Raw genomic sequence first — 57,671 nt, 5'->3', positions numbered from 1 at the left:
TAAGGCGGGCAAAACACTTATCCAGTTTAATGCACTGGGTGGAGTAAGCTCCCCCTCTAACCATAGGGATTTTTTAAATGCAGAACAATACGTTCAAATAGAGCGCAGAGCTGGGCAGGGCCAGGCGAATCAGGATTTTCTCAATGGAGATTATGCAACCCTGCAAGAAGCATTAGATGATTATAGCGCAAGTGTAGAAGCGCGTTTAAACCGCTATTCAGCTGGCAACAACGATTATCAAACATACAAGGTAAATTCTAACTGGGAAGCTGCTTCTTTTCAGGACAAACCGGTTACGCAACAATACGACCTTAATTTAACAGGTGGAAATGAAAAAACGAAGTTCTACATCGGCGGGCAGGCGCTGGATCAAGAGGGAATTGTGATAGGCAACAGTTATAAACGCTACAGCGGCCGGCTAAACCTAACCAATAAAGTAACTGATTTTTTAGAAGTAGGTGTTAACCTTAATTTTTCAAATAGTATTAACAACAGGTTATCAAACGATAATGCTTTTTCAAGTCCTTTGCAATCTGTAGCACTTTCGCCTATTACGCCTTTTATAGACCCAAGATCGGGTTTAATAAGTGGGAGTTTACCTGGAGCAGCTTCAAATTATCCGGTGTACTACAATCCATTCATTAGTGTAGATAATGCTTTTTACAAAGCAACAGTGTACCGGACAATTGGCAAAGCTTTTGCGAATATAAACCTTGCTAAGGGATTAAAATTCAGCACTGATTTTTCTATTGATAACTTAAATCAAAACGAAGAAAGTTATTATGGTTCATTAACTTTTAGGAATACGGGCACTTCGAATGGGTACGGGCAAAATATTTCAACTTTTGTAATTAATGCCAACACCAATAATTTCTTCAGTTATAATACAACTATCGGAAAAAGTGCTTTTGATGTTATTTTGGGTACAAGTTATCAAAAATCAACCACCAAGTACAGCACCATTGAAGGACAGGATTTCCCAAGTGATTCTTACATTAAATTAGGTTCTGCTGCAACAAAAGTGATTGCAACCAGTAATGAAGGCGCTTTTAGCTTTCTGTCTTATTTCTTTAGGGCCAATTATAAATACAACGACCGTTATTTAGTGGGTTTTAGTGTAAGGGCTGATGGTTCATCACGTTTTGGAGCCAATAACAGATATGGGTATTTTCCGGCAGGTTCGGTGGCCTGGATTGCATCTGAAGAAGATTTCTTAAAACAAAGCGAAACCATCAGTTTATTAAAATTTAGGGCAAGTTATGGCTTAACAGGTAATGCCGAAATTGGTAATTATTCTGCCCGTGGTTTATTTGCTGGAACAGGCGCATATGGTGGTTTGCCCGGGCAAACTCCTTCGCGGATAGCCAATCCGGATTTAACATGGGAAAAAACGAAGCAACTCGATATCGGCTTTGATTTTGGTATTTTAAAGAACAGAATTACAGGAATTTTTGATTTCTATCAAAAAAATACCACCGATTTATTATTGGATGTGCCTATCCCGCAAACAACAGGTTTCTCTACTAAAACCCAAAATTTAGGTTCGCTAAAAAATACCGGGTTTGAATTGGGGATCAATACCGAAAATTTTGTAGGCGCATTTAAATGGTCAACAGCAATAACGGGAGCAATTAACAACAATAAGATTACAAATTTAGGAGGGCAGATTTTAAATAGCAATGAAATAAATGCGGCTATTTCAGGGCAACCGATCGGCGTATTTTACATTCCGGAATATGCCGGGGTAAATCCGGCTAATGGTGATGCGATTTATTACAAAAACACAGTTGATGCAAACGGCAATGTAGACAGGAGTACAACAAATAACATTAACGATGCACAACGGATTTTTGCAGGCAACCCTAATCCTAAATATACGTTCGGCTTAAACAACACGTTTTCGTACAAGAATTTCGATTTAGGTATATTTTTCCAAGGTGTAAAAGGCAATAAAATTTTCAATGCCGGCGGCCAGTATATGAGCGCAAATGCATCAAACGGTTATGATAACCAAACTGCAGATCAAATGAGTTACTGGGATAAACCGGGTGATATTACATCTGTTCCAGAGCCCCGTCTGTTTGCAGGAAACGGTATCGGAAACTCAACAAGATATTTATCTGACGGTTCTTATGTCCGCTTAAAAACATTAACGCTTGGCTATACTTTTCCAGTTTCGGTATTAACCAAAATTAAATTAAGCAAATTAAGGTTATATGCTACAGCGCAAAACCTGCTTACCATAACGGGTTACAAAGGATGGGACCCGGAGGTTAATGCAGATTATCAATCCACAAACATTAATCAGGGCGTAGATTTTTACTCAGCACCACAACCACGGGTAATTTCATTTGGTATTAACATTGGCCTGTAATTAAAAAAGAATCAAAATGAAAAAGACATATATAAATAATATCATATTTGCTTGCCTGTTTTTGATGGCTTTATCATCATGCAAAAAGGCACTAGATGTAAATCCTGTTGATACCATTGAGCAAAAAAATGCTTTGCTTACCTCTAAAGATGTTGAAGGAGCGCTAATTGGAGCCTATTCAGATCTTGGCAGCCGTAATTTTTTCGGTGGCCGTTCGTTTTTGATAGCTGATTTCTTAGCGAATACCGATGCCATTGAATGGTTCGGCACATATGAAGAACTAACGCAGGCAATAAACAAGTCGTTACTAAAAACAAATACTTTTGTTGATAACGTTTGGGCATCAGGCTATACCGCAATTAATGATGCCAATAATGTTATTGCAGCTATAGATAAAGTAGATGCTGCTAAAAAGAGCAGGGTTGAAGGTGAAGCCAAATTTATTAGGGGTGCAGCCTATTTTGAGTTGGTTAGGTTATTTGGAAAAGCCTACAACGATGGTTCGGCAAGTACAAACCTGGGGGTACCGATCGTATTAAGCCCGACTAACATTGTAAACGAATCAAGTTATGTAAGCAGGGCTACAGTAGCGGCGGTTTATAATCAGGCCATAGCTGATTTAACCGATGCTGAAGCTAAATTACCTGCAACTAATAGTTTCTTTGCCACTAAATCTTCGGCTGCAGCAATGTTAGCCAGGTTGTATTTACAAATGGGCAATTATAGTGCTGCCGCTTCTGCCGCAAACCGGGTAATTACTTCAGGAAATTATCAGTTAACAGGGGCCTACCTTGATGCTTTTCCTAAAATGCCAGAAAGTGGAAAACCTGCAAAACCCGGAGAAAATTCGACAGAAGATGTTTTCGCTATGCAGGTAACAACTTTAACCGGATTTAACGGTTTTAATGAATTTTATGGTTCATCAACATTTGGTGGCCGCGGAGATGCTGTAATTTCGCAAGATTGGATTGACGCAACTTATAGCACAGGCGACGATAGGGCTAATGCCTTTTACGATGATGACGATATTTTTACGGCGAAATTTGGAAATCAATTCGGAAATGTTCCCGTAATCAGGCTTGCAGAAATGTATTTAATCAGAGCAGAATGCAATGTTCGCTTAGCTCCGGCTGCTCCTATTGGAGGTGTTACACCACTACAGGATTTAAGCACCGTTAGAAGCAGGGCTGGCTTAACAACACTAACCGCTACCCTGGCAAATATTCTAAATGAAAGAAAACTGGAATTTGCTTTTGAAGGCTTTTCATTACATGATGCAAAAAGAACGCAAACCAATATTGGTAGCTTACCCTGGAATTCTACCAGATTAGTTTTCCCAATTCCACAAAGGGAAATTGATGCCAACAAAAACCTAGTTCAAAACCCAGGTTATTAAAACAACATATTAACAAAAATGCCCCGAAATTTCGGGGCATTTTTGTATCTGGCACTTAGGATTTAAAGTTTCTTCGCGGCCGATATTATCTCTTCTACCACTCCCGGATCAAGCAGCGTAGAAGTATCGCCTAAATTACTGGTATCTCCTTCGGCAATTTTGCGCAGAATTCTACGCATAATTTTGCCCGAACGCGTTTTTGGCAAACCAGAAACAAACAATATTTTATCAGGCTTGGCTATCGCACCAATTACACGGGTAACTGTTTGTAAGATATCTCTTTTAGACAATTCTGCCTCGCCATGCATTTCAGGGTAGATTACAAAAGCGTAAATGCCCTGACCTTTTACATCGTGCGGATAACCCACAACTGCACTTTCTACCACACCAGCGTGCATGTTAATCGCATTTTCTACCTCTGCGGTACCAATTCTATGTCCAGAAACATTTAATACATCATCCACACGACCTGTGATCCGATAATAACCATCTTCATCACGTAAACAGCCGTCGCCAGTAAAATATAAATTCTCGTAAGTAGAGAAATAAGTCTGTTTGCAGCGTTCGTGATCGCCATAAGTTGTACGCAACATGCCCGGCCAAGGGAATTTGATACAAAGATTTCCCATCACCCCATTTCCTTCAATTTCATTACCATTTTCGTCTACCAAAATCGGTTGGATACCCGGCAATGGCAGCGTAGCAAAACTAGGTTTGGTTGGTGTTACCGTAGCAATAGGCGAAATCATAATGCCTCCTGTTTCCGTTTGCCACCAGGTATCAACAATAGGCGCTTTACCGTGTCCGATTTTCTCATCGAACCAATGCCATGCTTCTTCGTTAATCGGCTCTCCTACCGAGCCTAAAACGCGGATTGAGCTTAAATCTTTGCCGTTTAATGGCTCTTCTCCATAACTCATTAATGAGCGGATGGCCGTTGGAGCAGTATATAAGGTATTTACTTTATGTTTTTCTACAATATCCCAAAAGCGAGAAGGCGTTGGGTATGTTGGGATTCCTTCGAACAATACAGATGTTGCCCCTTGTGAAAGCGGTCCGTAAACAATATAAGAGTGACCGGTAATCCAGCCAATATCGGCTGTACAGAAATAAACTTCGCCAGGCTGATAATTAAATACATTCGAAAAAGTATAACCCGCATAAACCATATAACCACCACAGGTATGCACCACACCTTTAGGTTTTCCGGTAGAACCAGAAGTATAAAGGATAAAGAGCATATCCTCTGCATCCATTTCTTCTGCTTCACAAATATCATTTACGTGTTTAACCTCATCTTCCCACCACACATCCCTGCCTTTCAACATCGAAACAGGTGTACGGATATGGGTTAACACGATACATTTTTCAACAGTTGGGCAACCAATTAAGGCATCGTCAATTACATCTTTTAAAGGAATCTGTTTGTTGCCACGATAAGAACCATCAGCCGTAATCACCACTTTACATTGCGAATCGTTAATCCTGTCGGCAATAGATTTAGCAGAAAATCCACCAAAAATAACGGAGTGAACGGCACCAATCCTGGCACAGGCCAAAACAGCAATAGCCAGTTCGGGCACCATAGGCATATAGATACAAATACGGTCGCCTTTTTTTGCGCCGTTACGTTTTAAAACGTTGGCAAAACGGCAAACGCGTTCGTGCAACATTTTATAGGTATAAGTAACACTTTCTTCTTCAGGATTATTAGGTTCCCAAACAATAGCAGGTTTATCGCCATTGGTAGCCAAGTGCCGATCTAAACAATTTTCGGTAATATTAAGTTTAGCGCCTTCGAACCACTTGATATTTGGTTCGTTGAAGTTCCAGGATAATACTTTGAACCAAGGCTTACGCCATTGAAAGTTTTGCGCTACTTCGCCCCAAAACTGCTCAGGGTTTTCTACGCTTTTCTTATAATCTTCTTCGTATTGCTTAAAAGATGTAATTTGCATTGCTCGTTTCTATATTTTGGATTAGTGGGGCTAATTTAAATAAATAATAATAAGGAAAAATAGTCTAATCGTATCAAAATGAATATCAAACGTTTGATCAGAAATATTTATTTTAAATAGATGTTGCATATGAAGTATTTAATATTCGTGATGAACAAACACTGCATAAACCTTTTCAGCCTATAAATATTAATTACAAAAAATATTTAGCTGTACTATTGCTGTTTACAATTATTATTCAGATATTTGCACACTCTTAAAAAAATTAAGCGGACGATATTAACAACTATATTTACAAGTCATGTCAAGAGTTTGTGATTTAACAGGAAAAAAAGCAATGGTAGGTAACAACGTTTCTCACTCAAACGTTAAAACCAAACGCAAATTTTACCCAAACCTACAACTTCAGAAATTTTATATTCCTGAAGAAAACCGTTGGATTACGTTGAAAGTTTCTACTTCAGCGATTAAAACCATCAATAAAGTGGGTATTAGCGAAGCAATTAACCGTTTCGTAAAAAAAGGATTTTTGTAAAAAACATTAACTGTTGAGATTAACAGTTTTCAATTTATATTAAAATGGCAAAAAAAGGTAACAGAGTTCAGGTTATTTTAGAATGTACTGAACATAAAGAAAGTGGCATGCCAGGTATGTCTAGATATATTTCTACCAAAAACCGTAAAAACACTACTGAGAGATTAGAATTGAAAAAATTCAATCCGGTATTGAGAAAAGTAACCGTACACAAAGAGATTAAATAAGGCTGAAGGTAAAAGGCTTAAGGTTGAGGGGTTAACCGCTCATTCAATCCTTCTATCATTCAATCATTTAAAATTATAAGAACATGGCAAAGAAAGTAGTTGCAACCCTTAAAACAGGTACAGGTAAAGAATATTCGAAAGTAATTACAATGGTAAAATCACCAAAAACCGGTGCTTACTCATTCAAAGAACTTATCGTACACAACGACCACGTAAAAGATGCTATTGCATCTAAATAAGGTTAATATTTTTTAATATTAAAAATATTAAAGGCCGTTCCGTTTTAACCGGAAGGGCTTTTTTTGTTAGTGAAAATTACGTTAGGAAAAATTGATTATCTTTGAAAAAAGCACAACCATGGAAGCGTATAAGTTTAAAGCAAAAGTTTCTGAAAACGGAACTATTGTTGTTCCTGACGGATTTGATATAAAAAATAAAGAAGTTGAAGTGATTATTTTGGATGAAGTGATTCAAAATGTGCCAAAAAAAAAGATGAAAGATTTTCTTGACAAATTTTCGGGAGTATTGGAGGGAATTGATCCAGATAAGGCTAAATACGACTATCTTATGGACAAGCATAAGTAAATGAACATTCTATTTGACACCAATATTTTTATAGATATAAGTCTTAAAAGGCATCCTTTCTTTGAGGATTCTTTCAAGGCACTGAACAAAGTTGATGACATAAATATAAATGGATTCATTTTGGCCTCAACTTTTACTGATATATATTACATCTGCAAAAAAAATATAGGTCACGCCAAAACAATAGATATTCTTCTTACGCTTATAAGTACGATAAATATTCTTGGCATTAATAAAGATACGATCATCTTCGCAATCCACTCTAATTTTTCAGATTTTGAAGATGCAGTACAAAATGCTGCTGCAGAACTAAATCAGATTGATCTTATTATAACCAGGAATACAAAGGATTTCACAGGCAGTAAAATACCGGCACAAACACCTACCGATTTCTTAAAAAAACATAAAAATAACTAATGGGTTTATTCGATTTTTTCAAAAAGAAAGAAACTGCACCTGAAGCTCAGGAAGCGCTGGATAAAGGTTTAGAGAAAACTAAAGACGGTTTCTTTAATAAAATTACCAAAGCTGTAGCAGGAAAATCTTCTGTTGATGATGAAGTACTCGATAATCTGGAAGAAGTTTTGGTAACTTCTGATGTAGGCGTAAGTACTACATTAAAAATTATCAAACGTATTGAAGAACGTGTTGCCAAAGATAAATATCTAAACACTTCTGAGCTTAACTTTATTCTCCGCGACGAGATCCAGTTGCTTTTATCTGAAAACAACAGTAACGATTTTCGCCAGTTCGAATACGGCGATCATAAACCTTATGTAATTATGGTGGTTGGCGTAAATGGTGTGGGTAAAACCACGACCATCGGAAAGCTGGCCCATAAACTTAAGGAATCGGGACTTAAGGTAGTATTAGGTGCGGCCGATACCTTTAGAGCTGCGGCCGTTGACCAGATTAAACTCTGGGGCGAACGTGTTGGCGTGAGGGTTGTGGCACAGGCCATGGGTTCTGATCCTGCTTCAGTTGCGTTCGATACCTTACAATCGGCTGTTGCTAACAACGAAGATGTAGTGATTATTGATACTGCCGGACGTTTACACAACAAAATCGGTTTGATGAACGAGTTGGGTAAAATTAAACAGGTGATGCAAAAGGTAGTGCCAGGTGCACCGCACGAAATTTTATTGGTATTGGATGCCTCGACCGGACAAAATGCCTTTGAACAGTGCAAACAGTTTACCGAAGCTACTGATGTTAATGCATTGGCCATTACAAAATTAGACGGAACGGCAAAAGGCGGTGTCGTAATCGGAATTTCAGATCAGTTCAGGATTCCTGTTAAATATATTGGTGTAGGAGAAAAAATTGGCGACTTACAGCTTTTTGATAAGAAAGAGTTTGTGAACAGTTTGTTTAAGTAACACTTCGTGGTTGATTCCACCGATTTAAGTGATTACGCCGATTAGTGCATTTCATAGATTTATATATGATCGAATATGAAAAAGACACCTTAACACAAACCATTATAGGCTGTTGCTATGAAGTTCATAATCAGTTAGGCCCAGGCTTTTTGGAGAAAATCTATGTGAATGCCTTAAAGATTAAACTCCAACAGGCAGGTTTAAATTACGTCGCAGAAAAAGAATTTAATGTTGTATTTGAGCATATAATTATTGGAAAATTTAGATGCGACCTCTTTGTTGAGGATAAAGTAATTGTAGAATTAAAATCAGTAACAGGGTACCAACCTAAGTTGTTTCAAAGTCAACTTATATCATACTTAAAAGCCAGCAAAATTAAAACAGGATTATTGATTAACTTTGGCAACACAAGTTGCGAAGTAAAACGGTTATCTGTTTAGCAAAAAAACAGAGGCAATTATCTCATAATCAATTAATCGATAAAAAAGATTATCGCCTAAATCATTTGATAATCGGTGAAATCACATATAATATGAATACCAAAATAGTAAGAAGTAAAAGCGCAATTAAACAACCCAAGATTAATGTAATTACATTAGGTTGTTCAAAAAACATATACGATTCGGAAGTATTGATGGGCCAGCTGCGTGGCAACAACTTAAATGTTGTGCACGAATCAGACAAGATGGGCAAAGATGATATCGTTGTAATTAACACCTGCGGTTTTATCGATAATGCTAAACAAGAATCAATCGATACCATTCTACAGTTCAGCGAACTAAAGGAAGCCGGTAAAATTGGCAAAGTAGTGGTTACAGGTTGTTTATCAGAACGCTACAAACCCGAACTGGAATCAGAAATTACCAATGTTGATGCCTTTTTCGGCACTAACGATTTACAAAATATATTACATGAGTTGGGTGCGAATTACAAGCACGAACTGATTGGCGAGCGTTTGCTAACCACCCCTTCTCATTTCGCTTATTTCAAAATTGCTGAAGGCTGTAACCGTCCTTGCTCTTTTTGTGCCATCCCTTTAATGCGTGGCAAACACTTGAGCAAACCAATGGAAGAATTGGTTAACGAGGCTAAAATACTAGCTAAAAACGGCACAAAAGAACTGATTTTAATTGCTCAGGACCTTACCTATTACGGGTTAGACCTTTATGGCGTGCGCAAGTTAGATGAGTTGATGCGTCGTTTATCGGATGTTCCCGGAATCGAATGGATCCGTTTGCAATACGCTTACCCTTCGGGCTTCCCAATGGAAATTTTAGATGCCATGAACGAGCGCGATAATATCTGCAAATACCTGGATATGCCATTACAGCACATTACAGACAATATGCTAAAATCGATGCGCCGTGGTACCACCAAACAAAAAACCATCGATTTAGTGAACCAAATTAGAGATAAGGTACCAAACATCGCCATGCGTACTACTTTAATTTGTGGCTACCCTGGTGAAACCGAACACGATTTTGAAGAAATGAAGGAATGGGTTGCCGAAACCAAATTCGATCGTTTGGGTTGCTTTACCTATTCGCATGAAGAAAAAACACATGCACATACCTTAGTTGATGATATTCCGGACGAAGTAAAACAACAACGTGTAGATGATATTATGGAAATTCAACAGGGCATTTCGTTCGATATTAATCAAGAAAAAGTAGGCAAAACCTTCAAGGTGCTCATAGATAAAAAAGAAGGTGATTTCTTTGTTGGAAGAACCGAATTTGACTCGCCCGAGGTTGATAACGAAGTTTTAATTGATGCAGCTACAGGTTATGCCGCTAACGGAAGCTTTGTAAATGTGAAAATCGACAGGGCCGAAGATTTCGACCTGTACGGAACGATAGTATAAAACAAACCTCAGTATTGCCTATAAAGGAGAAGTCCGGTTTTGAAAACTGGACTTCTCTATGATCGTATATTTACTATTATTTCTTATCTACAGGTCTGTTTTTAATCTGACTAGGTTTTAACCAGATTTTAGCCCCTTTCGAGTTTACATAATATTTTTCATTTTTTGCATTAATATAAACATCAGATCCATCTGGTGCCATTTTACCTTTCCAGGTTTTATCAGCAACTTTCGAACTGCCTTTTACTGCTACTTCGGCAGTTTTATTACCTACAGATTTAGCACCTTTACTAATTGCTTTTCCGGTATGATCTAATGCTTTACCAACTTCAGTTTTTTTCTTTTCCTGAGCATTTACGGTTAAGGCTGCACCTCCAAATAAGGCCAGCGTTAATAAACCCATTACTAATTTTCTTTTCATGACAGCTATATTTTTATTTAGAGAATAACAGTTGATTATAAGATTTGTTTTATTTCTGTTACACTATAAATAAAATGCGTATCCTTCGACTACGCTCAGGGTGACACCGAGGCTAAAAAGATGCCTGTATTTCTTGCACAGTCCTTCGTTCAATAAACCTTATTGAAGCGGTTATCCTTTTTGTTGTACCCACACAAATATCCCTCACTAACCATCACAAAAAGATAATAGCGAAAAGAAGGACTGCCCGAACCGAAAAGCACCAAACCTGCTTTTCAAAAGATTTAAATTGTTTTTTTTTGGAGCGCAAGGTTCGGAGCAACGATTAAAGTTTGTTCCCGTTCTCCGCTGTATCCTTTCGCTGCGCTTTAGGGATGCCGCTGCGCCCGGGGCTAAATATCATGGTCCTGCAAGGAAACATGAAGCTCGCGACAAATTTAAGTAGAGCGGTTGCCAGTCTGTCCAAAGGACTCCTGTGGAGAGCGTAGTCGAAGACTTCCGGAGCCTGATAAATTAAATGGATACCCTCTGACTACGCTACCATTGACAGATTCATATAGAAAAGTCGTCATTGCGAGGAGGTACGACGAAGCAATCTTAATGCGCACGCTAGTAGCGATCGTTTTAAGATTGCTTCGTCGGCTGAAAAAGCCTTCTCGCAATGACGATAATCTGGGGAAATTTATTGTTTTAAATTCTCCTGGAATGTATATTGATTTTTATACAATAAATTATCCCTCAGGGTGACACTAATTTAATTTCTCGGCCAGCAATTTCATTTCGATATGCGGCGAACGGTTTTCGTAAATAATACTGTGCACCGCCTTGCAAATTGGCATATCTACATTATACGCCTGGTTTTTAATATGCATACACTTAACGGCATAATAACCTTCGGCAACCATATTCATCTCCAATTGGGCAGATTTTACGGTATAACCTTTCCCTACCATGTTACCAAAAGTACGGTTGCGGCTGAACTGCGAATAGGCCGTAACCAACAAATCGCCAAGATATGCCGATTCCATAATATCCCTATTGATGGGATGAACGGCATCAACAAAGCGTTTAATCTCACGGATGGCGTTGCTGATCAACACCGCCTGAAAATTATCGCCATAACCAATGCCATGGCAAATACCACTGGCTACAGCATAAATATTTTTTAAAACCGCAGCATATTCCGTCCCGAAAATATCGTCTGACACATTTGTTTTAATGTAACGGGTGTTTAAAAATGAAGCGAAAGTTGATGCCTTTTCTACATCGGTACAGGCTATAGTAAGGTATGATAATTTTTCTAAAGCTACTTCCTCGGCATGGCATGGTCCGCTAACCACCAAAATATCATCATATGGGATATTATAATTTTCGTGCAAAAATTCGCCGATAATCAGATTATCTTCGGGTACGATGCCTTTTATAGCTGAAATGATTTTTTTGCCCTTTAAATCTTCGGCAGTGATGGAAGTTAAAGTATTTTTTAAAAATGCTGCTGGAACATTTAGAATTATAAATTCTGCAGATTTTATGATGGAGTTGATATCTGAAGAAATATGGTCTTCCTGAGTAAGTTTAATCTCAACAGAACTAATATAATTAGGGTTATGTTTAAATTTTTTAATGTGCGCTATGGCTGCCTCGTTGCGCATCCACCAAAAAATTTCCTTTTCAGCTAAATTATCTGCAAGCATTTTCACAATGGCAGTCGCCCAGCTTCCGCCCCCTATCATCGCTATTTTAGGTACCATATTTATAAAATAAAAATCCCGGTTTAATATTTTAAACCGGGACAATTTAATTATTTATTGTTGTTAAATATAGTCTACTTCTTAGCGTCTTTGCTAAACAATTGGTCTTTAGATGTTTTTTCTACAATCATTCCGTCTTTTAATTTATTTTGGATGGCAGAATAAGGGCCGGTAACAATTTCCTGGCCAGTTTTAACACCAGATTTGACAATAATAAACTGGTCATTTTGGATTCCGGTGGTTACCTCGGTCTTTTTAACCTTTTTAGTTTTGGCATCGTAAGCATAAATATACTGCTTCACTTTTTTATCGGTTAATTTAGATTTCTGTTTATCCGTATTTTCCTGGTTACCCTGGTTTTGACCAACATCAGCAGATTTACCGTTATCGGTAAATACAGCCTGAATTGGAATAGCTAAACCTGTTAACGATTCGCTTTCGATATCAACTGTAGCCGACATGCCCGGGCGGAAAATAGATTGTTGTTTACCCGCTAGTTCTTCATTAATTCTAATTTTTACAGAGAAATTGGTTACCTGATCTACTGAAGTAGACACCGCAGTACCAACAGCTGTTGATGAACTTGCGATTTCGGTTACTACACCTCTAAATTTTTTATCTGAGAAAGCGTCAACCTCAATCGAAGCTTTATCGCCAACTTTAACACGGGTAATGTCGTTTTCGTTAACGTCAACATTAACTTCCATTGACGACAGGTTAGAGATACGCATAATTTCTGTACCTGCCATTTGCGAAGTTCCTAAAATACGATCTCCCAATTCGATTGACAATTTTGAAACTACCCCATCAACAGGCGCATAAATTGTTGTTTTTGCTAAGTTTGCACCAGCTTCTTTAACATTTGCCCCTGTTTGTTCTAAAGTAAATTTAGCACCTACTACCCCCTCTTTCGCACTGGCTAAATTTGCTTTGGCGGTTAAATACGCTGCTTTAGCTGCATCAAATTCGGATGCAGAAATTACTTTTTTATTAAACAGTTCAACATTACGTTTATAAGTTGCCTCTGCGTTTACAAAGTTAGCCTGGTTTTGTACCAATTGTTGTTGAGCTGAAGCTACACTCGCTTTTTGCGCATTAAAGCTGGCAACTGTTCTTTCATAACCCGATTGCAAAACATCCGGACGTACCTTACAAAGCAATTGACCGGCTTTAACAATATCACCTTCTTTTACCTTTAATTCTACTACCTCTCCCGATACCTCAGAGCTTAATTTAACTTCTGTTTCTGGCTGTATTTTACCACTTGCGGTTACTGTTTCTACAACAGTTTTATCTGATGCTTTTTCTGTAGTTACTTTTTCGGTCTTACTACCACCAATAACTCCGGCCAGTTTTAATATCACTAGAAGGGCTACAATAGCAACTACGGTAATAATAATATGCTTCAGTTTCATAATTTATTGTATTTCGTTTGTTTGTATTAAAATTTGTAATGTTTTAAAGTTGAAAGCTTTTAATACTTTCTGCTTTAGTTTTTTTTAAAAAACAATCTGTTTGCCCAGGTAATAATCAATTACTTTTGCCCTGAATAAAAGATCATATTTAGCCTGTATAAAATCTATCTCCGCTTTATTTCTATTGGTTTGAGCGGTGCTATAATCTAAAGAATTTACTAAACCAACATTATAACGCTGCTCAATTACATAAAAGGCATCTTTTTGCGCCTGAAATGCATTCTGAGTTGATGAATAACGACTTTCTGCGGCCTTTAGATCATACACAGCCTGAGAGATTACCTTGCTTAAATTATTCTTGGTAAGTTGTTCCTGTACCTGTGTATTCTGATAGTTAATTTTTGCTTTTCTAACATTTGTTCTCGCCTGGAAACCATTAAAAATAGGAATAGAAAGATTTAATCCAACATATTGGTTAAAGTTATCTTCTATCTGCGAACCGAAAGCTTGTTTCCCTAAAACAGTTACAAAGTCTGGTGCAACAACAGATTCGTTAGTGGTTAAGGTTCTTCCAATTTCAGAAAATCCGTTTGGGGTAATTGAAACAACCTTACTTCTGCCGCTTGAAAAATTAGATCCTAAACCAGCTCCGATTGAAAGTCTTGGGTAATAAGACGATTTTGCAACACTAATTCCCCTTAAGGCAGCTTCTGTTCTTAACGATGCTAATTTAACATCCGGGAAACTGGTTACCGCACTGGTGAAAATGGTATTGATATCATAACTGTTCTGTAAAGAATAGTTTTCTGCAATAACCGGTGCCTTTACCTCAAACCTGTTTTCTGGTTGCATTTCCATCAATTGATTTAAAGTTAAGTAAGATACCGATAATGTATTTTGAGCATTTGTAGTATTCAACTCTGCAGTGGCCACCTGCGATTTCGCCTGCGAAATATCGGCTAAGGTTTTATTACCGGCATCTAACAAAGCCTGTTCCCTTTTTAAGGTCTGTTTAGCCACATCCAACTGTTGTTGCGAAGCCGCCAGTAAGTCTTTATTATACAAAATCTGCATGTATGAGGTTACCACCTGCAAAATTAAATCGTTTTTGATTTTCTCTACATTGGTTTGATCGGCAGCAAGCAAAAGTTTGTTCTGTCTGATCTGGTTTATTTTCTGAAAGCCATTAAAAAGATCGGCACTTGCACTTAAGCTACCATTGGCTGACGAGAATTGCTGTGAAATAAACTGATTGGTTGATGGATCGATGCTACGACCGAAGTTTTTATTATAACTTGCTGATCCGTTAAGCGTTGGTAAAAGCGCATTTTTAGATTGACTTAGCGTTTCATTGCTTAAAGCTGCACTAAATGCAGCCTGTTTGATCTGTAAATTATTTTTAAGGGTATTATCTACTGCCTGTTGGATGGTTAAAATTTGTTGAGCATTAGCCTTATTGGCAAAACTGAGCGCGATAACAAAAGCAAAACCGGTAACTAACTTCTTCTTGGTAAACATCTTCATAATTTGTTTCAAATCTATATAAACAACTTTAATAATTTCAATCTGTACAGGCATTTAGTAACTTTACCGCTAAAATGTACCTGATCAAATCACCGCTTCTGCTAAAATGGTATTATCCATCACTATTATGGAATAAATCCCGCACCGAAAAAGTTATTTATTTGACCTTTGACGATGGACCTATACCCAATGTTACAGATTTTGTATTAAAAACTTTAAAAGTCTTTAATGCTAAAGCTACATTTTTTTGCATCGGCGATAATATTGTAAAACACCCCGAAGTTTTTGAACGTGTAAAAAACGACGGACATGCCATTGGCAACCATACTTTCAATCATTTAAAAGGCTGGAAAACCGATAATGAAACCTATCTTCAAAATACACTAAAATGCCAGGAACTTACACAAACAAATCTGTTTCGTCCACCCTACGGCAGGATTAGGAAGAGCCAGATTAAAAGTCTGAAGTCCGTATTCCAAAATCAAAAATCTGACTTAGGACTAAAGACTATCGACTCAGGACTGAACATCGTAATGTGGGATGTACTCAGCGGCGATTTCGACACTCAGCTTTCGCCCGAAAAATGTTATCAAAATGTGATTAAACATACCGAAAATGGTTCTATAATTGTATTTCATGATAGTTTAAAAGCATTCGACCGTTTATCTTACGCACTTCCTAAAGTATTGGCTTATTTTACTGAAAAAGGTTTTACATTTTCAACGCTTTAGCCTTAAGCTAATCTTGTGCCAAGGCTCTAAATGAAACCCAATAAACTGAAAATCAATAAATTAACACGACGTAAAATAAATAACTGTTCAAAACCGCACAAATCTGTCCGATAACGAACGGTTAATCCAGGTATTAGATTCTATGGTTTATATATCTAACTAACAGCTGCCCGATTAACATTATTTGTAACGAACAGTTTTTAGCCTCTTTTTCTTAACGCGATCGTCATCAGACTGTATAACATTTGTAATTCCATTCGAATTTGTCACGTTGTCCCAAGGACTCCTACGGAGAGCTTGTCAAAACGCCTTTCGAGATATTTAAACAGGTCCTTCGACAGGCTCAGGATGACAATTCTATATTTAAGGCACCGCCTCATCTTTCCTGCCAGATAGACCCTGAAATGAATTCAGTGTGATGATTATAGTATAAGCTGGTAAGAATGGAGATTTTAACTTATAAGAGGCACACATAAAACACTTCCCAATAGTATAAAACAGCCATAATTTATGTGTTTTTACGCCCTTTAATTCCCCCTTTTTTTTCGTTGTTTAGAATAATTCCAAATTGTTTAATCGCCTGCCTAAATTGCGTTTAAGGGTTGTTTTTTGCTATTTTTGTTTTAACCAAAAAACTGGGTCCTATTGGCTCAGTAAACGCAAATTAATATACAAAAACAGTATTCTTTTTTGTAAAAAGCGGGTGTACATTTTGTTGCACAATCTTATAATAAAAAGAATAAAATAGCTAAGATGAGTATTTATAACGATTATATCCAGGAGATTGAAGACAGAAAAGCTCAAGGTCTTCATCCCAAACCTATTGATGGAGCAGAATTATTGAGTGAAATCATCGATCAAATTAAAAATGTAAATAATTTTAACAGAGCAGATGCTGTTAATTTTTTCATATACAACACCTTGCCGGGCACTACCGGAGCTGCCAGTGTAAAAGCAGAGTTTTTAAAAGAAATTATTTTAGGCGGAACGATCGTTGCCGAAATCACACCTGATTTTGCTTTCGAATTGTTATCGCACATGAAGGGTGGATCTTCTATCAAAGTTTTGTTAGACATCGCTTTAGCAGATAATGGCGATAAAGCCCATAAAGCCGCAGATGTACTTAAAACACAGGTTTTCTTATACGACGCAGATACCGATCGTTTAAAAGAAGCTTATAACAATGGCAATGTCATTGCTAAAGAAATATTAGAAAGTTATGCCAGGGCCGAATTTTTCACCAAACTCCCTGAAGTAGCAGAAGAAATTAAAGTGGTAACTTTTATCGCCGGTATTGGCGATATTTCTACAGATTTATTGTCGCCAGGTAACCAGGCGCACTCTCGTTCAGACCGCGAATTGCATGGCAAATGTATGATTACCCCAGAGGCTCAGGAGGAAATTAAAGCATTGCAAGCGCAACACCCTGATAAAAGTGTAATGCTGGTAGCTGAAAAAGGTACCATGGGTGTAGGTTCTTCACGTATGTCGGGGGTAAACAATGTGGCACTTTGGACAGGTAAAAAATCTAGCCCTTATATTCCATTTGTAAACATCGCTCCAATTGTAGGTGGTACCAATGGTATTTCTCCAATTTTCTTAACAACAGTTGATGTAACAGGCGGTATTGGTATCGACCTTAAAAACTGGGTAAAGAAAACAGATGAAAATGGCAATGTTATCCGTAACGAAAATGACGAGCCGGTTTTAGAGCAAGTTTATTCCATAGAAACGGGTACCGTACTTACCATTAATACAAAAACTAAAAAATTGTACAATGGAGATCAAGAGTTGATCGACATTTCAAAAGCGTTAACACCGCAGAAAATGGAATTTATCAAAGCCGGTGGTTCTTACGCTATCGTTTTTGGTAAAAAAATCCAAACTTTTGCAGCTAAAACTTTAGCTATCGAACCTTCGTTGGTATTCGCCCCTGCTAAAGAGGTATCTATTGAAGGGCAAGGTTTAACGGCTGTAGAAAAAATCTTCAATAGAAATGCAGTAGGTTTAACACAGGGCAAGGTTTTACATGCCGGTTCTGACGTTCGTGTAGAAGTAAACATTGTAGGTTCTCAGGATACAACAGGTTTGATGACCGCTCAGGAATTAGAAGCAATGGCTGCTACCGTGATTTCTCCAATTGTTGATGGTGCTTATCAATCAGGTTGTCATACCGCATCTGTTTGGGACAAAAAAGCACAGGCAAACATCCCTAAACTGATGAAATTCATGAACGACTTCGGTGTGATTACTGCCCGCGACCCTAAAGGCCAATATCATTCAATGACCGATGTTATTCATAAGGTATTGAACGACATCACTATTGATGAGTGGGCAATTATTATCGGTGGTGATTCGCACACACGTATGTCTAAAGGTGTAGCTTTCGGTGCAGATTCTGGTACCGTGGCATTAGCATTGGCAACTGGTGAGGCTTCTATGCCAATCCCTGAATCAGTAAAAGTAACATTCAAAGGTCAGATGAAAGAACACATGGATTTCCGTGATGTAGTTCATGCAACACAATTACAAATGTTGCAACAGTTTGATGGCGAAAACGTATTCCAGGGCCGTATCATCGAGGTACACATTGGTACTTTATTAGCTGATCAGGCTTTTACCTTTACAGACTGGACAGCTGAGATGAAAGCAAAAGCATCTATCTGTATTTCGCAAGATGATACTTTAATCCAATCGTTAGAAATTGCTAAAAACCGTATTCAGATCATGATAGACAAAGGTATGGACAACCATAACCAGGTTTTACAAGGTTTGATCAACAAAGCAAACAAACGCATTGAAGAAATTAAAACGGGTATCAAGCCAGCTTTGATGCCAGATGATAATGCCAAATACTATGCAGAAGTAGTTATCGACCTGGATATCATCAACGAGCCAATGATTGCCGATCCGGATGTAAACAACGCTGATGTTTCTAAACGTTATACGCATGATACCATCAGAGACTTAACTTTCTACGGTGGCGATAAAAAAGTAGACCTTGGTTTCGTAGGTTCTTGTATGGTACACAAAGACGATTTGAAAATCGTTTCTCAGATGTTGAAAAACGTAGAGACATTAACCGGTAAAGTAGAGTTCAAAGCTCCATTAGTGGTTGCGGCCCCTACTTACAATATCATCGACGAACTGAAAGCAGAAGGCGATTGGGAATACCTGCAAAAATACTCCGGATTTGAGTTTAGCGATGCTTTACCTAAAGCTGCAGCGCGTACCGAATATGAGAACATTATGTACCTAGAACGCCCGGGCTGTAACCTTTGTATGGGTAACCAGGAGAAAGCGGCTAAAGGCGATACGGTAATGGCTACCTCAACCCGTTTATTCCAGGGCCGTGTGGTAGAAGATAAAGATGGTAAAAAGGGAGAGTCTTTATTGGCGTCTACACCGGTAGTGGTTCTTTCTGCTATTTTAGGTCGCATTCCAAGCATTGAGGAATATAAAGTAGCGGTAGAAGGTATCAACTTAACCAAATTTACACCTATTTCTACAAAACAATAAGAAACAAATAAACATATTTTTTGTTAATCAAAGCACAAAGGCTGTTCGATAATCGGATGGCCTTTTTATTTACACTAAAATTGAATAGAATGGTTTTAAATAACATAATTTGACAAATCTTAAAAATAAGTATATTAAAAATTGTTTAATTTAGTTTGTGTTGTTATTGACAATAATTTTAAAAAAAAATAAAGTATGGCTTTTGATATAGACATGATTAAAAAGGTTTATGCAAACTTTGGCAGCCGCGTTGAGGCTGCGCGTAAAGTGGTTGGCAGACCTTTAACATTATCTGAAAAAATATTGTATACACACCTTTGGGATGGAGATCCTAAAACGGCGTTTAAACGTGGCTCTGACTACGTAGACTTTGCACCAGATCGCGTTGCGATGCAGGATGCAACAGCTCAAATGGCATTATTGCAATTTATGCAGGCTGGCCGCCCACAAGTGGCTGTGCCTTCTACGGTTCACTGTGATCACTTAATTACGGCTAAAGAAGGTGCTGCAATAGATTTACCGCATGCTAAAACCGAAAGTGCCGAAGTTTTTGATTTTTTATCTTCTGTATCGAACAAATACGGTATCGGTTTTTGGAAACCGGGTGCCGGTATTATTCACCAGGTAGTTTTAGAGAATTATGCTTTCCCAGGTGGAATGATGATCGGAACCGACTCGCATACCGTGAATGCAGGCGGCTTGGGTATGGTGGCTATAGGGGTTGGTGGTGCTGATGCCTGCGATGTAATGGCGGGTTTACCTTGGGAGCTTAAATTCCCTAAGTTAATCGGCGTTAAGTTAACAGGTAAATTAAACGGCTGGACTGCTGCTAAAGATGTGATTCTTAAAGTTGCAGGCATCCTTACGGTAAAAGGTGGTACAGGAGCAATTGTAGAATATTTTGGCGATGGCGCCACTTCAATGAGCTGTACAGGTAAAGGCACCATTTGTAACATGGGCGCCGAGATTGGTGCAACCACCTCTACTTTTGGTTATGACGAAAGTATGGAACGTTATTTACGTGCTACGGGTAGAAATGAAGTTGCTGATGAAGCCAATAAAATAAAGGAATATTTAACAGGCGATGCTGAAGTTTATGCTGACCCGGAAAACTATTTCGATCAGGTTATTGAGATCGATCTGGATACTTTAGAACCATATTTAAACGGTCCGTTTACACCAGATTTAGCCACTCCGGTTTCCCAGATGAAAGTGGAGGCAGAAAAAAACGGCTGGCCATTAAAAGTAGAATGGGGTTTAATCGGTTCTTGTACCAACTCTTCTTACGAAGATTTATCAAGAGCAGCTTCAATTGCAAACCAGGCCATTGCAAAAGGTTTGGTAACCAAATCGGCTTTCGGTATCAATCCAGGTTCTGAGCAGGTACGTTATACCGCAAACCGCGATGGTTTCCTAAAAACTTTCGAAGATTTAGATGCTACGATCTTCACCAATGCCTGCGGACCATGTATTGGGATGTGGGACCGTACAGGTGCAGAGAAAGCAGAGAAAAATACAATCGTACACTCGTTTAACAGAAACTTTGCGAAACGCGCTGATGGCAACCCTAATACTTTCGCTTTCGTGGCTTCACCAGAAATGGTTGCTGCCATTGCAATTTCAGGTAATTTAGGCTTTAACCCGTTAACCGATACCTTAACAAACGATAAAGGCGAACAGGTGAAATTAGATCCACCTACCGGTTTTGAATTGCCAACAAAAGGTTTCGCTGTAGAAGATGCAGGTTATCAGGCACCGGCAGCTGATGGTTCATCCGTTCAGGTTTTGGTTTCTCCAACTTCACACCGTTTACAATTGTTAGATCCATTTACCCCTTGGGAAGGTACCGACTTAAAAGGTTTAAAACTTTTAATCAAAGCCAAAGGTAAATGTACAACAGATCATATCTCAATGGCTGGTCCATGGTTAAAATTCCGTGGTCACTTAGATAACATTTCTAACAACATGCTCATTGGTGCAGTTAACTATTTCAACGATAAAACAGATAATGTTAAAAATGAATTAACTGGCGAATACGGCCCTGTTCCTGCAACACAACGCGATTATAAAGCTGCAGGCTTAGGCTCTATTGTTGTTGGTGACGAAAACTATGGCGAAGGTTCATCACGTGAACATGCCGCTATGGAACCTCGCCATTTAGGTGTTCGTGCTGTATTGGTAAAATCTTTTGCCCGTATCCACGAAACTAACCTGAAAAAACAAGGTATGTTAGGTTTAACCTTTGCAGATAAAGATGATTATGACAAAATTTTGGAAGATGATACCATCGATATCTTAGGCTTAACAGAATTTGCTCCAGATAAACCATTAACCTTAGTATTACACCATGCTGATGGCACCCAGGAGCAATTCCCGGTTAACCACAGTTATAACGCTCAACAAATTGAGTGGTTTAAAGCTGGCGGCGCACTAAATATTATCCGCGCTGAAGCAGCGGCTAAGGCAGCGCTTTAAGTAGACTGAAGTCCAAAGTCTGAATGAACATCATATCAATCCCGTTTTGTTAAATCAGAACGGGATTTTTTATTCTACCGCTTAAAATGTGATGTCTGTTTTTCTAATCTGTCACATTGTCCAAAGGACTCCTTTGGACATGATGACAAATCTATCATTTAGGGTTAACCTCTTTATTCTTTTGGAAAGCAGTTGCAGTAGTTCCTAGGTTGGGGTTAGTCCCGCTAATGCTGCTGCTGGTTGAAAAAACCAGCATTCGCGTATATCGGGTTTAGACGGCAGAGACAGAGATACTTTTCACACAAAGATTCCCTGGATTGCCATGAGGGGAGCTTTGCTTTATTTGCAGTAAAAGAACTTTCTAGCCCCGGGCGTAGCGGCATCCCTGAAGCGAAGCGTAAGGATACAGCGGAGAACGGGAACAAACCTTAATAGCTGCCGCTGGCCTTACGCTTCAAAAAAATGTAGGTTTATATTAGTTGGCTCTTATTTCTTTGGAAAGCAGTTGCAGTAGGTCTTAGGCTGGGGTTAGTCCCGCTAATGCTGCTGCCGGTTGAAAAAACCAGCATTCGCGTATATCGGGTTTAGATGGCAGAGACAGAGGTACTTTTCACACAAAGATTCCCTGAATTGCTATGAGGGAAGACTTTGCCTTCCTTGCAGGAAATGAGCTTTCTAGCCCCCGGCGTAGCGGCATCCCTGAAGCGCAGCGTAAGGATACAGCGGAGAACGGGAACAAACTTTAACAGTAGCTACTGGTCCTGCGCTTCAAGAAAAGGCTTTTATAATTAGATTGCTTCACACCATCACAAAAGCCCCTGCTTCGTTCGCAATGACGAGCTTTGTATTATTCAAACTCGTAACCGCAATCATAGCAATGATAACATTTATTGGCCTTAATAGGCGTAGTTAGGGTTAAAAAGGCAAGTATAGTTGCCCAAATACTATATTTTTTATCGGTAGCCATTCCATAACCCACATTGGTAGATCCACATTTTTCACAAACTGTTTTATCTTCCGCTGATTCTTCTTCCTCAACAATTTCATCTGATGATTCAAAAGCCAAACTATTGTCTTCAGCGAGTAAAGCATTAATGGCTTCTACATCTCTTTCAAAAACAATGAGTTTTACACCGCCAATGGCCTGATTGTAAAGCGGATTTAAAGTTGCAACATTTTCATCCGCCAGGAAACAGGCAAATCCACTATCTTCCAATTTAGCTTTAATAATATTGGCTTCCATCGGATTGTAATAGGTGCTGTAAACTACTGTTCTATCGTTCATCAACCAAACATAAGAATTTGTTTACTAAAATAGTCCTCGTTTGCAACGAGGATTAGCGAGATTTGCATTGTGATGCAACAATGAGAAAATACGGCGATCAAATCGCCTTTCTCCTCCGTCCTCGTTACAAACGATGACGATGTTTCTTTGTCTATTTTTTCAGGAATTCTTTCCACCAATATCCGGAATCTTTAATGGTACGTTCCTGAGTTTTAAAATCATTATAAATTAACCCAAACCTTGCCGTAAAGCCCTCTGCCCATTCAAAATTATCCATTAATGTCCAGGCCATATAACCAGTTATGTTTATGCCCTCCTTTTTGAGCTTTAGCAGTGCATTTAAATAAAGTTTAAAATATTCAATCCGCTCAGGGTCTTCTACCCTACCGTTGCTCAATTTATCATGATATGCTGCACCATTCTCTGTGATTATGATATTTTTGATATTTGGGTAAGCAGCAAACTGTTTCACGATGTTGTAAAAACTATCAGCATTTACCTCCCAGCCCATTGCGGTATGAGGCCTTTTCCTGCTTTTGGCTTTTACTTCCCAGGCCTGAATAACCGGAATAAAGGCGTTATACTTAACCACCAAAGGAAAATAATTTTGAAGACCGATAAAGTCAAAATCGAATTTCATCCGTTCGTGAAGCCGCCAGGTACCATATTCGATCTGAAATTTCTCTAACACATCCCAATTGGCAGTAGGAAAACCCATGCCCTGTGTAGGTTCTACAAAAAGACGGTTCATTAGGCAATCAACCCGCTTTGCAGCAAGAATATCACTATCACTCTGGGTACTTGGGATTACTTCCGAACAGGAGAAAGTAGTGCCAATATTAGCCTTGCTAATTTCTGCGCGTAAAATCTTGCCCCCATCTGCCTGGGCCAGTGCTGTATGTAATACTGCTGAAAAGAAATTCCCTAATCCTGTTTTCCCCGGGGCATGAACGCCTAACATATAGCCCAAAGAAGTATAACCAAAAGGCTCATTCAATACGATCCAGTTTTTTACCTTATCGCCAAATTCTAAGGCACAGATGCTTACAAAAGCATTAAAGGCAGCGTTAATGCTAAAGCTTGTCCAGCCGCCCTCATCTTCGAGTGCCTGTGGCAAATCCCAATGGTAAAGCGTTATGTAGGGTGTTATTCCATGGGTTAAACATTCATCAATAAGATTGTGGTAAAAACGGATGCCTTCCTGGTTAATCTCTCCCCTACCTGCAGGTAAAATGCGCGACCAGGCAATAGAAAATCTAAAAACTTTAAAGCCGAGCAGTTTAACTAAAGCTATATCTTCAGTATATCGGTGATAAAAATCGCAAGCAGGATCTAATTTGTGGTTCTTTTTTATTTTTCCATTTTTTGCGGTAAAGGTATCCCAAATGGAAAGCCCTTTACCATATTGGGTGGCTGTGCCTTCTATTTGAGCCGCAGCAGTAGCCACACCCCACAAAAAATTCTGGCCAAAATCACTTGCATTAATCATTCGTTATCAATTAATTGGCATAAGTTGCGAGTTTAATATTAATAAATCATTAACAATTGAAATGATTCGAAATGAAAACATTTTTTAATATTTTTACGCTATGCGCTACTCCTCATTAATTTCTTTTCTATTGGTATTATTAAGCCTCTCTGCCTTTGGAAAATCTACCCCTCCTATTAATGATGAACTGCTAAATGCCATAAATATTACCAATACCAGTGCGTATTGCAGTGGCGATGCCGAATTTAACAATTTAGAAGCTAGCCCGAGCAATTATAATAAAGGTTTAAACTGGCCAGCCGTTGGAAAAGATGTTTGGTTTAAGTTTACGGCATCTAAATTTGATGTAAACATTTCTGTTAGTGGACAAACTAATACCAATAGTACAAACACCTTAATTGATCCATTGGTTGCCTTATATTCATTTGATGCAGCAACTGGCTTTATAACCGAACAGCCCGGCACCGTGGCCACATCAAACAACGTTAGTTCTTTATATAAAGGCGCTTTAACGGTAGGACAGGTTTATTATGTTAGGGTAAGCGCAGCGAACGATGTTACCGGTACCTTTAAACTTTGTATCGATAATTATTTTCCACCACTACGGCCAGGGCAAGATTGCGGAACATTTTCAGTGCTGTGCACAAAAGAAACATTTACCCAGTTAAATGTAACTGGCGCGGGAGCAAATAATCAAGAATCGGCCGGAACTTGCCTGGGTACAGAATCTAACTCTGCCTGGTATATGTTTAAGGCATCTGCACCTGGGGACTTTACATTTGTAATCACACCTACTGTAACCACAAACGACATTGACTGGATTTTTTACGATTTAGGCGTGAATGGAGATTGTAGTATGGTAAATGCTTCAAATGCAATCCGATGTGCATCGGGCCATGGCATAACCTGTAGCCCCACTTATTATAAAACCGGCCTGAGTATGACGGAAACCGATTTGACAGAGTCGGCTGGTTGTCCACCTGGTCAAAATGGCTTTGTAAAATACGTAGACCTGCAACAGGATCATGTTTACGCGTTACTAATAGATAATTATTCCGGAGGCAATAACGGCTTTACTTTAGAATTCGGCGGCACTGCTGATTTTGCAGGTCCAACGGCCGAAATTGATGTTCAGAAACTAAATCCATGTACCAACAGCCAGGCATATGTTTTCGAAAGCCGGTCATCGAATTTCGCCGCTTTAAAATGGTCTTTTGGTGAAGGGGCAAGCCTGGCTTCAGCCACAACCGCAGGGCCATTTACGGTAACATACAACACCCCCGGAGAGAAAGTTATAGTTTTAGAAGCCACGGGTACAAACGGGTGCAACGTGGTTACTACCCAAACTTTTATTGTAGCAAACACACCCGAAAAACCCTCAATAATGGCTTCGAATGTTAATTTATGCCAGGGGGATGTATTAAAATTATCAACCCCCTTTTTAAATTTAGCAAGCTACCACTGGTCGGGCCCGAATGGTTTTAGTTCAATAACACAAAATCCTGAAATCCCGGTAAGCGGGCCAGAAATAGTTGGGACGTACAAACTTTATGTTCAGGTAGGCGATTGTGTGAGTGAGGTAAATTCGGTTGATATTTTATCGGTCGATTTAAAACCTGAAGCAATGTTTTCGATTGAGGTTAATAACAGGTGCGAAACAAACCAGTCTTTTTCGTTGATCAATAGTTCTAAAAATTACACGAAGCTTACCTGGGATTTTGGCCCAGGCGTGAAAAGCCAGATTGACACCGATAACGATAGCAAAGTATTAACCTTTACTGATCCCGGGCCAAAAACCATCATACTGACTGTTGAAACCGATAATGGCTGCACTTCTACTTTTAAAAAAGATATTTTGGTAGAATTGAAGCCCGAAAAACCAGAAATCAGTAGTAACCAGGCTTTATTTTGTTTAAAAGACGTGATAAAATTATCTGTACCGGCACAAGCAGGTATTTCTTATACCTGGAGCGGGCCAAACAATTATACCGCAAGCACAAATGCCATTGAAATTCCGGTAACAGATCTTAATCTGGCAGGTATGTATCAGGTTGTATTGACATCGGGCACCTGTAATTCCGAACCCGCAACCATCGTTATTCCGGCAATTGCCAGAGTTCCGGTTGCTCAATTTTATACCGAACCCACATTTAATGCTAAGTTTTCTGCTCCAATACCCATAACATTTACCAACACTTCGCTTTATGGGGATTTTTATGAATGGAATTTTGGCGATGGTTTTACCTCTGCAGAACAAAACCCCACCCACGTTTATCAATCCGATGGGTTATTCCGGATTACTTTAACTGCATTTTCTAAAAACGGCTGCGAAAATTCAATTACCCAAGGCGACCTGATTATCAAAAAAAATGCATCTACATTTGTTCCAAATGCATTTTCGCCAAATGGCGATGGAATTAATGATGAACTGGTTGTTGGTGTAACAAACCTCAAGAAATATAGCATCCAGATTTACAACCGCCTGGGCAACCAGGTTTTCTTTACCAATAACATATTCGAAAACTGGAATGGTACTTTTAAAGGTAACCAGCTCCCTGTTGGCGTATATTATTATATCATATTAGGCACCAACATATCGAATAATAATGTTAAATATTCGGGTTCAATAACACTGCTCAGATAATTATCAATTACCTGGTGTAAACATTTAAGGTGCTTTAACTACTGTTGTATCTTGCGCTACCATTGGTACTTTATAATTTCCGGTATCTAAACTTACTTTAGGCAATATTTTTTTAATACCTGATAAATCGGTTTTAGTTATCCCAGTATGGTACACATACAAAAATTTTAAATTTTTTAGTTTCTTTAATTGATTAATCCCTTTTGCAGTAATTTTGGTCCCAACTAAACTCAATGATTGTAACTGATCTAAATCTTTCAGCGATGCCAAACCTGCATCTGTGACCGGGGTATTATTTAAGCTTAACCTGGTTAAGTTTTTGCAATCTTTTATGGCATTTAAGGTTTGATCGTTTACTTTATTATTTTCTAACTTAAGCCAAAGGAGCTGTTTTTCGATTGATTTTATCAGATCCAAAACATCTTTACCCATTGATTGTGCATTGATAAAATTGGCCGAAAGGTAATTGGTATGCTGTGCAACCGGAAATACCGTAATCCCTGCATCGGTAAACTTTTTCAATACTTTATTATCAACTGCCGAAACCTCTCCGGTTGGAATATCGCTGGCCTTGATTTGATCGGCCCCACTTTCGCCTTTTTGCAGGCTGGCTAAAATTGTTTTTATATTTTCTGGCTGGGGAAGATCTTTAAACTTCTTTTTAAAATCAGCGCCATTATCAATCCACCATTTTAACAAGGCAATCTCATTGGTGGTAAGTTGAGGTTTTTCTTTAGGTGCCATATGGTCTTCATCACTTAATGGCAATAAAATCCGCTTCATCAGCTCACTATCGTCGGCTTTACCCTTTACCAGGGTGTGTCCATCTTCTCCACCTTTTAAAATAAACTCTTCCTGGTCTAACCGTAGTTTGCCTTTCTGCTTTTCGCTGCCATGGCAACTATAACACCTATTTTGAAAGAGTGGCTGGATAGCATTTTGGTAAACAAAGGCTTCCTGAACATTGGGAATTGGTGGTATGGCTGCACCGCCTTTTTTGCTGCCCGATTTTAATGGTGCGGTTAAATAATCAGAACCATGGGTTAAAGAACCTCCTAAATGCCCTGTAATTGAAATAAGCACAATAAGAACCGCAGCTATTGTACCTAATATGGCATTTGATTTAACCTTTTGGTAAATAATCCACAATATAAAAGATAAAACAGCAACACTGATCCCCATCCATTGGTGATTACTCACCAGTTTACCGTCATAATCGCCACCATTGGCCAATAAATAGCCCGTAATGCAAGATACTACAGCACTTAACGCACCTAGAACCAGCATAATAGGAATGGCTGGTTTTAGGTTGACAAACTTTGCCGCAAATGATAAGAGAATACAAATACAGCCAAGCAACAAAATTCCTATGGGAAGGTGGACAAAAACCGGGTGAAAGCGGCCAAAAAATTCTAACATCTTATTGATATCTCTTTCTTAATAAATTCATCATGTAAACATTTATTGCCCATTGATCGGCAAGGGGTTGGCGCGTATAAGGCAGGGTAGGCATATAATCAGCCGGGCCAAATTCGGTAAGAATGGTCATACGCTCGCCGTTTTTCTTTTTGCGTGCTATAATTTTATCCCACCAGGCCAGGTGAGCTTCTACCACTTTTGCCCATTCTGGTGCCCGTGGATCGTTTACCTGTGGCCCTTCGGGGTGCCCAACCCGCGAGTGGATATGTTCTGCCTTTTCTAAAATAAAATCGATGGTTTGTTTCTGATCAGATAACAAACTTTCGTGTACATTGCACCAATGCGAAATGTCTAAAGTAAATCTTAATTCAGGGTTTTTCTCCGCAAAATTTTTGGCAACATGTGCAGCAAACATCATACGGCTACGATGCGTTTCGTGATAAACCGGTATGCCAGACGATTTGCTTTTGGCCGTTGCGTAATCGATAATCTGTTTATTTTCTTCGTAAGTGAAATAATCTCTTCCGGAATGGCAATTAATGTAAACTGGTTTTTGATATGTATTGGCACAAATAGCATCTAAACTTTTTTTGAAAAATGCTAAGTGCTCAGTTATGTTCGACTGCGATCCGGCGCATAAAAACCCGATTTCCAGTTTATGTTTCTTAACCGCATCAAAAAGTTCTTTTATCGCTTTATCCTCACCTGGCCACCACACTTCAATACCTTCATATCCTTCTTTTTTGGCTGCTGCGCAAAACTCATCTCTTGTGCCGCCAAAACCCCAATCGGTTTGCATAAACAATAATTCATAGCCAGCTTTTGCTTTTGCATTTCTAAGTTCGTTGGCGCTCATGTTTTGGATGGGGGCTAAAATTGATGCTGCCGTTACAACAGCTGTATTTTGTAAGAATTTTCTTCTGGTTTGGTTCATTGGTTCACTTGTTGTTAGTTCATTTGTAGATTGGGCATTAGTTTATTGGTAACTCATCGGGTTAATCGGTTAATCGACTGCAGACTTCGGACTTCCGACTTCTGACTTAAGCAACAATCTCTGAGATCACCTTACCTGCCACATCAGTTAACCTAAATGGCCGTCCCTGGAAAGGATAGGTAAATTGTTCGTGATCGAAGCCCAACTGGTTTAAAATAGTGGCTTGAATATCGAAGGCATCAACTTTTCCACTTACTGCACTGTAGCCAATTTCATCTGTTTCGCCGTGCGTAAATCCTTTTTTTATACCTCCACCGGCCATCCATATGGTAAATGCTTCTGTATGGTGATCTCTACCTTTAAAGGGGTTTTGTATGCCATTTCTGTTTTCCATCATTGGCGTACGCCCGAATTCACCACCCCAAACTACAAGGGTTTCTTCCAATAAGCCGCGTTGTTTTAAATCGAGCAATAAGGCCGTAATTGGCCTGTCAATGGTTCGGCATTTATTCTTGAGTCCGATGTTAAGCGAGTTGTTTGGATTATCGCCATGCGCATCCCATCCCCAATCGAATAACTGCACATAACGCACCCCCTTTTCTACCAGTTTACGGGCAAGCAACACATTATTGGCAAAACATGCTTTACCTGGTTGTGTACCATACATTTCGTGGATGTAGGCTGGTTCATCATTGATGTTCATCACCTCTGGTGCTGATATTTGCATGCGGTAAGCCATTTCATACTGTGCTATCCGCGATAAAATTTCAGGATCGTTATACTCCTGATATTGTTGCTCGTTGGCTTTATTAATGGCTTCGATAGACGCTTTTCTCAAATCCCGGTTCATTCCATCCGGATCTTTTATAAACAATACCGGGTCTCCTTCACTTCTACATTGTACTCCTTGATAAACAGAGGGTAAGAAACCACTTCCCCAAACACTTTTTCCGGCATCAGGGAAACTACCTCCACTGGTCAATACTACATACCCTGGTAAATTCTGGTTTTCTGATCCCAAACCGTAGGTTACCCAGCTTCCCATACTTGGCCTGCCCAATCGCGGTGAACCTGTATGTACCAACAGCTGCGCCGGGGCATGGTTAAACTGATCTGTTTTTACAGCTTTCAAAAAACTTACCTCATCTACCATGGTAGAAAAGTGTGGCAGATTATCACTCACCAAGGCACCTGATTGGCCATATCTGGCAAAATTAGCCTGTGGACCCAGCATTTTAGGCACTCCGGTTATAAAAGCAAATTTTTTCCCGACGAGTAATGACGGAGGGCAATCCTGGCCATCCATTTTCATTAGCTCCGGTTTAAAATCAAACAACTCTAATTGAGATGGAGCACCTGCCATGTGCAAATAAATTACACTTCGTGCCTTACCAACAAGTGGTGGCGATTTTGGCAACAGCGGATGTGCGGGATCGTAAGCGATTTTGGTTTGTGGACTCGAAAAAAGATTACCACAGCTACCCAATAACGAACCCATTGCCAAAGCACCCAAACCCATTGCACTTTCTTTTAAAAAATGGCGTCGCGAGTGCAGGCGTGCATTTGCTTCATGTGCTTCTTTAATTAACCTATGTGCGTTTAATTCGTCTCTTGTCATAACCGGTCAAATCAATTTTTGGTAACCACTTCATCCAGATTAAGCATTGCGTTGGCTACTAGTACCATTGCTGCTTCCTCTGGCTTAAACTTCTTTTGTTTATCGCCCATAAATGCCGATACACTTGCCGAATTTTTTCTAAACTCGCCAAAAGCTTTGGCATACAGTTCTTCGAATACTTTTAATCTATTTTGAGGAATCGTTTTATATAAGATCAATTCATAACCCTTTGCAATTTTTGATTTGCTGGTGCTTCCACCCACTTTTTCCATACGTACAGCAAGTTTTCTTGCCAAATCGATATAAACACTATCATTTAAGGTTACCAGGGCCTGTAACGGCGTATTGGTTCGGATACGGCGCGGACTACAAACCACTCGCGATGCACCATCAAAGGCAATAGCTGATGGATATGGGGCTGTTCTTTTCCAATAAGTATAAATTCCCCTGCGGTATTGTTCTTCTCCACCGCTTAGTACCCATTTAGCACCACTATAAGGCGAGAACCAAATGCCTTCAGGCTGCCAGGGCATTACAGGTGGCCCGTACATTTTATTACTTAACACCCCACAAACAGCAAGACTCTGGTCTCTTATTTGCTCAGCACTTAACCTGATCCGGGAACCCCTGGCATAAAACTTATTGAACAGATCTTTTTCTTTCAATTCCTCAGTTACCTTACTATCTTGTCGGTAGGTAGCCATCATCACCAGTTCCTTCAACATTTTTTTAACACTCCAGTTGTATTTATACATGAACTGATAAGCCATAAAATCTAAAAGTTCCTGGTGCGTAGGAGCCATTCCCTGAGTTCCCATATCTTCTAAAGTTTCTACCAAACCGGCTCCGTATAACTGCTCCCATAGCCTGTTCACCATTGTTCTCGATACAAGAGGATTTCTTTTATCGGTAAGCCACATGGCTAATCCCATTCTGTTATCAGGTGCATTTTTAGGCATAGCAAAAGCTAAAGAATTAGGTACGCCAACTTTAACTTCTTTCCCTTTCGATGTCCATGCGCCACGCTCAAACACATAGTTTTTACGCTGCATACTCAATGGATTTTCGACCATAATCGGCGTTGTTGGCACCTTCGCATTCATTAAATCAGTAAATCTTTTTTTATTGACCAAATACTCGGGTTTACCCTTTCCAGGAAACTGTTTGGTAAAATAAAACCAATCGAAGTACACCATAAATTCGTCAGGATTTTTTACCGAAGGATTGGTGTACTTTAAATACACATCCTTTACCCCGCTTTGCTTTGCAAAATCTATTTCTATATTTTCATAACCTTTAGTTTGGGCGAGTTTCCACGATTTTACAACAGGGCCGTTTGGTGAGCCTAAATGTAAACTCATCATACCGTCAGGTTTACTACAATTGTAGCGCAAAATCAAATGATCAACATGATTGAGGTCGACTGATTTTAATCTTGCTGTAGAGCTATTTTTAAAATATAATGCAATGTTATTATTACCGATTACCGAATTTACCAATTCATCGGCTGTTGTAGAGTTTATTGCCGGCTGACCCGTTTTTAAGAATAAATCAACTTCAGCCGCTCTTTCTTTACCCGCAACAGTTTTAACCCAGCTGTTTAAATGATTGAGCTCGTTTTTAAGGCTATCATTAAAATCTTTAAGTAATGGATATTCTGCAGAAACGTCTTCATCCCTCGTATTGTTAAAATACGACATGAATTTATAATACTCATCATGTTTAAAGGGATCGTATGGATGGCTATGGCATTGTACACAAGAAAAAGTTGTACTCATTAATCCTTCCCAAGTGGCATTTACCCGATCTAAAACCGCGGCCGTTCTAAATTCTTCATTATTGGTACCACCCTCATCGTTGGTTGGGGTATTTCTGCTAAAAGCCGTAGCAATATATTGGGCATCTGTTGGATTTGGAAATAAATCTCCGGCAATCTGATCAGTAATAAATCGATCGTATGGCATATCGCGATTAAACGCTTTAATCACCCAGTCGCGATAACTCCAGATGTTTCGGTTAGGATCACTCTCATAACCTTTAGTATCAGCATATCGCGCGATATCCAGCCACATCGATGCCCACCGTTCGCCAAATTTAGGCGAAGCCAACAAGCTATCAACCAGCACATTGTAGGCTGTTTGTTCATCTTTACCGTTCAAATAAAATTTGGCCAGTTTATCTGATGGGTAAGTACCGATCAAATCTAAACTTACTCTCCTTAATAAGGTAGCCTTATCAGCAGTTTTAGATGGCTCCAGTTTATTTTCTTCCAGCTTTGCAAAAATAAATTTATCCAGATCGTTGCGTACCCAATCATTATCCACATCTGGCAATTCAGTCTGTTTTACACTAACATAAGCCCAATGGTCGCCCCATTTTGCACCTTGTTTTATCCAAGCACTCAAAATATCAATTTCATCATTATTTAAAGCGGGGTGCTTATATGGCATTCTTTCTTCAGGATCGTTTGATTTTAAGCGTTTGATAAATTCACTATCCTCCGGATTACCTGGAATAATTGCGGCTTTGCCACTTTTGGTTTTAGCCAGCGCCTCTTCCCTAAACAACACACTAAAACCACCTTGTTGTTTAACCCCACCGTGACAAGAGATACATTTTTTGTTTAGAATGGGCTTAACCTGCGTATTAAAATCGATCCGTTTCTCTGACGAAAAAAGCGAAATGGCTATTAAGGTAATTACAACCAGTATAAAGCCTGATGCAAATAATATTTTCTTTTTCAATAACATTTTGGTTAGAAGAAATTTATGCTAATTTTTAGTGCGCTTAACTTGTATACAAAGTTAAATTAAGCTAAACATTTGTCAAAAATTACAACAGAGGCGACTATCAGCCTAGATCGCTAAGATTTCGCTTCCTTTAAATCAAAGATCAAGAAAAAAATAAAACACAAAAATGTATTAACTTGCTCAAAAAATGGATTATCTTACTTTTTATTAAGAATTAATAATGGAGAAGCCCCAAGTAGGAAAGAAAAATAGTTTTGATTTTCAAAAAGCCTTTATCATTCCCAGGAATGTACTTATAAAACAGTGTACTAAAAATGAAATCATAAACAATTTATTTATTACCGATATTGGTTATTATCGTAAGGCATTGAATCACTATATAAAAAGGAGCAATGGCTCGGAACAGCATATTTTGATTTATTGCGTAGAAGGAAAGGGAAACGTAGAATTTCACGATACTAATTATCATATTGAAGCAGGTAATTTCATTATTATTCCAAAAGCAACGGCACATACTTACCAAGCTGACCCAACATTACCATGGACTATTTATTGGTTCCATTTTTCGGGAACCGGTGCTGATCAATTGGTTGCTTCGTTACAGAATTATAAAGCTTATGCAGGTTTTAGTGAAGAACGGAACATATTGTTCGATACGATTTATAACCGATTAGAAAGAGGTTTTAGCAGAGAAAATATAATTTATGCCAATTTATGTTTCCACCAATACATTGCTGAAGTTATTTATACCGACAAACATCTCGTAAACGATAAAATTATGGAGCCTGATAAAGTTGAAGAAGTTATAGATTTTATGCGGAAAAATATTGAAAAGATGCTTAGTTTAAAGGAAATGGCCCTAGCTGTTTATCTTTCACCCTCCTATTTATCGGCTATTTTTAAAAAGAAAACCGGAACCTCCCCTATCGATTATTTTAACCAGCTCAAAATTCAGAAAACAACACAATATCTGCTGTTCACCAACCTGCGGATTAACGAGATTGCCAAAAAAATCGGCATTAACGATCCTTATTATTTTAGCCGGCTCTTCTCAAGCATCATGGGCATTTCGCCAAAACAATACCGCGATAATAGGTTTAATTAAGACATTTTGGGACTGCAGTCAAACGTAATTATCTAAGAGGATTAATATTTCAAACCATTCTTTCCGAAATATAATGACCAATATCAAAATTTGCCCAAATAATTTCCCGATCCACCATGGTGAAACGTTGATAGTGATTATATATTGATGCCACCTTAAAATCTGGCTCCATAACCAGCCACCACGTTTTACTATCGGATTTTAGATCCACGCTAACTAAACAATACATCTCTTTTATCTCATCCAATGATTTTTCAAAGTTGGTATTCTCGAATCTTTTAAAAATTAAATATTGCAACTTGGCAATTATAGCGTCATAATCAGAGGCTAGTTTTTTAACAAGTTCAACTTTATCATCTATTTGCTGCTCTTGGTTTTCTGTACCAATTGATAATTCAATATTATGATAAGGATGAAGATTTGGCACTACCCCAAACCAGTTTTTATCTTTTCTGCTGTAGGTTAATCGTCCAAAAGGTTCAACAATGATGCTTTTAGAATCAGTATATACACTTTCTTCTTCTTTCCGAAGTGGGAATACCTTTAAACAAATAAACATGGTCAAAACCGAAGGTCCGTATGTAACGACAAATTCATCAACACTAAGAGACATTAACTTTCCAAATACCAATAAGTAAAGCATAAAAAATGCTATTGAAACCATAAGCGCATTATTTATAATCCTCTTTTTATTATAAACTGATTGTGCTATGCCATTAATTTTACGCATATTAAATAATAATGCACAGAAAGTTAAAGCGATAAATACGGCGGCGTCTTTTAGATCCAAATAAACATTAGCGCTATAATTTGAAGTAATAATTGGCAATATCTTAATGTATGCCATCATAATTCCAAAGGTTACCGGAAGACTTAGCAATAAGGTAGTTAATGTTACTTTTAATGTATAAATGAGGGCCTGTTTCATGAGAAATTGTAATTTAGAAAAGTTTTTAGCATTTTGTTAAATGTCACCTTGCAGTCAGATGTTACCATCTAATTGGCAGTAAATATATACGATTTACAGCTTTAAACTTCCAATCATTGTCAGATGGTAACATCTGACACCACGGAATTTATTAAAAATTAATCCAAGGTCAAGCCAATTTCCTTCAGCAAAATAGCTGCATTAAAAGTCTTACATGGTCCGTGTTTTAGTAAATAATCAAATTTCATTTCGCCTTCGGTAATCTGTATATCGAAATGGAAATTACGGACGGTTTCAGGGTGATCGATAATCAGATCTGCGAGTTGTAGATCGTGTGTAGCAAAAAGTGCAGGTGTTTTTTCGGTAATCAGCTTTTGTATAAAAACTTTCGAGCCCAAATATTTATCACGGCTGTTTGTACCCCGCAGCATTTCGTCAATCAATACAAAAGTATCTTTGTCTTCAACTACATTATCTAAAATCATTTTCAGCCGGTTGAGCTCTGCCTTAAAAGTAGAGGTACTTTCGTTCAGCGAATCTTTAATCCGCATATAGGTATTGATCGAAAAAACCGACAATTGCATGGTTTTGGCACAAACCGGCGCACCGTTATAAGCCAATATCATATTAATACCCAAAGTACGTAGAAAAGTGCTTTTACCGGCCATGTTAGAGCCCGTTACAATATCTACAGTTGGTTTTGCTTCTAAATGAAAATCATTATCCACCCGAACCTGCTCGTTAATAAGCGGATGACCAATATGAGTGGCGGTTAATGCAAACTGATCGGCAAGCACCGGGAAAACCCAATCTGGCTGGTTATAGGCTGTTGTAGCTAGTGAAATCAGCTCTTCAAAATCACCTAAATGGTCAAGGGCCGAAATCACATCCCTTGAAGAAGATTTATACCAAATATCTAAACTGATGCAACATTTTAAATCCCAAAGCAAAAGCGCATTCAATACACCACCAACCAGGAGATTCAGCCTGGCATCAAAATTCTGGATAATTTTAGAAAGTGCTTTAATTTCTTTGCTTACCGGGATTTTTGAATCTAATAAACCTAAGGTATAAACGCTTTTCCAGCTTTGATTCTCTGTCCATAAAATAGCACTGGCATAACCATTTAACAGATTCGAACTTCCGCCAAAGGTGTAAAAAACCTTGTTAATTTTTGAGCCCAATAAAACATTCCATCCTGTGTGGATGACAAATAGAAGTGCCAATATTTTCCAAAAAGCAGTGCTAATAAGAACTGCCGCTAAAATTAAACCAACAGAAATATAAGGCACCAGCTTTACATAAAACCTCAAAAAACTACCCTTTACAAATTCCAATTGTGCACCCAATTGGTGTTTAAGCTGAATTTTAATCTGCTCTATTTTATTGGGATCGTAGCCATGCAGATTAGCCCTGAAACTATAGGTTTCTGCTATCTTTTCTCTTATTTCTTTTATGGCTTCCTGGCGGAGTAATATCTGATCCCTAGTCGGTTTTTCTGCAAAATTTTTAGCCAGCAGGTTATTTCCGCTTTTGGTACTACAACGGTTAATCAGTGCAAACAGAGATGCGCTACCAAAAATATCAAGATCAGAAGTATAAGGATGCAGCTCAGATTCGAAAGCTTTACCATGGTCGTATCCGTTAGCGGCACCATTTAAAACATTCCACTCATTCTGATAAACCCATAGGAGTTGCTTTTTATAATCGATTTCGCGGTCGAGCTGGCTTTGTCTGCGGACGATAAAAACGAAAGCAATTACAGGCAGCAGCAAACAAATCTGAATTAATGTCCGCAGGCTGTCGTCTGCCGATTGCAGTAGTAAAACGAAAAATAAAATTTCGGCGAGGAATAAACCTATACGCATTAAAGAAAGCTGATCGATCCGTTTCCTGGTCTGATCTATATCTGCTGTAACCTGTTTAATTTTATGATCGTAATCGGCTATTATTTCTGCTTGTTTTTTTAACATGGTATCGCTTCGGTGTATCTATTTTCGAAGGTATAAGATCGATAGATTGTCTTTTTTGTTACAATTTCTCTAAGTTTGAATCTCGAAATTCTAAAGATAGGCAAAATATTAAATGAAGATTACACTGATCACCATTGGCAAAACAGAAGATAAATATCTAATTGAAGGAATTGATAAATACATCAACCGCTTAAAGCACTATATTAACTTTAGTTTTGTGGCTTTGCCAGATGTTAAGAATGTTAAAAACCTAAGCGAGGCCCAGCAAAAGGCAAAGGAGGCCGAACTGTTGCATAAACAAATTAACAATGGCGATGTTGTTATTTTGTTGGATGAAAAAGGAAAAAAATATTCATCAGTAGCGTTTTCCAATTATTTAAATAAACAGATGGTTGGTAGTGTGCAACATTTAATTTTTATTATTGGCGGCCCTTACGGATTTGATGATACCATTTACAGAAGGGCAAACGGGTTAATTTCGCTGTCTGATATGACCTTTTCACATCAAATGATCAGATTGTTTTTTGTAGAGCAGCTTTACCGGGGATTTAGCATTTTAAAAGGAGAACCTTATCATCACGCTTAGAGATAGACAATGTGAATGAGATATGGAAAAGGCGAATAAAAATCATCATTAAATAAAAGAAACAATGTTACTAGATAAATATAAAAGGGAATACAGATATAAAAGCAATCAGAACGGCAACAATAAATACCTGTGGATCAGCATCATTGCATCATTGGTTATTGTAGCTTTGCTTTATTATTTCTTCGATTAAACCCATAAAAAAACACCAGACAAATTGCCTGGTGTTCGCTATCATTTCGGTAAATAAAAGCTTAAACGCCTTTTTTACTGGTCATGCTTGCTTTTTTAGCTGGAGCTGAAGTTTTAGTAGTTGCTTTAGCACTTGCTGATGCCTTAGATCCTGTAGCTTTTTGTTTTTTATCTGAAGCTGCTTTTTCTTCCGATAACTTAACTTCTGCCGGTGTACCTGGTGTTTCCGGAGTTTCTTCAGTAAACAATGGCAGATCTTTTAATAAGTTATACCAAGTGATAATCTTCTTCATATCAGAAGCATAAACTTTCTCTTGATCGTGACCCGGAGCTACTTCAAGAAAGTAGGCGCGTAAATCGCCTTTCAAATCTGGAGTAGATCCTTTTGCTGAAATTTTAGCAAAAATATCTGCTAATTTAATTTCCTCATCTTCGCCATACACGGTAATATCTTCTAACGAAGCTAACTTTGTGTTGGTGATGTTGGCAACAACTTTAGTTTTTTGAGCATCTAAGCCCTCTAAAATGTAACCTACTTTATTTTGTCCAACCAGTTTAAATAAACCTGGTCTGCCAGATACGGCAACAATTCCTCTTAAATTCATATTTTTTTTGAGATATGAGATTCGAGATATGAGATATGAGAAATCACTCAGATCAAATAACTAAAACTCTTTGTTCAATTATTAAATGAGATAGAGCATCAATCAGAGAAATCAAGTCTCAAATCTAATGTCTCAAATCTCGTATCTATTTTTAATCTTCTAAAACTTCAATGTTTAAAATCTTATCCCCTTGGCGGATATCATCTACAAGGTCTACATTCTCCACAACTTTACCAAAACAAGTATGGTTACGGTCTAAGTGAGCAGTATTTGTTCTGCTGTGGCAGATAAAAAACTGTGAACCACCAGTATTGCGGCCAGCATGCGCCATAGATAAAACACCACGATCGTGATATTGATTTTCTCCGTCTAATTCGCAATCAATTTTATAACCTGGGCCACCGGTACCTGCTAAATGTGCTTTAGCCGGATCTTTTGAATTTGGACATCCGCCCTGAACCATAAAGTTAGGAATTACACGGTGAAAAGTAACACCATCATAAAAGCCCTCTTTAGCTAGTTTTTTAAAGTTTGCAACGGCTTTCGGCGCATCATTTTCGTAGAATTCTACGGTCATATCGCCTTTTTCTGTTTTTATTATTGCTTTACTCATATCAATATCGGTACTAATTTTAAATTTTATTCACCTAAAAAACAATCGTATTTTTTTAGTAGAGGGCAAAAATAACAAAATTGTATAACTTATAACATCATTAAATTTTTCTATACAGTTTAAATGCGGTATTTTAGTGTTTTAAGCATACCGATTTGATAAAGAAATATTATATCCTGCTCATTTGCCTGCTTTGCTCCCTGGGGCTAAGGGCTTCTTCTTTGTTAATTTATATGGATGAAGACCAAAAAAACCACCTTAAAGCATATGGTATTGCCTATTGGACCATCAGCAAACAACTGGAGGTAGATTGGCTCTTAAACTATCGCGGCGGCAGCTTTTTAATTAAATATAACAAAACGGTTGAGGATGAGCTTAAAATCCGTGGCGTATCGTACGAAGTAATGGCTGATGGGAAGGTGACCAACCTTTTAAACGAAATCAGCGATCCTGCGGTGAATATGGAGATGGTTAAACTGGAGAAAACACCAAAAATTGCGGTTTACTCTCCAAAAAGCAAATTACCCTGGGATGATGCCGTTACACTCGTTTTAACCTACGCCGAAATCCCGTACGATGTAATTTATGATGATGATATTTTACAGGATAAATTGAGCAAATACGACTGGCTGCACTTGCACCATGAAGATTTTACCGGGCAGTACGGGCGCTTCTGGGCCAATTTCAGGTATGCAACCTGGTACCAGGAAGATGTTAAAAACCAGGAAACCTTGGCTAAGCGCATGGGTTATAAAAAGGTTTCTGAAATGAAATTAGCCGTTGCCAAACACATTAAAGAATACTGTGTTGGTGGAGGTTTTTTGTTTGCCATGTGCTCGGGCACTGATAGTTTCGACATTGCCCTTGCTGCTGATGGGGTAGATATTTGCGCCCAAATGTTTGATGGTGATGCTGCAGATCCGAATGCACAAAGTAAACTGGATTTTAATAAAACCCTGGCCTTTCAGAATTTCAAGCTAGATAACAATCCAATGAACTATGAATTTTCAGATATCGACGCTACGCAAACCCGTACACTGAACCAAACCAACGATTACTTTACTTTATTCGATTTTTCGGCTAAATGGGATCTCGTTCCTACCATGCTTACCCAAGATCATGATAAGGTGATTAAAGGTTTTATGGGGCAAACCACAGCTTTCAGAAAGAGTTTAGTGAAAACAAGTGTAACTGTTCTGGGTGAAAATAAAGGTGCTGCAGAGGTGAGGTATTTACATGGAGAAATTGGCAAAGGTCAGTTTACTTTTTATGGTGGGCACGATCCGGAAGATTATCAGCATGCTGTAGGTGACCCGCCAACAGATCTAAATCTACATCCAAATTCCCCTGGCTATCGTTTAATCTTAAATAATGTTCTTTTTCCAGCTGCGAAAAAGAAACCACAAAAAACATAATTTTTAAGAATTTAACTTTTGGCATTATTTCTTTCCCGTTTAAAAAATTGTTAATTCTCCGCTGTATTCCTGTTATGTATACAGTAAATCAGGCCTGATACCGTTACTTAACCAAATCGTATTTATACTTAATTACTGCAAAAACCACACTGAAAACCAGCGCATTAGCCAGTCGTTTGTAACACACTTGATACTTTGGCACAGCTTTTGGAATTGAGACTCGTAATTAACAACGGGTTTAAGCCCAAAATTTTTAAACAAGATTCTTCTAAAAGAAAAATATTATGAAAAAGTTATTATTAAGCGCTTCAGTTTTATTATTAGCAACAGGTGCATTTGCACAAACAAAAATGACTGGTGAAACTTCGCGTTTTGGGATAAAAGCGGGTGTTAACCTTTCAAAGTTCCATGCAGGAGGCGATGATGCCGGAGCCAATAATTTTAATGATAATGCAAAAAACAATGTTGGCTTTAATGTGACCGCATTTGGTGATTTCGGTGTAGGAAATAATTTCTTTATCCAACCAGGTGTATCATTACAGAACAAGGGTAATAAATTCGAATCTGTAAATACAGCAACCGCAGGAAACAATACCATTACGACTACATCTTCTGTTAAAACCAATTTAATGGCGATTGAGGTACCTGTAAATGCGGTATTAAGAATTCCTACCGGTGATGCCGGCGCAGTTCAGATCAGTGCTGGTCCGTATATCGGTTTTAACATCTCTGGTAAAGATAAAGGAGAAAACACGGTTACAACAGTGAACAACTCCAACAATACCAGTGCTACCGTTACGACTTCTAATGATAGAGACTTAACATTTGGTAGTGCGAGTGATAAAAACTATAACAGCACAGAATTTGGTGCAAACTTTGGCTTAGCTTACCGCACAAATTCAGGATTTTTAGTGGGTGCCAATTATGGTTTAGGTTTAACAGATTTAACACCTAAAGACAGACAGGCCAATTCTAATAAATTAACTAACCGTGTATTAGGTTTCTCAGTTGGTTATTCTTTCTAAGCGAAAGGGCCTTAAAAGCAAAAGCCTCCCGGATTATTAAATCGGGAGGCTTTTTTATGTTTTATTATTTAGTCGTAAAAGTTCCAGCTTACGCCAAATTTTAATAAGGCATCTTGCATGGGGTACCTGTTTACAGTGTAATAACCTGGTTGAAATAAACCCTGATTTACAAAATCATATTTAACAAAAATATTGGCCCTTTTTAAATTTGCTTTAAAGAAGACATCAATTACTGGTTTTGAAGCCAGGTTGGTTGGATTGCGCTCATCAATATAAAACTGCGCTGTTGCAGGTGAATATAAGTAGTTTGCATATTCAGAATTGTATCTCACATCAAATCCCACATTAGCCTTTAATACTTTGAAAAAAGTATTATCAAAATAAATACTGTTATAAGTATAAAGTTCAGGCGTTCTTAACACTGCGTTTTTATCTGTTTTTTGATAAGCGATATAATTTTCCATTACAAACTTGCCAAACCTCGATTTCTTTGATACATCCAACCTGATTAAGCTAATATCAGCAGTAGCCTGTTTTGGTAAAATGGCATTTGTACCATTGGTATAGTCGGCGGCAAAATAAACGTAGTTACTGGTTAAGAAATATTTGGCTCCGGCAGTAAAACCATACTTATCATTGATATAGTTAAATGATAAATTAGCAACCTTAGTGTTCTTAAAATCGCTGTTTGTCCATTGGTAATGATTGCCATGATAGTAATTAAAAATAGCCGCTGGCGATTGGTTTTGTACATAGGCCCCCAACTCAATCCTTCCTATGGTTTTACCTAAAAGAATTTTACTTTTTGCCTCATATAAATAATCGCCTGCATTTTCACCCTGCAAAATTTGCTGTACATCTAAATTGAAATCGATATTGTTGGAGAACCGGTAGCCCGCTGCACCTAAAATGGTAATGTTTTGATAAGCAAACCTACTGCGCTCGTAATTGGTTGCATCTTGTTTTATACCAAAATATTCATGCTTGTAATAATCGTGTCTTATACCTGCATCAACCTTCAGTTCATTTTTAATAACCGAACTATTTTTTGGTCTTAAAAAGAAACTATAAATAAATTCATTTTTGATATGTTGTACATGGGTCGAATCATTCGTAAATATTGTGCTTGCAATTCCAGGAGGCAATACATGATTAACATCCGTTCCATTTTTGTAAAAATCGAAACTGTCGTTATTATACTCAAACGTATACGAAACCTTATTGGTTGGTAAAACAGCATTGTTCACATTTGCAGAGGTATCTATCCTGCCTACATAATAAGTTTGCTTTAAAAAAACGGTGTTTTTACGGTACAAATTTCTTGAATCTGATAAATTTATCGGTTCTGCCTCTCTTGCAATTTTTGTATAATCTGGATCGAATAAACCTGTAGCTACTGTAGAGCCGTTCTCGTAGGCGCGCATGGTATTAAAAATTGCCGATGCCCACATATTATAACGTTTGCTTGGCGATTGGTACCATGAAAATACAGCAACATTCAAATTATCGCCGCGTTGCCTGGCGTAAAAACCTCTGGAATCGCCACGGTTAAAGTTAACCCCAACATTCCAGTTTTTTTTAACATTCTGTGTGTGGATAGCCCTAAAAAGCTGCTCTTTTTGTCCGGCACTAACAAAATACAAGCTGGTAAAAGGGGTTCTGGCCTGATAATAAATGATATCTTCAGGTGTTAAAGCATAATAATCAAGCGAATGAAATCCTGCATCAAAGCCAATTCTTTTACTAGGCTCGTATAATAATGGCCTTGCTGCCAAGCCCATATTACCATTGCTTATGGTTGGATGCAAGGGCTGCAAAAGCGGGCTATAATTCTGGATATTCGTAGTTGAAGTATCTAAAGGCAACAGCACAATACTGTCTTTAGTTAATGATAACTTGGTAAACCTGATATATTTTGCGGTAAAAACGACAGAATCCTTCCCCGAGTCTAGTTTCTTCCGAACAGAATCCAATTCCTTATTGGTACCAACACTCGTTTTTAAATCTTGTGCAAAGGCTTTGTTAATGCCTAACAGCAGTAAGAGAAAAAAACAGATTTTAACGACTTTATGCATCTTATAGTTCAGAAATTAAGCGGGTTAAAATCTCTGTCATTTTAGGCTCGGCTTTGGCTGCTGCTGCTAAAATTTCATCTAAATTAAAAGGTTGCAGATCTTCCGGGAAACCCTCATCCGTTAACACTGAGATGGCAAAAACAGGTAAACCAGCATGATTGGCCACAATAACTTCAGGCACAGTACTCATACCAACCGCATCAGCACCAATTAAACGCAGGTACTTATACTCCGCTTTGGTTTCTAAATTTGGTCCGGAAACGGCAACGTATACTCCTTTATGACAGTTAATGTCAACACCCTTAGCTATTTCCAATGCTTTAGCTATGATATCGCGTTTATACGGCTGGCTCATATCTGGAAAACGGGGGCCTAATTCGCTTTCGATTAAACCCCGCAATGGATTATCAGGCTGCAGATTAATATGATCCTCTATAATCATTAAATCACCTTTTTTAAAGTCAGGATTTAACGAGCCAGCAGCATTAGATACAATTAAGTTTGCTATACCCAAACCTTTCATTACCCTAACCGGGAAGGTAATCTGTTGCATGCTGTAACCTTCGTAATAATGCAAGCGCCCTTGCATGGCAATAATTTTCTTCCCGTTCAATGTTCCAAAAATCAGTTTCCCGCTATGAAATTCTAAAGTAGAAATTGGAAAATTGGGAATATTAGAATACATCAATTGATGCTCAACTTCAATTTCTTTTACCAAGCCACCTAAGCCAGTACCTAAAATAATACCTATTTCTGGCTTAAAGTTCTCTGTTTTACGTTTTATGTATTCAACGGTTTCTTCTATTGCTCTTAACATAGTTTAAAATGAGTTCGTCAAAGGTAATCTTATCTTCTTCAAATAATTCAACCTCTATGGGTAAATAATATACAGGTAAATCTACCAGTAAATCTTCAAATCCGGTAGCTCTTAAACGCTTGCTATCCTTTTCTGTTGTGATAATGATTTTATCTTTTTTAGTCCCCGCTAAAAAAACCGATTTAAACTTCTTAATATCATCATTTTTAAAAGCATAATGATCCCGAAATTCTTCGTGTTTAATGGTTTTCGTATATTTTTCAAGCTCTTCTATTAAGGGAGCAGGATTTGCAATTCCGGTGAGCAGGAAAATTTCGAAATCTCTAATCGATTCGAGCGTACGGCTTTCGTTATGATATAAATGCATAAGATCGCCATACTTGAGATAAGAATGTAATACGGGTTGATTGGCATTTGGCTGCAGTTCATTTATAGCGGCCTGTTGGGCAACATGTAGCAAAGGAACCGGCGATTTTGTGACCAATAATATGTCGGCCCTTTTACGCGAGGAGAAAACATCTCTTAAATTTCCCGCCGGCAACAAAAACTGTAAAGTACCCAACTTTCTAAACTCGAAAAGCACAATATTAAAACCTGCCCTTACCGCGCGGTGCTGAAAGGCATCATCAAGGATAACTAAATCATGATTCTCTTTTAATTGCTTAATCCCATTTACACGGTCTTCGCAAACAGCAACCGTAACACCTGTAAATTTTTGGTGGTACTGTAATGGCTCATCCCCTATCGTTTCGGCCGTTGCAGCGCCATCGGCAACAATAAAACCTTTCGTTTTCCGGCCATATCCCCTACTGAGTATGGCTATTTTATAACCGGCCAGCAACTTCACTAAATATTCTGTTGTTGGTGTTTTGCCCGATCCGCCAACGGCTAAATTACCTACACAGATTACTGGTAAATCGAACTTTACAGATCGCATCAATCCCCAATCATAAAGTTTTTTACGGAGGATAATAGCCATCCCATAAATGATCGAAAAAGGGAGCAGTAACAGGCGTAGATAGTTCAGTAGCATATCGTGGTTTCAAAAATACTGATTATTTAAAAAAGAAAGGCATGGCTTAGGTCAATGCCCGATTAAGCAACCGTTGAGCGGATGAAATGGTTTGCAGGAAAAGGATTTAGTCTAAAGTCGGTAGTCCGGAGTCCAAAGTCAATTAACCTGTTTGAAGTTTCGAATCAGTTACCCATTTAAACACTTAGCCGATTAACCACATCGACTAACTAACAAATTTTATTCGACTATATTTTATCTTTTTTTATTATCATTGTTATCTATCAAAAACATATTTTAATGTCTCCGAACAAAAGATTAGTAGTGGGCCAAGGCCAGATTAGTGGATATATTTCTATTTTTTTAGCTGTATTGGCGCTTTTAGGTATTCTTTGTTTTCATTATCCAGAAAAGCTTACCACCCCCGAATTCCGCGAAATTTACACAAAAAACAGTATGGAAGCCTTAATGCTTGGAGGCGTTATTGCAGCATTCTTCTTTTCACTGTTAAGCTTAATCCTCAGTAAAAAACTAAAATGGGCCTGGCCAGGCTTTGTGCTTGGCGCTTCAGCCGTAATCTTCGGCGCTTTAAGTGTAGAAGGTAGAGATGTAGCCAAATCGGGCTGGCATTTTGGCCTTGACTGGATGATTTTAGATCTTCTATTAATGGTTGCCATTTTTGTTCCCTTAGAATTGTTTTTCCCAAAAAATAATGAGCAAACCAAATTCCATGAAGAATGGCGTACCGATTTAACTTATTTTGTAATCAGTCACCTATTTATTCAATTTTTTGGCATTGTAACCCAAAAACCTGCCGTGTTATTTTTCGGTTGGATGGGTTTAGATAAACTGCACACCTGGGTACAGGGCCTCCCATTTATAGTCGCCCTTTTTTTGGCTTTTTTCAGTACCGATTTGTTTCAATACTGGGCACATCGCTTTTTTCATACCCGCGTGGCTCTTTGGCGTTTCCATTCCATTCACCATTCTACACAAAATATGGATTGGCTGGCCGGAAGTCGTACACATTTTATCGATATATTTTTCACCAGGGCAATGACTTTTATCCCGCTTTATGTTTTGGGCTTTTCGTCAACCGTTTTCAATGTGTACATTATATTTATTGCGATACATGCAGTACTCATCCATGCCAACACCAGGATTAATTTTGGTCCGTTAAAATACATTTTTACAACACCGCAATATCACCATTGGCACCATTGCGAAGATCCTAAATATTATGGCCACAATTTCGCCTCCATATTTCCCTTTATTGATATGATGTTTGGCACCTATTATTTACCTGGCAAAGAATGGCCCGCCGGAACAGGTGTACACGAAGCTTCGTATCCGAAAGGTTTTGTTAAACAATCTATTTATCCATTTACAAAAAGCCCTTTTGATACCGATTTGAATATGGAAGAAAGAAGTGATAGATAGATGCTAACGCTCATTTCTAACGAGCGTTGAATATTTCGTCGTTTTAAACGATGGAATCGTATAGCTATTTCTGCACTCGTTTGGAAACGAGCACAAACGAAAAACTACTGTCAGATGGTAACATCTGACAGCACATTGAAATCAAGGCAGGCGGGGGATGATATTTCATCAGGATTATTAGGAAAGCAAGGCCGGCAAGCATGATTAATGTTAGTCGGGCTTTCCGCTAAATCTTTTGTTTTGAAGAAAAACAAAAGTATACCGCTGCAATCCCGTTTAGTCAGTAACAGTGGTGCTACTATTATAGGTTTTTGAAACTAATAGAACAAAAGATAAAATCGTAAAGCTATTCTTGTACTTATTGGGAAACGAGCGCAAACGAAAAAATGAAACTGTCAGATGGTAACATCTGACAGCACGTTAGCACATTGCACACCCAACTCGGTGCCCGCTGTGTTTTTCTCTCCATAATCGCTGTGGTTAAAGATATCAAAGTGGAACAAACACCCATTTAAAATGTTATCTTAGATTTCCATCTCATTATATGCAGGCCGAAACAGAAATTTTAATTATTGGTGGTGGATTGGCAGGTTTAACAGCGGCACTTCACCTGAATAAGGTGGGTTTAAATGTTACGTTGATCGAAAAAGATACCTATCCCCACCATAAAGTATGCGGCGAATATATTTCGAATGAGGTGCTCCCCTATTTTGAATGGCTCGGTCTGGATATTGAAAATCTTGCCCCCACATTAATCAGCGACCTGCTTTTCACTTCCCTTTCTGGCAAAAGCATAAAAACTAAATTACCCCTTGGCGGCTTTGGCTTAAGCAGATACACCATCGATCATTATCTCTATACCGAACTGATCAGGAGAAAAATAAATGTAATTCATGATCGCGTTGTACAGATTAACTTTGCCAACAATCAATTTACAGTAGCAACAGCAAACCACGCTTTTGTTGCAACTTACATCATTGGCGCTTATGGAAAAAGATCAACGATTGATGTTAAGCTAAACCGGAGTTTCATCAATAAACGATCGCCCTATCTGGCAGTTAAAGCACATTACAGAGCAGATTTTCCAAATAATCTGGTTAGCCTGCATAATTTTGAAGGCGGCTATTGTGGCGTTTCTAAGGTCGAAAATGATCAACTGAATATCTGTTATCTGGCCAACTATGAGCGTTTTAAAAAGTACAAAAATGTACCTGCCTTTCAAGAAAATGTGCTCTATAAAAACAGGCATCTGAAGTCTATTTTCGAAAATGCAACCAGTTTATTCGATGCGCCATTAACCATTAGTCAGATTTCTTTTGAAGCTAAAGAACCTGTGTACAATCATATTTTAATGATTGGCGATACTGCCGGATTAATTCATCCACTTTGTGGAAATGGTATGGCCATGGCCATTCAGAGTGCCAAAATTGTTTCAGAACTTTTGCATCAAAGAATGGAGGGAAAAATGAGTTCGCGCGTAGCATTGGAAAAAACTTATACCGCACACTGGAACAGGGAATTTAAAAGCCGCTTAAAAATGGGCAGCATATTATCTTCTTTGCTGATGAACAATAAATTCGAAAGTTTAGCCATGAATGCATTGATTAAAATGCCCTTTCTGCTCCATAAAATAATTAAACAGACACATGGTAAACCGATCAAGATTTCATCATAAATGCCAATAGATACCAAATATAGAAGCACAGCCCCCGAGATTATGGATGATTTCGCTATGGAAGGTGAGATATTACGCGATGCGCTGGATAAAATAGCCAGCATTAATCAGCTCCTTGGTGGTAATAAAGTTACACTGGATGGGATTAAAAGCTTAATCAACAGCAAACCAAAAGACGAGGTTATTCGTATTACTGATATTGGTTGTGGAAATGGAGATATGTTGCGCACTTTGGCAGATTATGCAAATAAACAAGGTTTGCACTTTATTTTAAAAGGGATAGATGCCAATAAGTACACTATAAATCATGCGCAAAGTTTATCTAAAAACTACCCCAACATAACCTACTCCTGTAGCGATATTTTTGATGATTTAAGTAAAACAGAACCTTGCGACATTATGCTTTGTACTTTAACCCTACATCATTTTAAAGATGAAGAAATTATTGGCCTGCTAGAAAATTTTAAAAGATCAGCTACAATGGGTATTGTAATAAACGACCTGCAAAGAAGTGCAGTGGCATATTACCTGTTTAAAGCATTGTGTTATATATTCCGTTTAAACGATATGTCGAGAGAAGACGGCTTAGTATCCATTCTGCGTGGGTTTAAAAGAGCAGATTTGCTTAAATACAGCAAACAATTAAAGCTAAAATCGAGTTCAGTAAAATGGAAATGGGCTTTCCGCTACCAATGGATAATTAAAACAATATGAGCGTAACCGTAAAAGCAGTAAGTAAAGCCCTGCCCGAATTTTGGAGGTCAACCGCTGAGATTTTACCCTTTCTAGATATTTGGCTAAAAGATCAGGATGATCGTTTTAGCCGAAAGGTAAAAAAGATTTTTGAAAACGCCGCAGTAGATAAAAGATACTCGATCATGTCTCCCGAAGAGGTTTTTAGTGATTTAAGTTTTGAGGAACGAAACAACATTTATGTAAGAGAAGGGATAAAGCTCGGTGCCAAATGTTTGGAAACTGCACTCGAAAAAGCCAACTGGCAAGTTCAGGATTTAGACTACATCATTACCGTGAGCTGCACCGGTATCATGATCCCCTCTTTAGATGCTTACCTGATCAATCTGCTCAAACTACGTCAAGACATTGTTCGTCTACCTGTAACTGAAATGGGCTGTGCCGCTGGTGTATCAGGCATAATTTACGCTAAGAATTTCCTGAAAGCCAATCCAGGCAAACGCGCAGCAGTTGTTGCGGTAGAATCACCAACGGCAACCTTTCAATTAAACGATTTTTCGATGGCCAACATTGTAAGCGCAGCAATATTTGGCGATGGTGCCGCCTGTGTACTGTTAAGTTCGAATGAAGAAGATAGCGGGCCGGAGATTTTAGCCGAAGAAATGTACCATTTTTATGATGCTGAAGAGATGATGGGATTTAAACTGACCAACAAAGGACTGCAAATGGTGCTGGATGTAGCAGTTCCAGAAACCATTGCCAATCATTTTCCAGCTATTATTCATCCTTTTCTTTCCAAAAATGGCCTCGACATTAATAATATAAACCATTTAATCTTCCATCCGGGTGGAAAAAAGATTATCCAGATTGTTGAAGAATTATTTGGCCAGCTAGGCAAAAATATAGACGAAACGAAAGAAGTTTTAAGGCTTTATGGAAACATGAGCAGCGCAACAGTGCTCTATGTTTTGGAACGGATTATGGATAAAAAGCCAATGCCCGGAGAAAAAGGGTTAATGTTAAGCTTTGGTCCTGGATTTTCGGCGCAACGCATACTTTTACAATGGTAATCATTCAACTAATCACTAAATGAAAAAAGAGATCTTAGCTAAACTCCCTTACGGCAAATCTTTTCTATTTGTTGATGAGTTGTTGAAAGTTGACGAAAACGGCGTGACCGGAATATATACCTATCCTGAAAACCTTGCATTTTACGAGGGTCATTTTAAAGACCATCCGGTAACGCCCGCGGTGATCCTCACTGAAACCATGGCGCAGATTGGATTGGTCTGTTTAGGTATTTACCTGTTAAAAGATATTGATCAACATTTATCCATCGCCATGACCTCAAACGCTATTGACTTTTTAAAACCGGTTTATCCTGGTGAACAGGTTACGGTAACCAGTGAGAAAGTGTATTTTAGGTTTAATAAACTGAGTTGTAAAGTAAAAATGGAAAATGCAGCAGGCGAAATGGTTTGCAAAGGCAGCATTTCGGGCATGTTAATTTCGAAAGGAAATGGGTAACAGAGTCGTAATTACCGGTTTAGGTGTATGTGCGCCCAATGGCACTACCATTGATGAGTTTTCGGATGCCATAAAAAAAGGACTTTCTGGCATCAGCCATCAGCCCGATCTGGAAGCCCTAAACTTCTCTTGCCAGATAGCAGGCAAACCGGTACTTAGCGAAGAGCGGATCAGCCAATATTTTACACCGCTTGAATTACGAAACCTAAACAGTACAGGAATTATATATGGTGTTATTGCTGGTTTGGATGCATGGAAAGATGCAGGCTTAACCATCGAAGATAATGAAGCGCCCGACTGGGATAGCGGTACCATTTTCGGAGCGGGCACTTCTGGTATAGATAAATTTAGATGGGCAATTAATAAAATAGATGCCCTTGAAATCAAAAAATTGGGAAGTTCTGTAGTGATACAAACCATGGCCAGCGGTGTAAGCGCATTTATCAGCGGCAAGCTCGGCTTGGGTAATCAGGTGAGCACCAATTCTTCTGCCTGCGCAACAGGGGCAGAAAGCATATTGCTGGCTTACGAAAGGATTAAAACAGGGCAAGCTACAAGAATGTTAGCAGGCAGTACCAGCGATAGCGGCCCATACATTTGGGGCGGTTTTGATGCCATGAAAGTTTGCACTTTCAAACATAACCATGAACCGAAAAAAGGTAGCCGCCCTATGAGTGCAACGGCAAGTGGCTTCGTTCCTGGAAGTGGTGCAGGTGCTCTGCTATTAGAATCGCTTGAAAGCGCTGTGGCGAGGAAAGCCAAAATTTATGGCGAAGTGCTCGGAGGTCATATCAATTCTGGTGGTCAGCGGGGCTTAGGTACGATGACTGCACCAAATCCTACCGCTGTACAGCGATGTATCCAAACAGCATTAAAAAATGCGGGTATTGAAGCCCAGGAAATTGATGTGATTAATGGCCATCTTACTGCAACAACAAAAGATGCCCTGGAAATAAAAAACTGGAAAGCAGCACTACAACTACCTGCTGATGATTTTCCATACATCAATTCTGTAAAAGGTATGATTGGCCATTGTATTGCAGCATCAGGGAGCATAGAATGTGTAGCCTCGATGCTTGAGCTTTCAGAAGGGTTTATTTTCCCCAATGTTAATTGTGAAGACTTAAGCCCCGAGATTACCGCTTTAATTAATTCAAAATTTATTCCGCAAACCTTAATTCATAAACCATTTAATATCTTAGCTAAAGCCAGTTTCGGTTTTGGTGATATTAACGCCTGCATTATTTTTAAAAAATATACCCATGAATAAAGAAGAGATCATCGAAGCCTTAAAAACAATTGTTGAACCTTACAGCGAAGAGGTATCAGCCTTAGCAAATATTGACGAAAACACCGATTTTATAAACGATTTAAAAATAAATTCGGCCAACCTGGTTGATATTGTTTTAGATATTGAAGAGAAATTCAACATTGAAATAGACAACGATTCGATGGCTAAAATGCTAACCGTAAAAGCCACCACCGAAATTATAGCTCAAAAACTGGAAGCGCATGCTGGGTAACGATATCGTTGATCTGGATCTGGCTAAAATCCAAAGTAACTGGCGACGTAAAAATTACCTCGATAAAATTTTCACCGCTGAAGAACAGTTCCTGATTTCATCAGCAAGAAGACCTGATGAAATGGTATGGCTGTTATGGAGTATGAAAGAATCGGCTTATAAAATTTATAACCGTAAAACCGGAATCCGGAATTTCGCCCCTAAAAGTTTAAATTGCACTATTTATCCAAACACCGATCAGATAAAAGGCACAGTAAGTATAGATAATGACACCTATTTCACTAAAAGCGATATACAGCTACAATATATTCATACCATCGCTGCCCCTGTTTATAGTAAGCTAGAAAAAATTAAAGTAATCATTTACGAATCACCAAATCATCCAAGTGATTATAAACGTACTGAACCAGGTTGTGTGAGTCACCATGGACAATATTTGGCTTTGGTGTATTAATTAAGCTTATGTTTAAAGGTTAAAGAAACAGATCTGATAAACTAAAAGAACTTATGAACTGGTATTTCATGCTTAATTTTAAATTCGCTCAATTCATTACAATTCCCGGTTTGTTCGAGGTATTTTTCTAATCCACACTTATTAACATCAAAATTCCATTTATCTATATCTGCACCCATTTGATGGAAAACAAATATTTCATCATTTGTTGAATAGGAATTTCTGCCAATTACTTGCTTTGCACTTATAGATCCAGAAATGAGTTCATTATTTAGATAAGCGTAATCATAAAATAAAAAATGCTTTTTATTTACATATTGCTCGTAATACCGAGCTTGTTTTAATGAATTAGTTTTTTTATCCAAAATCCATAGGTAAGAAACCACAAGCTTTTCATTTGCAGAAAGATTTCCTTTAACATTAATAACGGTATTAATACTATCAGATTTAATACTTTCTTCTGTAATATTCAACTTTACCAGCTCATAGAAATGATTTGGCAATAATCCCAAACGTAATTTAATTTGAGGATTACTCCCGTAAGTTACCTTCGGGCGGCTACTTAAGTTAATCGGATTACAAGCGTAATCGATATTTAATTTTACTTTTTTACTGCTGCCAGCTACAATAAGATCTTTTAAATCAGGACAATTCAGGTTTAACAATCCTTCATTTAACAAGATAACTTTTTCGTTATTCCGAACTACAGACTGCCTCAAAAAAACCTTCGCGTTAAAAGCATTTGGATTTAATTGCAGAAAAGATACATTCAATATTGAATCAATTATTTTTCGCTTATTAAAACTTATTTGAACATCATCTAACTGGAATGTCTTTGGGGTTAAAACTATATTTTTCTGAAGTGAATCAGTTAAAACAAAAGTGGAAGCTTCGTAAAAAGGAAAGCTTACCTTCAATGTATCACCCAATTTTGCACCGGCTTCAAAATAACCAGATGCATCACTATTACCAACATGTTTGCCGGAAATTATTATTGAAGCGCCTGTTAAAGGTTCTTTACCATCAAAAACATGTCCTGTAAGGTAAAATGATTGCGCATTAACATTACCAGAGAATATAAAAAACAAAGTCGCTAAAAAAACTTTTTTAACGTTACATATAAAGTTAAACATATGATGGTTTGTAAGAGGAAATAAAAAGAGCAGGGCAAATACCTGCTCCTTTCGCTTAATTATTTTCCGTGTGCTCCGTCTGAGCCTAAGGTAAGGCCAATATTATCCTGTAACCAATGATAAGCATCATCCAAAGCATTACCAACTGCTTCGAAGGCTCTGCTAAACCAGCTTCCACCATCAATTGATTTCATTTCTGTTAAAGATAATTCTTCAACCTCATATTTTTTTAGATTTTTCATATTGTAATTTTTAATTGGTTTTAGGTATGCCATTTAGGCCATTGGGTTTATTTTAGTTATTTAAAGGTTTGAGGTGGGATCGGCACCTACCACATCGGTAACAATGTCGTGTACTACATCCAAAACAAATTCTTTTATCGAATTCCACGCCCTGCCAATCCAGCTGCCTCCTTCAATAAGAGATATCTCTGAGAGGCTCATCTCCTGAACATTTAAATGCTCTAGATTTAATTTTTTCATAATTTAGATTTTATTTAATTTACCTACTCGTTAAAGGCTTTTCGGTATACGCCTTTTTGTTGCAACAGCACTAAATTACTTTTGCCCACTCTATAAAAAAAGGAGTGGATTAATTAAAATCTTCTCCTAAACAGTATCATTTCTATAAACCTATCCTTAATTTAATTTCTTAGAGCAGCTCCTCTTGTAAACTGAAGATCGAGATCTCCGAATTTAGAGAAAGTGCTAAAAACATCATCAGGAAAATGAAGCCCAAACCGTATGTAGTATTCTTTCCAAAAGTTAATATCATACCCTTTTAAATGATTAAACAAATCCTGATTGTCTTTGGCATCGCTAAAATGATTAACTGTTTGAATTTTAGGATTTGATTTAAGGTTTATGCTTAACCCACCTACTGGTTGTCTTTCGGCACTCCATCCCGTAATAATCTCGCTGGTTAGTTCAATATGATTTAGCTGTGGCCAGCCCTTTGTAATATCATATATCTCTTTCGTAAACCAACGCTTTTTAAAATCAGGAGATAATAGATTTCTTTCTAATGATTTTAATAAGTGTCCCTCACATGTTATGTAAATTACACCTCCACCAATCAAAAATTTAGCGTTCTTTGACGCATTAATCTTTTGATCAAGGTTGAAAATAATTTTGTAACAGTTAATGCCATCTATATGAGTCTTCTCGACTAGTTTAAAATTAAATACTTTACTAGTAATTGTATTTTTAAAGAGATAGAATGGCTGTTGCACCGCAGCTCTTATATTTATACCATATCTCAGTTTTCTTAAGCCCTGATTTTTAACTTGCAAATTATCCAGCGTTCTGGCATTAATTAAATCCAAGTAAACCAACTTGTTTGGCATATCATCTATGCGAAAATTAAATACCCCTTCAGAAAACCGTTTGTAAATTCCATCCAGCTTTAAATATTGTCTACAAAACAAAATGCCAGAGACTTCGGTTGTATCCACTCCTTTTTTTAAGCAATCCTGCAACAGTTGATCTGTAAAATTTAATGCATTAACAGAAACCTCGTTTAATGATTGCTCACTTTCCTTTAAAACAATTTTCTGTAAGCCACTTTGGGTTAATGGAGCAAAAGTGGCTATATAGCCTATACAAGTTACATATAACGTATCAACAGTCTCTCGTTTGTTTACACTGATCATAAATCTGCCAGCCTCATTTGATATTGCTAATAGATTATTATTGAAATAAACAGACGCATAAGGAATACCTTCTCCTTTTGAATTGCCAATAAACCCAGCAAAACGTTGTTCCTGAGCCTTAACCTGAAAGAAAATGAAAAGAAAAAATATTATAATTTTATACTTTTGGTAATGCATTACGATGAGTTAAATAAGCAATAAGTCCGAAGACTTATCGCTTTAATCAATTTTGAGGAAAAATTGGTCCTGATCCTCCTGGCCCTGACACAGTACCTCCAGCAATCCCTTCTAAAATTTCTTCTCCCAGATCAGAAAGAAAGGCTTTAATTTCGTCCCATCTTCTAGACAGCCAACTTCCGCCCTCAATTTTTACCAGGTCATTTTTATTAAGTTCTGTTACAGAATAATCGTTTAGTTTCATAAATATCTTTGTGTTAAATAATGGTTATGTTTTTATTTTGTTTGATGATGTGTTAATCAACCCAAACATCTTTTGAAGCAACCAATGCTGCTAAAGCAATAATACCAGCAATGATAAGCGGCCAAAAACCTCCTGTAACATTACTCATTTCTTTGGTATCCATTTCCTGAACACTAAGATTTTCTAAATTTAAATTTTTCATAATTTAGTTTTTTTATTTAATAATCTACCTACTCTTTAAAGGCTTTTCGGTTTACGCCCTTTGTTGCAACACTACTAAATTACTTTTGCCCACTCTACAAAAAAAGGAGTGGATAATTTTGCTGATAAAAAAAACCAGCATTTATATTCATTAATTCCTGAGGCTTTAAAACCGTAAAATCGGCCCTAATATTTACTTCGAATGCCTGGGTATAATAATATGTTTGTAACTGCCGGGAGTATTCTATTGGGGCACCCATTAGTTTCAATTCATCTAATACCACGTATAATCTTGAGGTTGAAATTGATAACCT

At 38.1% G+C, this 57,671-nt stretch carries 52 protein-coding genes (2 of these 52 cut by a window edge); 27 read left to right on the top strand and 25 right to left on the bottom strand.

The window, feature by feature from the left end; all coding sequences use genetic code 11:
* Window positions 1-2,374 carry the 3' portion of a SusC/RagA family TonB-linked outer membrane protein gene (locus AC1RJ8_RS13050; protein WP_492953986.1) on the top strand. The gene continues 716 nt to the left of window position 1, outside the view, so 2,374 of the gene's 3,090 nt are visible here — the last part of the coding sequence; its start codon lies beyond the left edge, outside the window; the stop codon is at window positions 2,372-2,374.
* 16 nt (window positions 2,375-2,390) lie between these two features.
* Window positions 2,391-3,770 (top strand): RagB/SusD family nutrient uptake outer membrane protein, encoded by a 1,380-nt coding sequence (locus AC1RJ8_RS13045; RefSeq protein ID WP_492953987.1) that lies wholly within the window; start codon window positions 2,391-2,393, stop codon window positions 3,768-3,770.
* Between the two features lie 62 nt (window positions 3,771-3,832).
* On the opposite strand, the gene acs is transcribed toward AC1RJ8_RS13045, so the two are convergent.
* Window positions 3,833-5,728, bottom strand: coding sequence for an acetate--CoA ligase (acs, locus tag AC1RJ8_RS13040; protein ID WP_492953988.1), 1,896 nt, complete (start codon window positions 5,726-5,728; stop codon window positions 3,833-3,835).
* A gap of 301 nt (window positions 5,729-6,029) precedes the next feature.
* Here acs and rpmB point away from each other — a divergent pair, with 301 nt between their 5' ends.
* The 8 genes from rpmB (at window position 6,030) to rimO (ending at window position 10,318) form a co-directional block, all read left to right on the top strand.
* Complete coding sequence (rpmB, locus tag AC1RJ8_RS13035; RefSeq protein WP_025145121.1) at window positions 6,030-6,263, top strand: 50S ribosomal protein L28; 234 nt, start codon at window positions 6,030-6,032, stop codon at window positions 6,261-6,263.
* A gap of 44 nt (window positions 6,264-6,307) precedes the next feature.
* On the top strand, window positions 6,308-6,490 hold the full coding sequence (rpmG, locus tag AC1RJ8_RS13030; RefSeq protein WP_010599807.1) for a 50S ribosomal protein L33: 183 nt from the start codon (window positions 6,308-6,310) through the stop codon (window positions 6,488-6,490).
* 83 nt (window positions 6,491-6,573) lie between these two features.
* Window positions 6,574-6,729, top strand: coding sequence for a DUF4295 domain-containing protein (locus tag AC1RJ8_RS13025; RefSeq protein ID WP_010599808.1), 156 nt, complete (start codon window positions 6,574-6,576; stop codon window positions 6,727-6,729).
* 118 nt (window positions 6,730-6,847) lie between these two features.
* Window positions 6,848-7,075, top strand: a complete 228-nt coding sequence (locus AC1RJ8_RS13020; RefSeq protein WP_492953989.1) for a hypothetical protein — start codon at window positions 6,848-6,850, stop codon at window positions 7,073-7,075.
* On the top strand, window positions 7,076-7,492 hold the full coding sequence (locus AC1RJ8_RS13015; RefSeq protein ID WP_426325902.1) for a type II toxin-antitoxin system VapC family toxin: 417 nt from the start codon (window positions 7,076-7,078) through the stop codon (window positions 7,490-7,492). It abuts the gene before it with no gap.
* Window positions 7,492-8,454 carry a signal recognition particle-docking protein FtsY gene (gene ftsY, locus AC1RJ8_RS13010; RefSeq protein ID WP_029276206.1) on the top strand — a complete coding sequence of 321 codons (963 nt, stop codon included), beginning with the start codon at window positions 7,492-7,494 and terminating at the stop codon, window positions 8,452-8,454. The genes AC1RJ8_RS13015 and ftsY overlap by 1 nt, the downstream gene beginning before the upstream one ends.
* Window positions 8,455-8,519: 65 nt before the next feature.
* A complete protein-coding gene (locus AC1RJ8_RS13005; protein ID WP_477610094.1) occupies window positions 8,520-8,894 on the top strand; it encodes a GxxExxY protein in 375 nt (124 codons plus the stop codon).
* Window positions 8,895-8,986: 92 nt separating this feature from the next.
* A complete protein-coding gene (rimO, locus tag AC1RJ8_RS13000) occupies window positions 8,987-10,318 on the top strand; it encodes a 30S ribosomal protein S12 methylthiotransferase RimO (protein WP_492953990.1) in 1,332 nt (443 codons plus the stop codon).
* Window positions 10,319-10,394: 76 nt separating this feature from the next.
* Here rimO and AC1RJ8_RS12995 read toward each other — a convergent pair whose 3' ends face one another.
* From AC1RJ8_RS12995 to AC1RJ8_RS12980, 4 genes are all read right to left on the bottom strand, one after another.
* The gene (locus AC1RJ8_RS12995) at window positions 10,395-10,739 is read right to left on the bottom strand and encodes a hypothetical protein (protein ID WP_492953991.1); all 345 of its coding nucleotides are present in this window, start codon (window positions 10,737-10,739) and stop codon (window positions 10,395-10,397) included.
* Window positions 10,740-11,488: 749 nt separating this feature from the next.
* The gene (locus AC1RJ8_RS12990; RefSeq protein ID WP_492953992.1) at window positions 11,489-12,490 is read right to left on the bottom strand and encodes an NAD(P)H-dependent glycerol-3-phosphate dehydrogenase; all 1,002 of its coding nucleotides are present in this window, start codon (window positions 12,488-12,490) and stop codon (window positions 11,489-11,491) included.
* A gap of 74 nt (window positions 12,491-12,564) precedes the next feature.
* Window positions 12,565-13,905, bottom strand: coding sequence for an efflux RND transporter periplasmic adaptor subunit (locus tag AC1RJ8_RS12985; RefSeq protein WP_492953993.1), 1,341 nt, complete (start codon window positions 13,903-13,905; stop codon window positions 12,565-12,567).
* 84 nt (window positions 13,906-13,989) lie between these two features.
* Window positions 13,990-15,483 (bottom strand): TolC family protein, encoded by a 1,494-nt coding sequence (locus AC1RJ8_RS12980; protein ID WP_492953994.1) that lies wholly within the window; start codon window positions 15,481-15,483, stop codon window positions 13,990-13,992.
* Between the two features lie 20 nt (window positions 15,484-15,503).
* On the opposite strand from AC1RJ8_RS12980, the gene AC1RJ8_RS12975 reads away from it, so the two are divergent.
* From AC1RJ8_RS12975 to AC1RJ8_RS12965, 3 genes are all read left to right on the top strand, one after another.
* Window positions 15,504-16,160 (top strand): polysaccharide deacetylase family protein, encoded by a 657-nt coding sequence (locus tag AC1RJ8_RS12975; protein WP_492953995.1) that lies wholly within the window; start codon window positions 15,504-15,506, stop codon window positions 16,158-16,160.
* Between the two features lie 753 nt (window positions 16,161-16,913).
* Window positions 16,914-19,679 carry a bifunctional aconitate hydratase 2/2-methylisocitrate dehydratase gene (locus AC1RJ8_RS12970; RefSeq protein WP_492953996.1) on the top strand — a complete coding sequence of 922 codons (2,766 nt, stop codon included), beginning with the start codon at window positions 16,914-16,916 and terminating at the stop codon, window positions 19,677-19,679.
* Window positions 19,680-19,874: 195 nt separating this feature from the next.
* Complete coding sequence (locus tag AC1RJ8_RS12965) at window positions 19,875-22,154, top strand: aconitate hydratase (RefSeq protein ID WP_492953997.1); 2,280 nt, start codon at window positions 19,875-19,877, stop codon at window positions 22,152-22,154.
* A gap of 847 nt (window positions 22,155-23,001) precedes the next feature.
* On the opposite strand, the gene AC1RJ8_RS12960 is transcribed toward AC1RJ8_RS12965, so the two are convergent.
* Both AC1RJ8_RS12960 and AC1RJ8_RS12955 read right to left on the bottom strand, forming a co-directional pair.
* Window positions 23,002-23,439 carry a putative signal transducing protein gene (locus AC1RJ8_RS12960; RefSeq protein ID WP_492953998.1) on the bottom strand — a complete coding sequence of 146 codons (438 nt, stop codon included), beginning with the start codon at window positions 23,437-23,439 and terminating at the stop codon, window positions 23,002-23,004.
* A 151-nt stretch (window positions 23,440-23,590) separates the two neighbouring features.
* A complete protein-coding gene (locus AC1RJ8_RS12955) occupies window positions 23,591-24,928 on the bottom strand; it encodes a GH1 family beta-glucosidase (protein WP_492953999.1) in 1,338 nt (445 codons plus the stop codon).
* 100 nt (window positions 24,929-25,028) lie between these two features.
* Between AC1RJ8_RS12955 and AC1RJ8_RS12950 the strand changes: the two genes are divergently transcribed.
* Window positions 25,029-27,572, top strand: coding sequence for a PKD domain-containing protein (locus tag AC1RJ8_RS12950; RefSeq protein ID WP_492954000.1), 2,544 nt, complete (start codon window positions 25,029-25,031; stop codon window positions 27,570-27,572).
* A 24-nt stretch (window positions 27,573-27,596) separates the two neighbouring features.
* Here the strand turns inward: AC1RJ8_RS12950 and AC1RJ8_RS12945 are convergent, their stop codons facing one another.
* From AC1RJ8_RS12945 to AC1RJ8_RS12930, 4 genes are all read right to left on the bottom strand, one after another.
* On the bottom strand, window positions 27,597-28,991 hold the full coding sequence (locus AC1RJ8_RS12945; protein WP_492954001.1) for a c-type cytochrome domain-containing protein: 1,395 nt from the start codon (window positions 28,989-28,991) through the stop codon (window positions 27,597-27,599).
* A gap of 1 nt (window position 28,992) precedes the next feature.
* On the bottom strand, window positions 28,993-29,925 hold the full coding sequence (locus tag AC1RJ8_RS12940) for a sugar phosphate isomerase/epimerase family protein (protein WP_492954002.1): 933 nt from the start codon (window positions 29,923-29,925) through the stop codon (window positions 28,993-28,995).
* 106 nt (window positions 29,926-30,031) lie between these two features.
* The gene (locus AC1RJ8_RS12935) at window positions 30,032-31,543 is read right to left on the bottom strand and encodes a DUF1501 domain-containing protein (protein ID WP_492954003.1); all 1,512 of its coding nucleotides are present in this window, start codon (window positions 31,541-31,543) and stop codon (window positions 30,032-30,034) included.
* Between the two features lie 11 nt (window positions 31,544-31,554).
* Window positions 31,555-34,293 carry a DUF1553 domain-containing protein gene (locus AC1RJ8_RS12930; protein WP_492954004.1) on the bottom strand — a complete coding sequence of 913 codons (2,739 nt, stop codon included), beginning with the start codon at window positions 34,291-34,293 and terminating at the stop codon, window positions 31,555-31,557.
* A gap of 220 nt (window positions 34,294-34,513) precedes the next feature.
* Between AC1RJ8_RS12930 and AC1RJ8_RS12925 the strand changes: the two genes are divergently transcribed.
* The gene (locus tag AC1RJ8_RS12925) at window positions 34,514-35,398 is read left to right on the top strand and encodes an AraC family transcriptional regulator (RefSeq protein WP_492954005.1); all 885 of its coding nucleotides are present in this window, start codon (window positions 34,514-34,516) and stop codon (window positions 35,396-35,398) included.
* A gap of 49 nt (window positions 35,399-35,447) precedes the next feature.
* Here the strand turns inward: AC1RJ8_RS12925 and AC1RJ8_RS12920 are convergent, their stop codons facing one another.
* Window positions 35,448-36,326, bottom strand: a complete 879-nt coding sequence (locus AC1RJ8_RS12920; RefSeq protein ID WP_492954006.1) for a hypothetical protein — start codon at window positions 36,324-36,326, stop codon at window positions 35,448-35,450.
* 158 nt (window positions 36,327-36,484) lie between these two features.
* The gene (locus tag AC1RJ8_RS12915; protein WP_492954007.1) at window positions 36,485-38,299 is read right to left on the bottom strand and encodes a MutS-related protein; all 1,815 of its coding nucleotides are present in this window, start codon (window positions 38,297-38,299) and stop codon (window positions 36,485-36,487) included.
* Between the two features lie 112 nt (window positions 38,300-38,411).
* Between AC1RJ8_RS12915 and rlmH the strand changes: the two genes are divergently transcribed.
* A complete protein-coding gene (gene rlmH / locus AC1RJ8_RS12910; protein ID WP_492954008.1) occupies window positions 38,412-38,885 on the top strand; it encodes a 23S rRNA (pseudouridine(1915)-N(3))-methyltransferase RlmH in 474 nt (157 codons plus the stop codon).
* 64 nt (window positions 38,886-38,949) lie between these two features.
* Entirely contained in the window at window positions 38,950-39,078 is a 129-nt protein-coding gene (locus tag AC1RJ8_RS12905) for a hypothetical protein (RefSeq protein ID WP_255352031.1), read from the top strand.
* A 61-nt stretch (window positions 39,079-39,139) separates the two neighbouring features.
* Here the strand turns inward: AC1RJ8_RS12905 and AC1RJ8_RS12900 are convergent, their stop codons facing one another.
* Window positions 39,140-39,682: a DUF5606 family protein gene (locus AC1RJ8_RS12900; protein WP_057932097.1), complete on the bottom strand. Its 543-nt coding sequence runs from the start codon at window positions 39,680-39,682 to the stop codon at window positions 39,140-39,142.
* 151 nt (window positions 39,683-39,833) lie between these two features.
* A complete protein-coding gene (locus tag AC1RJ8_RS12895; RefSeq protein WP_086547682.1) occupies window positions 39,834-40,295 on the bottom strand; it encodes a peptidylprolyl isomerase in 462 nt (153 codons plus the stop codon).
* A 233-nt stretch (window positions 40,296-40,528) separates the two neighbouring features.
* Between AC1RJ8_RS12895 and AC1RJ8_RS12890 the strand changes: the two genes are divergently transcribed.
* Both AC1RJ8_RS12890 and AC1RJ8_RS12885 read left to right on the top strand, forming a co-directional pair.
* Window positions 40,529-41,710: an asparagine synthetase B gene (locus AC1RJ8_RS12890; protein ID WP_492954219.1), complete on the top strand. Its 1,182-nt coding sequence runs from the start codon at window positions 40,529-40,531 to the stop codon at window positions 41,708-41,710.
* Between the two features lie 284 nt (window positions 41,711-41,994).
* Entirely contained in the window at window positions 41,995-42,735 is a 741-nt protein-coding gene (locus tag AC1RJ8_RS12885) for a porin family protein (protein ID WP_492954009.1), read from the top strand.
* Window positions 42,736-42,803: 68 nt separating this feature from the next.
* Here AC1RJ8_RS12885 and AC1RJ8_RS12880 read toward each other — a convergent pair whose 3' ends face one another.
* From AC1RJ8_RS12880 to lpxK, 3 genes are read right to left on the bottom strand one after another with little or no spacing between them, the layout of a single operon-like run.
* Window positions 42,804-44,810, bottom strand: coding sequence for a putative porin (locus AC1RJ8_RS12880; protein WP_492954010.1), 2,007 nt, complete (start codon window positions 44,808-44,810; stop codon window positions 42,804-42,806).
* Between the two features lies 1 nt (window position 44,811).
* Window positions 44,812-45,627, bottom strand: coding sequence for a purine-nucleoside phosphorylase (locus AC1RJ8_RS12875; protein WP_492954011.1), 816 nt, complete (start codon window positions 45,625-45,627; stop codon window positions 44,812-44,814).
* Entirely contained in the window at window positions 45,599-46,660 is a 1,062-nt protein-coding gene (gene lpxK, locus AC1RJ8_RS12870) for a tetraacyldisaccharide 4'-kinase (RefSeq protein WP_492954012.1), read from the bottom strand. The genes AC1RJ8_RS12875 and lpxK overlap by 29 nt, the downstream gene beginning before the upstream one ends.
* A 279-nt stretch (window positions 46,661-46,939) precedes the next feature.
* On the opposite strand from lpxK, the gene AC1RJ8_RS12865 reads away from it, so the two are divergent.
* The 8 genes from AC1RJ8_RS12865 (at window position 46,940) to AC1RJ8_RS12830 (ending at window position 53,951) form a co-directional block, all read left to right on the top strand.
* On the top strand, window positions 46,940-48,079 hold the full coding sequence (locus AC1RJ8_RS12865; RefSeq protein WP_492954013.1) for a sterol desaturase family protein: 1,140 nt from the start codon (window positions 46,940-46,942) through the stop codon (window positions 48,077-48,079).
* 544 nt (window positions 48,080-48,623) lie between these two features.
* The gene (locus AC1RJ8_RS12860; protein WP_492954014.1) at window positions 48,624-49,754 is read left to right on the top strand and encodes an NAD(P)/FAD-dependent oxidoreductase; all 1,131 of its coding nucleotides are present in this window, start codon (window positions 48,624-48,626) and stop codon (window positions 49,752-49,754) included.
* Window positions 49,755-50,468 carry a methyltransferase domain-containing protein gene (locus tag AC1RJ8_RS12855; protein ID WP_492954015.1) on the top strand — a complete coding sequence of 238 codons (714 nt, stop codon included), beginning with the start codon at window positions 49,755-49,757 and terminating at the stop codon, window positions 50,466-50,468. It begins immediately after the preceding gene.
* Entirely contained in the window at window positions 50,465-51,517 is a 1,053-nt protein-coding gene (locus tag AC1RJ8_RS12850) for a type III polyketide synthase (RefSeq protein ID WP_492954016.1), read from the top strand. Before AC1RJ8_RS12855 ends, AC1RJ8_RS12850 begins: the two co-directional genes overlap by 4 nt.
* A gap of 19 nt (window positions 51,518-51,536) precedes the next feature.
* On the top strand, window positions 51,537-51,974 hold the full coding sequence (locus AC1RJ8_RS12845) for a 3-hydroxyacyl-ACP dehydratase FabZ family protein (RefSeq protein ID WP_492954017.1): 438 nt from the start codon (window positions 51,537-51,539) through the stop codon (window positions 51,972-51,974).
* The gene (locus tag AC1RJ8_RS12840) at window positions 51,967-53,244 is read left to right on the top strand and encodes a beta-ketoacyl-[acyl-carrier-protein] synthase family protein (RefSeq protein ID WP_492954018.1); all 1,278 of its coding nucleotides are present in this window, start codon (window positions 51,967-51,969) and stop codon (window positions 53,242-53,244) included. Before AC1RJ8_RS12845 ends, AC1RJ8_RS12840 begins: the two co-directional genes overlap by 8 nt.
* On the top strand, window positions 53,237-53,497 hold the full coding sequence (locus tag AC1RJ8_RS12835; protein ID WP_492954019.1) for an acyl carrier protein: 261 nt from the start codon (window positions 53,237-53,239) through the stop codon (window positions 53,495-53,497). Before AC1RJ8_RS12840 ends, AC1RJ8_RS12835 begins: the two co-directional genes overlap by 8 nt.
* A complete protein-coding gene (locus AC1RJ8_RS12830; RefSeq protein ID WP_492954020.1) occupies window positions 53,487-53,951 on the top strand; it encodes a 4'-phosphopantetheinyl transferase family protein in 465 nt (154 codons plus the stop codon). Before AC1RJ8_RS12835 ends, AC1RJ8_RS12830 begins: the two co-directional genes overlap by 11 nt.
* Window positions 53,952-53,992: 41 nt before the next feature.
* On the opposite strand, the gene AC1RJ8_RS12825 is transcribed toward AC1RJ8_RS12830, so the two are convergent.
* The 7 genes from AC1RJ8_RS12825 to AC1RJ8_RS12795 all read right to left on the bottom strand — a co-directional run.
* Window positions 53,993-55,084, bottom strand: coding sequence for a peptidase associated/transthyretin-like domain-containing protein (locus AC1RJ8_RS12825; RefSeq protein ID WP_492954021.1), 1,092 nt, complete (start codon window positions 55,082-55,084; stop codon window positions 53,993-53,995).
* 59 nt (window positions 55,085-55,143) lie between these two features.
* On the bottom strand, window positions 55,144-55,326 hold the full coding sequence (locus AC1RJ8_RS12820) for a hypothetical protein (protein WP_121283822.1): 183 nt from the start codon (window positions 55,324-55,326) through the stop codon (window positions 55,144-55,146).
* A 60-nt stretch (window positions 55,327-55,386) separates the two neighbouring features.
* Window positions 55,387-55,566 (bottom strand): hypothetical protein, encoded by a 180-nt coding sequence (locus tag AC1RJ8_RS12815; RefSeq protein ID WP_492954022.1) that lies wholly within the window; start codon window positions 55,564-55,566, stop codon window positions 55,387-55,389.
* Window positions 55,567-55,727: 161 nt separating this feature from the next.
* Complete coding sequence (locus tag AC1RJ8_RS12810; protein WP_492954023.1) at window positions 55,728-56,912, bottom strand: peptidase associated/transthyretin-like domain-containing protein; 1,185 nt, start codon at window positions 56,910-56,912, stop codon at window positions 55,728-55,730.
* 46 nt (window positions 56,913-56,958) lie between these two features.
* Window positions 56,959-57,156, bottom strand: a complete 198-nt coding sequence (locus AC1RJ8_RS12805; protein WP_492954024.1) for a hypothetical protein — start codon at window positions 57,154-57,156, stop codon at window positions 56,959-56,961.
* Window positions 57,157-57,208: 52 nt separating this feature from the next.
* Complete coding sequence (locus tag AC1RJ8_RS12800) at window positions 57,209-57,358, bottom strand: class IIb bacteriocin, lactobin A/cerein 7B family (protein ID WP_492954025.1); 150 nt, start codon at window positions 57,356-57,358, stop codon at window positions 57,209-57,211.
* Between the two features lie 94 nt (window positions 57,359-57,452).
* Window positions 57,453-57,671 carry the 3' portion of a hypothetical protein gene (locus tag AC1RJ8_RS12795; protein ID WP_492954026.1) on the bottom strand. Its footprint extends 90 nt past the window's final position, so the window shows 219 of its 309 coding nt (coding positions 91-309); its start codon lies beyond the right edge, outside the window; its stop codon occupies window positions 57,453-57,455.

The organism is Pedobacter sp. GW822-FHT03F06 (assembly GCF_058801365.1).
Note: the sequence above shows the minus strand (reverse complement) of the source record. Positions and strands in the feature narration are given on the sequence as shown.

What these genes read in the sequence shown, in the direction of transcription:
- ftsY (WP_029276206.1), top strand. Translation starts at nt 7,492, where the DNA reads ATGGGTTTATTCGATTTTTTCAAAAAGAAAGAAACTGCACCTGAAGCT.
- AC1RJ8_RS13045 (WP_492953987.1), top strand. Translation starts at nt 2,391, where the DNA reads ATGAAAAAGACATATATAAATAATATCATATTTGCTTGCCTGTTTTTG.
- AC1RJ8_RS12970 (WP_492953996.1), top strand. Translation starts at nt 16,914, where the DNA reads ATGAGTATTTATAACGATTATATCCAGGAGATTGAAGACAGAAAAGCT.
- AC1RJ8_RS12925 (WP_492954005.1), top strand. Translation starts at nt 34,514, where the DNA reads ATGGAGAAGCCCCAAGTAGGAAAGAAAAATAGTTTTGATTTTCAAAAA.
- AC1RJ8_RS12975 (WP_492953995.1), top strand. Translation starts at nt 15,504, where the DNA reads ATGTACCTGATCAAATCACCGCTTCTGCTAAAATGGTATTATCCATCA.
- AC1RJ8_RS12850 (WP_492954016.1), top strand. Translation starts at nt 50,465, where the DNA reads ATGAGCGTAACCGTAAAAGCAGTAAGTAAAGCCCTGCCCGAATTTTGG.
- rimO (WP_492953990.1), top strand. Translation starts at nt 8,987, where the DNA reads ATGAATACCAAAATAGTAAGAAGTAAAAGCGCAATTAAACAACCCAAG.
- AC1RJ8_RS12940 (WP_492954002.1), bottom strand. Translation starts at nt 29,925, where the DNA reads ATGAACCAAACCAGAAGAAAATTCTTACAAAATACAGCTGTTGTAACG.
- AC1RJ8_RS12950 (WP_492954000.1), top strand. Translation starts at nt 25,029, where the DNA reads ATGCGCTACTCCTCATTAATTTCTTTTCTATTGGTATTATTAAGCCTC.
- AC1RJ8_RS13005 (WP_477610094.1), top strand. Translation starts at nt 8,520, where the DNA reads ATGATCGAATATGAAAAAGACACCTTAACACAAACCATTATAGGCTGT.
- AC1RJ8_RS12855 (WP_492954015.1), top strand. Translation starts at nt 49,755, where the DNA reads ATGCCAATAGATACCAAATATAGAAGCACAGCCCCCGAGATTATGGAT.
- AC1RJ8_RS12865 (WP_492954013.1), top strand. Translation starts at nt 46,940, where the DNA reads ATGTCTCCGAACAAAAGATTAGTAGTGGGCCAAGGCCAGATTAGTGGA.
- AC1RJ8_RS12965 (WP_492953997.1), top strand. Translation starts at nt 19,875, where the DNA reads ATGGCTTTTGATATAGACATGATTAAAAAGGTTTATGCAAACTTTGGC.
- AC1RJ8_RS12805 (WP_492954024.1), bottom strand. Translation starts at nt 57,156, where the DNA reads ATGAAACTAAACGATTATTCTGTAACAGAACTTAATAAAAATGACCTG.
- AC1RJ8_RS13020 (WP_492953989.1), top strand. Translation starts at nt 6,848, where the DNA reads ATGGAAGCGTATAAGTTTAAAGCAAAAGTTTCTGAAAACGGAACTATT.
- acs (WP_492953988.1), bottom strand. Translation starts at nt 5,728, where the DNA reads ATGCAAATTACATCTTTTAAGCAATACGAAGAAGATTATAAGAAAAGC.
- rpmG (WP_010599807.1), top strand. Translation starts at nt 6,308, where the DNA reads ATGGCAAAAAAAGGTAACAGAGTTCAGGTTATTTTAGAATGTACTGAA.
- rpmB (WP_025145121.1), top strand. Translation starts at nt 6,030, where the DNA reads ATGTCAAGAGTTTGTGATTTAACAGGAAAAAAAGCAATGGTAGGTAAC.
- AC1RJ8_RS12845 (WP_492954017.1), top strand. Translation starts at nt 51,537, where the DNA reads ATGAAAAAAGAGATCTTAGCTAAACTCCCTTACGGCAAATCTTTTCTA.
- lpxK (WP_492954012.1), bottom strand. Translation starts at nt 46,660, where the DNA reads ATGCTACTGAACTATCTACGCCTGTTACTGCTCCCTTTTTCGATCATT.
- AC1RJ8_RS12985 (WP_492953993.1), bottom strand. Translation starts at nt 13,905, where the DNA reads ATGAAACTGAAGCATATTATTATTACCGTAGTTGCTATTGTAGCCCTT.
- AC1RJ8_RS12885 (WP_492954009.1), top strand. Translation starts at nt 41,995, where the DNA reads ATGAAAAAGTTATTATTAAGCGCTTCAGTTTTATTATTAGCAACAGGT.
- AC1RJ8_RS12880 (WP_492954010.1), bottom strand. Translation starts at nt 44,810, where the DNA reads ATGCATAAAGTCGTTAAAATCTGTTTTTTTCTCTTACTGCTGTTAGGC.
- AC1RJ8_RS12835 (WP_492954019.1), top strand. Translation starts at nt 53,237, where the DNA reads ATGAATAAAGAAGAGATCATCGAAGCCTTAAAAACAATTGTTGAACCT.
- AC1RJ8_RS12895 (WP_086547682.1), bottom strand. Translation starts at nt 40,295, where the DNA reads ATGAGTAAAGCAATAATAAAAACAGAAAAAGGCGATATGACCGTAGAA.
- AC1RJ8_RS13015 (WP_426325902.1), top strand. Translation starts at nt 7,076, where the DNA reads ATGAACATTCTATTTGACACCAATATTTTTATAGATATAAGTCTTAAA.
- AC1RJ8_RS12960 (WP_492953998.1), bottom strand. Translation starts at nt 23,439, where the DNA reads ATGAACGATAGAACAGTAGTTTACAGCACCTATTACAATCCGATGGAA.
- AC1RJ8_RS12995 (WP_492953991.1), bottom strand. Translation starts at nt 10,739, where the DNA reads ATGAAAAGAAAATTAGTAATGGGTTTATTAACGCTGGCCTTATTTGGA.
- AC1RJ8_RS12915 (WP_492954007.1), bottom strand. Translation starts at nt 38,299, where the DNA reads ATGTTAAAAAAACAAGCAGAAATAATAGCCGATTACGATCATAAAATT.
- AC1RJ8_RS12930 (WP_492954004.1), bottom strand. Translation starts at nt 34,293, where the DNA reads ATGTTATTGAAAAAGAAAATATTATTTGCATCAGGCTTTATACTGGTT.
- AC1RJ8_RS12830 (WP_492954020.1), top strand. Translation starts at nt 53,487, where the DNA reads ATGCTGGGTAACGATATCGTTGATCTGGATCTGGCTAAAATCCAAAGT.
- AC1RJ8_RS12890 (WP_492954219.1), top strand. Translation starts at nt 40,529, where the DNA reads ATGGATGAAGACCAAAAAAACCACCTTAAAGCATATGGTATTGCCTAT.
- AC1RJ8_RS12935 (WP_492954003.1), bottom strand. Translation starts at nt 31,543, where the DNA reads ATGACAAGAGACGAATTAAACGCACATAGGTTAATTAAAGAAGCACAT.
- AC1RJ8_RS12875 (WP_492954011.1), bottom strand. Translation starts at nt 45,627, where the DNA reads ATGTTAAGAGCAATAGAAGAAACCGTTGAATACATAAAACGTAAAACA.
- AC1RJ8_RS12810 (WP_492954023.1), bottom strand. Translation starts at nt 56,912, where the DNA reads ATGCATTACCAAAAGTATAAAATTATAATATTTTTTCTTTTCATTTTC.
- AC1RJ8_RS12905 (WP_255352031.1), top strand. Translation starts at nt 38,950, where the DNA reads ATGTTACTAGATAAATATAAAAGGGAATACAGATATAAAAGCAATCAG.
- AC1RJ8_RS12815 (WP_492954022.1), bottom strand. Translation starts at nt 55,566, where the DNA reads ATGAAAAAATTAAATCTAGAGCATTTAAATGTTCAGGAGATGAGCCTC.
- AC1RJ8_RS12990 (WP_492953992.1), bottom strand. Translation starts at nt 12,490, where the DNA reads ATGGTACCTAAAATAGCGATGATAGGGGGCGGAAGCTGGGCGACTGCC.
- AC1RJ8_RS12840 (WP_492954018.1), top strand. Translation starts at nt 51,967, where the DNA reads ATGGGTAACAGAGTCGTAATTACCGGTTTAGGTGTATGTGCGCCCAAT.
- AC1RJ8_RS12800 (WP_492954025.1), bottom strand. Translation starts at nt 57,358, where the DNA reads ATGAAAAATTTAAATTTAGAAAATCTTAGTGTTCAGGAAATGGATACC.
- rlmH (WP_492954008.1), top strand. Translation starts at nt 38,412, where the DNA reads ATGAAGATTACACTGATCACCATTGGCAAAACAGAAGATAAATATCTA.
- AC1RJ8_RS12945 (WP_492954001.1), bottom strand. Translation starts at nt 28,991, where the DNA reads ATGTTAGAATTTTTTGGCCGCTTTCACCCGGTTTTTGTCCACCTTCCC.
- AC1RJ8_RS13025 (WP_010599808.1), top strand. Translation starts at nt 6,574, where the DNA reads ATGGCAAAGAAAGTAGTTGCAACCCTTAAAACAGGTACAGGTAAAGAA.
- AC1RJ8_RS12920 (WP_492954006.1), bottom strand. Translation starts at nt 36,326, where the DNA reads ATGAAACAGGCCCTCATTTATACATTAAAAGTAACATTAACTACCTTA.
- AC1RJ8_RS12820 (WP_121283822.1), bottom strand. Translation starts at nt 55,326, where the DNA reads ATGAAAAATCTAAAAAAATATGAGGTTGAAGAATTATCTTTAACAGAA.
- AC1RJ8_RS12955 (WP_492953999.1), bottom strand. Translation starts at nt 24,928, where the DNA reads ATGATTAATGCAAGTGATTTTGGCCAGAATTTTTTGTGGGGTGTGGCT.
- AC1RJ8_RS12980 (WP_492953994.1), bottom strand. Translation starts at nt 15,483, where the DNA reads ATGCCTGTACAGATTGAAATTATTAAAGTTGTTTATATAGATTTGAAA.
- AC1RJ8_RS12860 (WP_492954014.1), top strand. Translation starts at nt 48,624, where the DNA reads ATGCAGGCCGAAACAGAAATTTTAATTATTGGTGGTGGATTGGCAGGT.
- AC1RJ8_RS12900 (WP_057932097.1), bottom strand. Translation starts at nt 39,682, where the DNA reads ATGAATTTAAGAGGAATTGTTGCCGTATCTGGCAGACCAGGTTTATTT.
- AC1RJ8_RS12825 (WP_492954021.1), bottom strand. Translation starts at nt 55,084, where the DNA reads ATGTTTAACTTTATATGTAACGTTAAAAAAGTTTTTTTAGCGACTTTG.